Raw genomic sequence first — 57671 nt, 5'->3', positions numbered from 1 at the left:
AGTTACGTAAGTCAACATGACCATTTCCATCGTAATCCACGCCAAATTTAGACACATTACTTGGCATAAATTGCGGATAACCTACTGCGCCTGCATAAGACCCAACAATCGAATTGGTTGGAACGCCATCTTTATATGACCATGCAATTAAAGCACCCAACTCATCTTGGAAATATTGTGCACGGCGGGGATAACCAAAACCGAGGGTTGCAAGTGCATCACGGGTGATAAAGGAGCCCTTATTTGAGCCATAACCTGTTTCCACCCCTAGAATGCCTAGGATGATTGCTTGAGGCACCCCAAACTGCTGTTCTGCGCGATTCAGTGTATCTGCATATTGTTGTTTAAAACGCACACCACGTTGGATGGTGCCTTCAGCTAAAAAATTAGTTTTGTATTGGTACCAAGGCTTACTTTCACCTGGTCGTTCCATAATGCTGATGATATTGGGTAAATTGCGTGAACCGTTCATTGCCCAATCAATTTGTTCGCTACTTAAACCATAGGTTTGCATGGTTTTGGCTTTAAAGTTATTGTATTCAGGGTTGCTGGCAAAATCATTGGCTTGGCAGAAACTGGTCAGTGAAAATGCAGCTGCACAAAAAGTGATGTTTTTAACCTTCTGTAAAAGCCCAAAAGTAAACATAGGTTATATTTCCTAATTATTTATGATAAAAAAATTAACGATGTGTATGTATAGACATCACAATGCCAAAAGTGGCCATTAAAGTAATAATTGCAGTACCACCATAACTCATAAAAGGTAATGGCACACCGACTACAGGTAAAATACCACTGACCATGCCCGCATTTACAAATACATAAACAAAAAATGACAAAGCAAAAGTACCAGCAACCAAGCGCCCAAAATTATGGAAGCACTGTAGACTCATTTGAAAGGTTCTAAAGATAATACAAAAGTAAATGATGATCAGAAGTAGGATACCAATCAGACCGAATTCTTCAGAAAATGCGGCAATAATAAAGTCAGTATGGCCTTCAGGTAAAAAATGTAAGTGCGATTGAGTGCCTTCCAAATAACCTTTACCCATAAAGCCACCCGAACCAATCGCTGTTTTAGACTGAATGATGTTCCAGCCTGTGCCTAAGGCATCAGCTTCTGGATTAAATAAAGTTAAAACACGTTGTCGTTGATAGTCATGTAGTAGAAATTCCCAAGCGACTGGAATCACCACTGCAACAGCACTCACTGCACCTAAAATCATTTTCCAAGAAAGACCACTTAGAAATAGCACAAAAATCCCACTGGCTAAGATGAGCAGTGATGTACCTAAATCGGGTTGTTCTGCAATCAGGATAAAAGGAATGCCAATCATGATCAGTGATAAAAACACATTTTTAAAACTAGGCGGTAGAGGATTACGAGATAAAAACCATGCAATCATCAATGGCATACCAATTTTTAAAAACTCACTGGGTTGTACGCTGCCAAAACCCGGAATCCCAATCCAGCGTTGAGCACCCATGCGAACCTCACCAAACACTTTAACTGCGACTAAGCAGACCAGTCCAAACAGATAAAAGTAAGGTGCAAAAGCTTGATAAACTTTAGGGGGAATTTGGGCTAAACCACACATGACGAGAAAACCGATACCAAAGCTCATGGCTTGTTTGGAAACCAGCCCCATATCTTGTGCAGACGCACTATAAAGGACGGTTAAACCGAGCATCGCGTTTAAAATTAGAAATAAGCTTAACCAAGGGTCAATATGGAGTTTTTGCCAGCGTGAGGGGATCATGGCAGTACTCAGACCATCACGAGGAGATTGACGTAAAAATTTATATTGAGAGCTTGGTGCCATTGGTCTATTTTGTGCGGGAAATGTGTTTTGCGCATGCTATCACAATCCCCCACGAAGGCAATGAATATCAATACTTTGCAACAAAATTATGAGCTGAATTTTGTGATTATTTTGAGGGTGAAATATTTAAATTAGAAAATAGTGGGTTAAATAGATTGAATTAAATGGTTTTGAACTTGAATAGGTCTTAGATAGATCTAGGAATAGCGTTTTATCATGATTTTAAGTTCATGAATTTAATGGTTAATTACTACAGCTAAAAGTATAGCTCGATAAATTTAAAAAAATGCCCTTATCAAGAAGGGCATTTTTTATATTTAAAAATCCAATTGAGTTTTAACGATCAATTAAAAAATAAAGTATCGTAATATTCTGCTACAGCTGTGATTTCATCTTTATTTAAATTTGGAATCAACTTATCAATTGCCATATGCACTGCTTTACCTACAGCAGACGCGCCAATATCCGCAGCTTTACGTTTGATCATACCCAAATCCAGCGTTTTATTAAAATCACGCATAAAATGGTTAATCGTCGCATCTGAGAATTGTTTGAATTGTTCAGACAATACAGCGCGATTTACATCCCCATTTGCTTGAACTTCAGCAAAGCTATTTTTGAGATTGGTGACTAAACTTGCGTCTAAATTCACACCGACACGGAATTGACCTTGTGGATCTTTAAATAGACTACGTTCTGAAAACTCTACAGACTGACGAACCACATCATTGTCTGCCTTACTTAATAATTGTTTAAGTAACACAGCAACAGTCGATTTGACATAGCCTGCTAATTTTTCAGCAGTATCTCGTTTGTCACTTGCAGGGAAGCGGCGAACAAGTTCAATCAAAAGCGTATCAATAATTTCTTCATTAATGAGTAAGGCAGTTTGATCACGTAAAGGATAAAGTGGTTCGTTAGAGTTTTTTTTCTCAATACCGGTCTGAATGTTCTTTAATAGTTCTTCAGAAGGTACAAAACCAAAAAAAGGCATGTTTTCAACCTCAATGTTTATTGTCGCGCCAATCGAATTGGGCTTGGCATCCATGATTCATCAGATACACGACATGGGTTAATATCTAAACCGCCACGACGTGTATAAGTTGCATACACCATCAGCTTTTCAGGTTTTAAATTTTGCCAAATATCGGCAAAGATTTGTTCCACGCATTGTTCGTGGAAACCGTTATGCTGACGATACGAGATAATATAAGCTAAAATACTACGATAACAAGGTTTTTCGCCTTGGTATCGGATAAAAACAGTACCCCAATCGGGTTGTCCAGTCACCGGGCAATTGCTTCTTAATAAGTGTGAATACAGTTGAATTTCAACGCTTTCACCGTGTTGTGCATTTTCTTGATCAAAGGCCAAAAGGCTTGCATCTGGATGATTGACCAGCTGGTCAGGTTCTTGATCATCAATACAAATACCCGTTGGTTTGCTAATCTCTAAATCATCAACTTGAAATAAAGTTAGCGTCACTGGGGCTTGTGCAGCAGCAGATAAGTCTTTTTCAACGGTATTGATAAAAGCTTGATGAGAGTCAAACTGGGTAAAGTTCATACTATTAAAGTAGAGCTTTAACGACTTTGATTCAATCAAATTTGGTGATGTTGCTGGGAGTGCAATACGCCCAATGGCAACTTGCGGGATCCCTTTGCTATTGAGCCAAGAAATTTCGAATACATGCCACCAATCTTGACCTTTATATATACCCGCTACATCCGCATATTGCTCACGCGCTTGTGTACGCGCGATCGGGAAAAGAATTTCGGGTTGATAGGTAGTTGGGTAATCGGTTTCTTTACCCAATAAAGATTTTTCAACAGACATTATTCACGCATTCCTGAACCACGAGAAAGTAAATAGTAGGCAATCGCATACAGTACGCCACAGAATAGAGTCACGATAAGTAAAGACAATGAAACATTGACATCACTATGACCTAAAATTCCGAAACGGAAAGCATTGACCATATATACAATCGGGTTAATTAAAGACAGATTTTGCCAAAATGGACTTAAAGCACTAATCGAATAAAACACACCGCCTAAGTAGGTGAGGGGTGTTAATACAAAGGTTGGGATAATTGAAATATCGTCAAACGATTTTGCATATACAGCATTGATAAAACCACCTAAAGAGAACAATAGTGAGGTAATAATAACGGTATATATCGTGACGAAAATATTATGGATATAAAGGTCAGTAAAGAACAAACTCATTGCTGTGACAATTGCCCCAACAAGAACACCACGGGCAACACCACCAATCACATAACCACACAAGACCATATGTAATGGAACTGGGCTCATGATCAGTTCTTCGATGCTTTTTTGGAATTTAGCACTAAAGAAACTGGAAGACACATTGGCATAACTATTTGTAATCACCGCCATCATGATGAGACCTGGCACGATGAATTGCATATAGCTAAATCCACCCATTTGCCCAATACGAGAACCGACCAAATTACCAAAAATCACAAAGTACAAGCTCATGGTAATCGCAGGCGGTAATAAGGTCTGCGGCCAAATGCGCATAAAGCGGCGGATTTCTTTTTGAACTAATGTATAGAGCGCAATACGTAGTTGAGTAAAATTCATTCTGCAACTCCTTCAAGATTTTTCTCAACCAGTTTCACAAATAACTCTTCAAGACGATTTGATTTATTGCGCATACTGCGAACACGAATGCCTTGCGCTTCTAAAAGCTGAAATAAATCATTTAAAGAATGCGCTTTATCCATCGTGACTTCTAAGGTCATAGGGTCAATCAAATTAAATTTCACACCAATGATATCAATCATGATCGGTTCAATCGGATTTTCTAAATCGAAAATAAAAGATTCTTCACTCAATTGGTTTAAGAATGCTTTCATCGATGTATCTTCTTTGATAACACCACGGTCAATAATCGCAATCTGACGACAAAGCATTTCTGCTTCTTCTAAGTAATGCGTGGTTAAAATGATCGAAGTGCCTTTTTCATTCATTTCTGTAAGGAAATCCCACATTGAACGGCGTAACTCGATGTCTACACCTGCAGTGGGTTCATCTAAGATCAAAAGTTTAGGTTCATGCATCATGGCACGCGCAATCATTAAACGGCGTTTCATACCACCAGATAACATGCGCCCCTGAGTATTACGCTTATCCCATAAACCTAATTTTTCTAAATATTCTTCAGCACGTTGTTGTGCAATTTTAGGCGAAATGCCGTAATAACCCGCTTGAGTGACTAAGATGTCAAAGATCTTTTCAAATTGACCAAAGTTAAATTCTTGAGGAACAACACCTAGACATTGCTTTGCATGTGAAGGATGGGTATCTAAATCATGACCAAAAATTTCCACAGTACCCGAGGTTTTCCGGGCCAAGGAACTGATAATACTGATTGTTGTCGATTTACCAGCGCCATTTGGTCCTAAAAGTGCATAAAACTCTCCTTCTGGAACAGTCAAATTGATTCCTTTGAGTGCTTGGAATCCATTTCTATAGGTTTTAGATAAATCTCTTAACGTCAGAGCATCAGTCATGAAATTCTCACTTGGTTTATGGAGTGTGTATTGTGAGCGATCTTTTTAAATAAACCAAGTAAGTTAGGAGGAATTCTGCATTGCAAATATGCAACATTGTTTAAAGCATGAGCATCAATGAAAAGAGTTGTTTTATAAATGCTTTACCTTGCGGTTTTTTTTGTTATGATGTGCCTTCTCAATTTAAGCGCCCATAGCTTAACTGGATAGAGTACAGGTTTCCGAAGCCTGTGGAGTGGGTTCGAGTCCCGCTGGGCGTACCATCTTGCTGTACCTCCTTATTCTTGTTCCAATTTGTCTCAAAACCTTTTATATTAAAAGTATTAACAAAATTTTGGTTAAATTCAAACCAATCAGTAAATCTACTTAACTTTTCCAGTAATTTATCTATGCACGAAAGCACACGGCTAAATCGCTGTGCTTTTTTAATTAATCGGATCTGTAGTGCATTGCCTCATTACTGTGAAAGTATCCTCATATTCATGCATCCCCTTATTCCAGATATCCTTTTTTGGTGTTATTTTCATTCCAATAATCGAATTAAGAACTATACCGTGCTCTATCGTTGGTTCTCGTTGATCAATTCTTTTTATCACGCCATCAGGGGCAACAAAGGTAACTTTAAATTCTCCAAAATCTGTTGTATTCGACGATTTGCTGTAGGAGGGGCTTTTTCGATAGGTTGGTTCATCTAAATACACAAAATCAATTTTCTTCAAGGCTTTTTTTATTGATTTGAACTTTTGTTGAACTTGGTATGCATTTGACTTTATCACCAATTTGCATTCATAGATTTTTTCTTTTTTTGTATTTGTTGCATTTATATGAAAAGGCTGATCTGCTGAGAATCGAGTAGGTACTCCATTTTCTTTGTATGGTCGTAGCTTTGCGTTTAAAACTGCATTTTTGATCAATTCATCTGTTTTAGCATTTCCAGTACTACTAATCACTTTTGCAGATGTCACATTACCCATTCCATCTGATTCAAAGCGAATCACAGTATCAAATACATTTGGAGTATCAAACTGATTAATAATTTTTGGTATTTTAGGATTTATTCGCCAGCTTACTCCATTATTTTTTGTTAGATCAAGAGATTCTTCTGCTGCATTTGTTAATAAACTACAAAACAAAAATGGGATATAAAATAAATGCTTCAAAATGTACACCTTATATAAAAGTTAGTATGCAATATCTTTGTAAGTTAAATTATTGTGCTCAAGTTTATAGCAATTTTTCACACAATTCATTACTACAGCTAGAAGCTGAATTCCACAGCAGATTGCTAATGCGACTGTAAGGCATAAGTGATTATTAAGTTAACACTGAACTTTAAAAGCTTTGTAAAATGCCTGAATCTGATTTTTGTTAGGCACACGCCTAAATCAAACATTGGTTAATTAAACGCTTAAGCTAATTCAAACAAAATTGAGGTAGATCTTTCAGCAGTTTTTCTAAATCAATAAGCTGATATTTTTTAGTGAATACACCACTAATTGAAGGCGTGTTTGAACGCTGAATTATTGATGTAGTTATCAATGAATTAATTATCACTTAGAGTATTGATGAAGAAAGCATAAAATGGTTCAGTCTAAATAACCATATAAAGTTATGGATTGATCAATATAAGTCATTGATGGGTGACTATTCGTAATTTTTAAAATATAAAAGTAATTTGAACATGAAAAATTGGATGATCTTTTGGAAATGCTTTAAATAGAGTTACTTTGTTGGTGAAGTTTTTTATAGCCAACCACTCGATAAGATTGATTCTAAAAAGCATAAATTAGTAGCAGAATACAAAGTACTTAAGTAAAACACGTATCTATCAAATCATTTGTAATACTGTGATTAAGCTAAATATCTATAGATTTTAAGTCTTTTATTCACCTTCATATTGAGTATTTTTCACCAATTAAAAGCAAGCTATAGCACTTGTTATATATTGCCACTGACAAATAAAATGAAACCCTAGTAAAATAGTAGGTATTCCTCCTATTACCGAATAATCGGTTTTTGCCTGCATTCTTTCCCCAAAGATGCAGGTTTTTTTTCCTTAATGCTTCAATTATTCATAGCATAGCCTTAGTGGGCTGTTTTTTTCATAAAATCCTTAAGCGGTTAAGGATTTTGAATTTTGCTCAAAGTTCATAAAATAGAGCTGAATGCGGTAGTATAGTGATTAACGACAAGAGTAATCATTACGATGAATGAAACCTTTACATATTTGTATACCCACATGGGTATATTTGGGTCCTTACCTACACACAAAGTATTTACCAGCGATAAGAGCAATAGAACAAAATTAATTTTTGCTGATAACACATTTATTTACAGTTTAATTTCTTCTTGGACTTTAAGTAACTCGGATTTTGATAGTGGAAAAGCGACATGGAAAGAAGAGCCAGAAGGCTATCTAGAGAATGAAATAAAAAAATTAGCGATTTATAAAGCGAATCATCCCTTATTTATCACTGAATCATAAATTGATGTAGTCACTAGAGTGACGTCACCGCTATTTTAAAGGTTGATGAAAGGTAGAGCAAAATATTGAAGAATGCCTTGCAGAAATGTGAGGCATTTTTAATCGCTTAATTTTTCTTAACTCGCCAAAAAAATGTCATAAATGAGTGTTATATTGCTTAAAACAATTGAGGGGAGCCAGCATGGGTATCGATCTAAAAGAACTCAATAAGCAAATTGATGATTTTAAAGAAAGTAAGGATCCACAAAGATTAGTTATTGGTTATAAAACTTATTCTAAATTAATGAAAGAGAATAAGTTTTTAGATAAAATTAGCAAAGATGCAAATGACCCAATGATTAGATATTATAAAGAAATAAAGATAAAAATAGTCACAGAAAAGCATTTTTTTGAGATTGAATAGCTGAATAAGCAATATAAGTTGAAATGAGTAGTAAATAATAAAATTTGTGGTGAGGCGCTTAAAGCGTCTTTTTTTATAGCAAAAATTGTTATAGATACTTAACAGGTATTTATAGACAGGGAAGTATCGATAAGAAAAGGAAAGAAGGGAATAATTATTGCAAAATTTTTTTCTATTTAAGCAGCTTACTAAGCGATAGATTTTAATGTGATTTATTTTTCCATATTAATGATTGAAAATTTCACGTTATTAGTGTATAAAAAATCAACAACAATAAAATAAGGGTGATTACATGATATCTAAATCTATAAACATCGCATTCTTCTTTTCTATGTTTATTGTTCTTACCTTACTTATCCATTTATTTGGTAATATCCCTTTAGGGATATGGGTGTATAAGTAAATACAAATGGACCTAAAAGCTCATCAAAAGGTGGGCTTTTATGAATTTTAATATGTTGATAGGTGCTTAAAACAACTTTGCGATTTAACAACTTGGGTCATGGGATAAAAATTAACGATGTCTGGTGTTAAATATGATGTTGTGGATCTGGCGAAAGACATTCAATCTAATCACTCCAAAATTCTCTGTTCTATATTTATCTAAAAATGGAAAACAATGCATAAAAGTATAAATATTGTGTCAATAGAATACTTAAATTGGGCTTTTTGAGATATATATTGAATAAAGGTTGTATTACTTGCCTTTAAGGCGTATAAAGTCACTTCGTTGATGCGGGATGGAGCAGTCTGGTAGCTCGTCGGGCTCATAACCCGAAGGTCGTTGGTTCAAATCCAGCTCCCGCTACCAACGAAAAAAGATTCAAAGTTTATAGCCTAGTTTGCTTCATGCTTACTAGGTTTTTTTATGCTTAAAATTTATTGCATTGAATTTAAGCGTCTTATAGTCAACCTGCCAAAAAAACTCAGACACAAGAATGTATTTTCTCTTAATTAATATTTTTAATTAAATCAATTGTATGTAGAAAAAATTATTTGATTATAAAAAACTTGCACTGCCACATCTTACATTCAAAGTTTAAATACCTTTGCGTAGGCGATGCCTCACTTTTCAGAGATGAAAAGTTGACAAAAATCTTCCGTTGGGCGAGGGGTACGTCCTGTACCCCCGCCCAACTGCGACATCCATATCGCCCCACGGTAGGATCACCATCTAGGGTTAAAAATACCAAAAATGAATTGATAATCAATAGTTTCTAAAAGTTCATATAAAAACATAAGATCAATTTGTGATCAATGGCTTGATGAAAAATACTTGTATGAATAATTAGGTGGTTTGACTATCGAATAGCAAAGATATAAAAAGCGGACTCAATCCATCTGCTTATTTATGCTGGTTATTTGAAGATAAGTAGAATAGTGTTATTTAATGAGTTTTCACTTTTAGCTTAAGTATTCTATGGCTCAATCTAATCTATATAACTTACCTGCTAAATATTGGATGGGCAGAATAGCAATTGGATATGGCATTGGCTATTTTGAGGGAGCTGTGGGTGATAACTCTCCACATCGTCATCACGCACATCAGTTAAGCTTTGCAAAACAACAGGGAGAACGGATTCAAGTTATTGCTGATGATTATTGTATATGGAGTAGTGGAGTCTATATCGCAGCAAATACTTTACATCATTTGCAACCAGGAACTTACTGTTCGATCTATATTGATCAAACACATTTTCTTGCTGATGTCATTCAGCATTATTTACAAGCTTACTTACAACCAGACTCGTCGATTACGATATTGCCTGAAAGTTTGGTGGCTATTCTTAGAGTATATTTTATAGAACAAAATCAAACATTTGAATATTTTCAAAAGCTTTTAAGTTATTGCAGTGAATCTAATTTCAAAGCTCAGTCAGTTAGAGAAGAGCGTCTTGCAAAATTTCTTATTCTCAACCATCAACAGAATTTGACAGTGAAACAAATCGCCTCACAATTCAATCTTTCAGAAAGTCGTTTTAGTCATTGGTTTAGTGACAATTTTGGTATTTCTTATCGTAGTTATCGGAAATGGTTACGCTTATTACAAAGCTTTCAAACCATAGATCAGGATATTAATTTAACCAGCATCGCTCATCACGCCCATTTTTCTGATCAGGCGCATTTTAGTCGAACCTGCAAACAAATGTTTGGCATTCAACCTTCACTATTAAAATTTATTCCATCCATTGAGCAAATGCCAATATTACTTTTGTCAGATTAAAAGCTATAAATGATATAGCGGTTTCGTTCAATTTTTCTATCCAGCCAGTCAGCATACTCCTAAAACGTATTTTGTTGATTGGAGTTATAAATGAGCGCTTTTGTTAAAATATCTCTGCGATATTTATTTTATCCTCTTTGTATGCTGTTAACCGTATGGATGATGATGTTCATCGTCTCAGGGCAAGTTCCGTATTGGCCAAGTTCAATATTGTTCATCTTGCTAAGTGGTGTAATGATTGCATGGGTTGAGCATTCTTTGCCTTATCAAGCAAAGTGGTTGGATACACATCAAGATTTTGTTACAGATATCATCCATGCAATTTTTAATTTATTTTTGATCGTTTCTGTCTCAAAAATTATCGAATGGTTTGATCTTTTCCGATTTATTCCACGATTATGGCCCGACCATATTTCGGTATTTTGGCAGATATTGATTGTTGCTGTGGTGATTGATTTTGGTCTATGGCTCATGCACTACATGAGCCACAAGTATCGGTTTTTATGGAAATTGCATGCGATTCACCATCAATCACGTCGTTTATATTGGTTAAATTCTGAAAAGCGGCATCCACTGAGTGCAATCGTACTTGCTGGGCCTAGTTTGATCATCCTCGCGCTTTTGGGTGCTCCAAGTTTGCTGATTGGGTGTTGGATGATATTTATGGCCGTGCATTTGTTTTTTCAGCATGCAAATATTGATTATCGTGTTGGTCCTTTCAAATATATTTTTGCTGTAGCTGAGGTACACCGTATTCATCACAAGCATGGATTTGGACGTAAGAATTTTGGAGAGGTGTTCATATTTTGGGATATCTTGTTTAGAAGTTTTTACTATGAAGATCAGAGAATTAAAGATGATCAAGTTGGTGTGCGTAGTCAAATACCCAACCAGTATTTAGCTCAACTCCGCTGGCCATTTAAAAAGTAACCCTAAAGTAAGCATAAGCAAAATTGATGTATGGAACATTGGTGTATTTGGTTCTGAAATAGAAAGTTAATTGACTTTTTATCAATGAACGAGAAAAGTAATTTATTTGAACAAGCTCTTGCAAAAGGGCTGTTCTAAATAGATAAGTCATTCTTTATCCATAATAAAGTTAAATATGTATAAGAAGGCTTGATTATTTATTTTTTTCCTGTAAAGTAAAGCCAACTAGAAAAAAGTCATGTTTTGGTAAATCTTCTCTAAGTATCGCAGTTTTAGTCATAATCCTTCGTTTTATTCAGATTTTAAGTTCAATTCTTTATTATTTTCGACGTTATCACTAGTCATAAAATGGCTTAAAATTTTTTAAATCTCAGTAGGATTGATTATGTCAAACTCAAATGTTGTTAAAGGTACAGTTAAATGGTTCAACGAAACTAAAGGTTTCGGTTTCATTCAACAAGAATCAGGTCCAGACGTTTTTGCTCATTTCAGCGAAATCGCTAACTCTGGCTTCAAAACTCTTGCTGAAGGTCAACAAGTTGAATTCAGTATCACTCAAGGTCCTAAAGGTCCTAACGCTGTAAACATTACTCCGCTATAATTCAGAGTAAGTTGTAAAAAAGCACGATATCGTGCTTTTTTTGACTCTAAATTTTTATTTTAATTCATATTTATACTGAAACACTGAACCTGTTTAAAAGATCCATCATTCGCCTATCAGTAAAAATTTAAGCAAATCTAATCAATTTCTGCGCAAGGCTTGTCTTTTCTATTCGGGGTACTGTGCAGCTGCTGTGCTATTTCTAGATCAATAAACAAAAAGAAACCCGCATCATGCAGGTTAGTATGGCGTTTCTTTATTGTCTATAGACCACTCTCTCCAATGGTCACGGATACTATACATCTGTTCTTTAATAATAAAAACGCAGTAAAATAGTCGAGATAAATGTATAGTATCTTTTGGGTTCAATATGATTGATAAACCATAATAATTTAGATAACTGAATAGAATCTAGTAGACTTTTCTTTTACGCCATATTTTAAAACGAATTAATTTAAAAATATTTAAAACCAGTTGTATAGAATTTAATTTTGCCCTTCTTTGCGCGTAGCATTGGCTGGCGTTTTTCATTGTTTTTATAGAGGCTTTATCTATGAGCATACGAAGTCTCGATCATTGAGTGAATAAATTCTGATATTCGTATTATTGTAAAATTAAATAGCCGATGAATGGTATTGAAAGTGAGACTCTTGTTATGTAAATTAAGTTTAGCTAAACATATATCACAAGTTTATATACCCACTTACTCTATCGGTGGGTATTTTTTATACAAGCAATGAAAAGGTTGACGATAATTTAATTTTAAAGTAAATTTAAATTGTTATTTTACTAATAATAAATAACAAAAATCCTTAGTCAGCGCAAAATTAAGGTAAAGCCTTACAGAAATGTAGGGCTTTTTTCTTTAGATAATAGCTATTTAGAATAAACTATTTTTGAAGTTGATGATTGGTGTACATATAAGAAGAGTGGATATTGGTTTTTAAAACAGGCTTGCAAGTACCGAAGAAAGGGGATTGTTTAATTGTATTCAAGTAACTGAGTGTTATTGTTGAAGTATCAATATTGAAGCATTTGCAGTAATGGAAGCCAAAAGCTAGCATACATCTGAACGAACTTAAGCAATGAATATTTTTATTGATATGACAAGTAAAAATGAATTTGTTAAATTAAGTGAAAGATACAATGGATGGTCGCGATATGAAAAAGTTAATTTTAGCAGGGAAGTTGGTTGAAGCGACGTTAGAGGGTGATCAAGTCACTAGATTGCTCATCGGAAATTTAGTCAGTTTTCTAATAAAAAATGGAACAGTGAGTTATGAAGAATATCTTCAATTTACTTTGCAAACAAAAAAAGAGTTGATCGAAAATTCCAAAGATTCTAGCGACTCTAAACTCAAAATGATTGAAAGTATTTTTGATCTTCATATTGATGATTTAAAGCAGATAAACACAATAGATGCTAAAAAAAACTTGAGTAGTAACTGATTCAATGTTTTGGATAAGCACTTAAAATGTAAGCAAATAAAAAAAAATATAATAATTTACTGTTTTTGCAGTATATTAAAGTGCGTTTGATGTATAAGCATAAATTTAATAATCATTGAATGTTTTGTTGACAGTTTTAGCTGTTTTTTATTTAATTTTTAAGGTGTTTTTATGAATAAACTTGATATAAATGTTAAGGATCAATTTGGAAAGTGTTACGCAGTTGAGGCAACATTAGATGATGTTGTGATAAATCCAAATAAAACTCATGAACGTATCAAATATATCATTGTTGAAAATGAACTTTTGCGTCCTAACTTTGAAATGCTTTTTGAAAGCAGCAAGAATGGTAAAATTTATAAGATTCTAGAACCTATGATTTAAATCGAGCCACCTACGGGTGGTTTTTTAATTGCTTAAATTTATAAAAAGATTATTTCCAACCTGGCGCTATTTCTTCAAGCATTGTATTACAGCACGCTTTGGGTAATTTTTGTTACATAGTTTAATTTAATTAATAAATAAAGACTGATATAATTTTTTTTGAATTGCTGTGCGACTCACACATCATTCATGCGCCTCCAAAAAATAAGCCCACTTTTTAGTGGGCTTTCTAATGCTATATCAATGACTGAGTTAATTAAATTGTTATTTGGGTAAGAGTGAAAGATGCCTTGATGAGGATAAAAGTATAATAGATCTCTATCGAAATATTAGACTTTTGGTCTTAAGTAAAAGGTTAAGTCATCACTTTTCGAAGCTAAAAGACCATACGATAATCAGCCAATAATGGGTGCTATTTGAATGCTCTAGACGCCTATCAATAATTCTTTTAAACATATATAGAATAAAAGTTGTATTCCTTGTATTTAAGGCGTATAAAGGTGCTTCGTTGATGCGGGATGGAGCAGTCTGGTAGCTCGTCGGGCTCATAACCCGAAGGTCGTTGGTTCAAATCCAGCTCCCGCTACCAACGAAAAAAGATTTAAAGTTTATAGCCTAGTTTGCTTCATGCTTACTAGGTTTTTTTTATGCTTTTAAATCAGTTAGCTTTAGATCTTAATAATTAAAGCGCGGATAAATGCTGTGAAAAACTTGCAATTGAAAGCGGATTATGAGGTCAATGTCTAACTCAAAACAAAAATAATATGTAAAGGGTACTTTACATTACGCGATGTTTGACCTAAATTAATGTAAAGCTTACTTTACATGGGTGCCTGATGAAAAAATATAGATCTCTGATTGAGTTTAGCGCATCAATGCTGCTTTATCTTGTTGTGCTTATCGGTTCATTAAAATATTTAAAGAATGACGATATTCGCTATTCAACACAAATTTTTGTGACTTTATTGCCTATAATCCCTTGTATATTGGTGGGCTGGAGTGTAATTAGACAATTAGCTCGCTTAGATGAAATGCAACAACGCATCCAATTACAAGCTTTTGCGCTTGCGTTCGTGGGTACAGCACTCATTACATTTAGCTATGGTTTTCTTGAAAATATTGGCTTTCCTCATCTTTCTATGTTTTTTGTATGGCCCTTAATGGCAACGCTTTGGGGTTTTGGTATTGCAATTGGGACTTGGCGTTATCGATGAAAAATATCTTATCTGAATTAAGAGCAAAACAAGGCTGGTCTCAGCAGCAACTAGCTGAATATTTGGGGGTCTCTCGACAGACGATCAATGCGATTGAAAAACAGCGTTATGATCCTAGCTTACCTTTGGCGTTTAAAATTTCAAAATTGTTTGGCTTATCGATTGAAGCAATTTTTAATGCTGAAGATGATGACTAAAACTCATGATGAACGTCATTTTAAGACGCGATAAGATTGAATAAATCTTAAATAAGTATTGTAATAAATTTTTGTTATTTTCAAAAATGAAGACTATGGCTAAGAAGCAAATAATTACATTTGATGAGTTTACGCGTGAACAATTAATTAGCGCATTAAAAAATATGCATTAAAGGAACTAGACTTGGATCTGGGTAACTTTCCAGCTCAATTTTTATTTGATTTTATCGTAGAAGAGTTTGGACATCATTTTTATAATCAAGCGCTCAATGATACCCATGAGTGGTTAGCAGAAAGATTTTCTCATCTAAATGAAGATTTATTTATCTTGTCTAAAGAAAAAATCAACAAAACAAAATAAGCAGCATCTTGGAAATCTTGTTCAGAATAGTGTTAATGCTCTAGGCCATAAAGTCATGAGTAGGGGGCAGTGATGAGTACCCAACGTATGCTGATAAGATTTTTAGAAAGCCCTATGTTGGGTCATGTTGATTTGATAAGGGGCTATTATATTACTTGCTAAGCATTGAGTCGATCTCTGAAAAAATGTTCATTATTGATGCTGACCTCAGCATTCAATTTAAATCCTAGTGAATAGACTCCTTCTAACTTTTTGGTGTTGGGAGTACTAAAATTGTGATTGATTCAAAGCTCATTGGTTTAAATGCTTTATTTATAATTTTATCAAAAATTTACTTACCAATTCCCCATACAGAGGGGGTAGTGCTAATGCTAAGTCATTATCTCTATCTTCATATTGTAGTCCTTCCCAGCTAATAAATTGACCATCAACAATGATGGCGTTTTATGCAAGATTGAGCCAAGCTATATTGAGACTAAGTATAAAGATGAAGTGACACTGGTTTTACTTAATGCCAATTTAGCTGATGAAGTGTACTAATGATTTTCTAACTTTAGCTTAAGTGCATTATTCATTCGTTCAAAGCCTGGTTTGGTCTTTGTCTGTAAATTGTCTAGGAATGGTTTTACTAAAATTCCACTAAAAGCTTCACTATGGATTAACCTTGTTTGATTGGTGGTTATTTGTACTAATCTAAATTTATGTTCTCCATCAAATATTCCCTTCACTAATAATTTTCCGCGCCAGCTAAATTGTTTATTTTCCTGATTTTCGAGCACAACTGCTTTAAAAGACATTTTACTTGTTGCATCATTTTGTATGGTGACATTGATCTTACCGCCTTGATGGATGTCTCCTGAAAGGCTGATGATAAACGGATTCCAATTTTTATAATCTTCAAAGTTTGTTAAGGTTTTCCAAACAATATCAATAGGTGCGTTGATCAAAATTTCTGTTGTTATCTCAAATTTCATATCGGCTCTTTAATTAGCGTGTATTTTATACAATATACATGCCTTTTAATTTTTTAATATAACTAAAATTAAGATCACTTAACTGAAAATAAGAATATTAGAAACATTGAATAGTGTAAGTGTTATTTTATTGATTATTTATGTTATTGATTTATTTTGAAATTAAAGAATGTTTTGAATGATGAACTCAGCATTTAAATAATTAAAAATTTAGACAATTTCCTCGCTAGTAAGCATGCGGTATGAAGTCTGATTTGTAATAAAACATGATATTAGTGTGATATATTTCACGTAAATATTATTTAGTTTGAATCATAATACGTTTTTGTGTAAACTGTAGCAGTGGTTTTGTGATTTTAAAGAGGTAATAACGATGATTTGTTATGATGGAGAACATATTTTCCCAGAACGTGCTAATGAATTTAAAATTTTTTTAAAAGAATACCTTACAGAGCATCAAGCTGAATATTTACTAGAACAAAAAACCTTTGTATATGATAGTGATTGTGACGAGTTTTTAGAATCTGATATTCAGGAATTTTATAAAATTTGGTTGATTGTTTAACAAAACATGATCTGATATTTAGTGATAAAAGAGGTTTCTATAGCCTGATAAGTTTTAAAGCAAGTAAATGGGCGCTATCCTATTTCTTTATAGATTGAAATACTATCTAGAATAAAAATGTCCTGCACTCTGTAAGTTCTAAAGTAAATCATCAAGTCACTTTGGAAAATAATATCCTGCCACATTAGCTCTAAAAATTCATAGTTGATGGAAAGATGTAATGAGGCTTTATCTCATAGCACTGTTCATTACCATTTTTTTTATAAAAAATCTAACCGTGTTTTCTTTAAATAAATTTTGCCGCCTCGATACGGCTAATTCAAAACTTACTTACATATTAACATTTTCCTGAGCATTTCCTCTCCATTGAGGAACATTCACAGAAATACTGTTCAGCTTATCTTTTGGGCTGATCGAGAGAGGATGTCTTCAGAATTCGCTTTCTGATTTACATATTATTTTTCTTTTAGCTGTTTTAAAGAACTTCTTTTGAATATGTAGGGAAGAATTGCTTGTAATTGGTGTGTTAAATATTTTAATGAAAAGTGTGGTAATAAATAAAAGTATAATTAAAGCTTATATTTGAATATATGTTGTTATTATTTGATTATCATTAAATATATTATTTTCATAAGTATCTATATTTAATATTTTTTATCTTTAAGTTTTTGGTATTTTTTAGTTTTTATTCATGTTTTTATTCATTCTTATATCTGCATTATTAATTTTATTTGTTGGTTTTATTTTTTATTAAATGTTTTAAATATGGAATAATATTAACATAAGACATTGTTTTTATTAAAATAAATTTACAAATTATTATCATTAAATAATATTTTATGGTAATTTTATGATACTTTTAAATATGAGTATGCTTTAAATTCTACTCATATTATCTCTACTTAATAAAAGGCATATATAAATGGCTAAAATTGACTTAACACCTTTAACCGAAATTGACGGATTCACAGCAGCAGCACTTGTTGATAGTACAAGTGGGTTATCATTGGCTGCATACGGAACAGGAATTGATTTAGAACTCGCTGCTGCTGGAAATACTGAGGTTTTAAAAGCAAAAATGAAAACAGCAGAAGCTTTAAAATTACGCGATACGATAGATGACATTTTAATTACACTAGGTAAGCAATATCACTTATTGAGACCGTTGGATAAAAATAATAATTTATTTTTATATTTAGTATTAGATCGTCAAAAATCTAATCTAGCAATGGCACGACATGAACTCAGAATTTTCGAAAAAGAATTAGATTTCTCTTAAAATAGGGGGTGGCTATTGCATCAATAATGTTGCGATAGCCTTTCATAATTTTCTTTTAAATTTAAATATTTGATAATATTTACAGTGATTTATAATGTTTTCTTGTTTTCATTGAAAATAGAATAATTTATTTAAATTCAATAGTATGGGGTAATGCTCCGAGTGTTATAGGATTAAAAGTTTTCATTGGAAATCTTGTAAATATTATTACAATTCTATAGCAAAGAAATCTAAGGAAAATGCGCTGTGGAAAATAAAACTGCAAGATTAACAATCCTGATTGATCCAAACAAAAAGCAAGCTTTTGAAGAATTGTGTAATCTTCAAGATTTAAAGCCATCTCAAGTTGTTCGTCAATTAATTCGTGAATATTTAGATAAGCATAATGTTGAATATTCAACTCAATCATCTGTAGCAAAGAAGAAGTAAAGATAATAAGTATAAATATTTCTGTTCGAAAATATTTTATTTGGCCTTAAATTTTATTTTATATTTCAAATTATTTTTAAAGTATAGAAATTAAATACTTCAATCACCGAAATTTAAGTTAGGATTGATTTCATCATGTCCGGTTTGTTGAATCACCCGTGATTAAGAAAATCATTTGCCATAAAGCTTTAATCATTTTTACCATACTTATTATATTTGGTCTTGGTATTCTGCTCAGTAAATCAGAGCTTCCTTTATCGCAAAAAGGGCATATTGAGACGGAATGCTTTGGTATCATCATTCCTGAAAATTTAAAGTACACCCAGTCTAGGCTGTACTGTAGGTGCTTTAAAAGCCGATTGAATTACAGCAATAGAAATGACATTCAGAAAATGTGTTTAGATAAATTGGGGCTGAAGGCACTGTAAAAATTGTATATTTGTCAAAATAAAAACACCTAAAAATCGAAGCTGAATAGGTATTAAATAGGCTTGGTTCTAGCCCATTTTTAAAAGCATAAATCAACATAAAATCCTCTGATCCTAATTTTTCTCAAAAGAGAGCTGGGATTTTTTATATCAAAATTCTCCATTCAGTATGATTGCTTTTGATTTATGAACAAGACATCTAAAGATGCTGAGGATGTATAAATCTTAATGATAATCAATAGAATAGGTTGTTTGGAGTCATGGGGTTATACATTTTTTTATAAAATAATTTTTGCTGGCTTGTCTTTTTTAATGTTATTTAGATTTTTTGATGTTTGATAAAACAGTAAATAAAATCAACAAAACTTATCTATTATCTACCAATTAAAAAAATATTCAATTTCAAAATTGCTGCAATATCGTTCAATAATGTTACTGCATCTTGCAGATCAAAATGTATCTGACTATATTAAAACTACAGTAGGTCGACAAGACGCTACGAAGTAGTTGGACAGATCAATGACGGCTTATTGAATTTGTGACTCCAGTTCAAATAAAAAATAAGCACTAGCTTTCCAACATAAAAAGCTCGCAGAAATGCGGGCTTTTCTTTTTCTGATTTTCTGAAACGTCATGAAATAATTCAATCAAGCTGTATTTACATAAAGTATTCAAAGCAACTCTTTATTTTATAAATAAAAAAAACAGTATTGTAGCTGAATTTTAACATTGCCATAAAATCTAACAACTTTCAGCTAATTTTTAGATTGGGGCATGCTATAAGAAAACAGTATATAAAAAAGAGGACAGAAAAATGACTGAAATGATTACAGTAAGGGTCAAGGATCAATATAGTAATGAGCTGAATGCGATGGCTTGGTTAAATAAACTGCAAGAGCATGAGGACACAGATAATTTATCATTGTTCCAAAAAATTGATCATATCGTTGTTGATGGCGAGAAGATCTTACCAAGTATCGAGTTGCTTTTTGAAAGTAAAGAGAGTGACAGCATTTATCGTGTGATTGAACAAGTCAGTTAATTTCTAGGATGAATTAAAAAACGTGTTGGGTTAAATAGCCCAACACGTTTTATTTGTAACCTATTTAATAGAGATTAAGCAGCTTTAAAATGATCGAGTGTGACGGCAACAAGATGATATAAGGCTAAACGATTTTTGTTAGCATGCTCAATTGCATTTTTTTCAATTTTAAACTTATCTTGAAGCGTACCTCGAGAATAGCTTTCAACCAAAATATGTTGAGATGAAATGGGATCGCATTTGATGCGTAGATCTTTTTGATATTTAATATTGGACACCGCAGTTAAACATTGTTCAAACGTTGGGTAAAAATTTGAAAGCTCTAAAGCTGTTTGGTTGGTCGATTTTGTAAGATATTGAGTCATAAGTGTCTAATTATTTTAAATCATTGGCTTATGATTCTACAGAATGCTTGTAAAACAGACAATGCGATTTTGTAAAGAGATATGAATGCATGGGAATAGGCTTGAGCTATTTTAAAAATTAATGTGTATTTCTCCTATTTAAACTTTCAAAGTTAGGATAACGTTGTGCCAATAAATCATCTCAATATACATACAACTTTGATTTATTGGCGGTAGCTTATTTGGCTTTAAGATTTTGATATTCGAAAATAAATCAAAAATACCCTTAAATAAAAAGACTTAGAATGACCTTAAAAGCACTTCATTTGTCATTCTAAGCACATTGAAATAAATATTTAGGAGCGATTTAAGATGATTGTAAATGTTGGAGTGAATAATTGATTTGTTGCATGGTCTGGTTTAATTCTTGAGGGGAGATTCGACTTTCTTGAAGTGCTGTAATCCATTGCATTTGGCAAAATTTAATATCTCGAATTGATTTTGCCTGCTGTATTTGCATGACTAATTGTTTGGTCATCAAGCCACAATGAGCCTGTAGCAGGGAAACCATTCTTTGTTTGATGTTATCAAAATTTATATAATTCATCTCTGGCGTAATTTCGGCATGTTTTACGTGTGTAGAGGTGACGGTATTCATGCTTTGCTGGATGAGGTGTGGATCTGATGATTTTGTATTTTGACTTAGCTGGGTATCATTAATAATTGTTGAATTTTTAAATACTTTAGGCGACGGTTTAAAGCTAGTTTCAGTTGTATGATTTGAAGGGGTTAAATGATTTGACTGTTCTAGCTTTGGTGATTCTGATGTTATTTTTGACTTTGTTTGAGATGCACCATTCACCTGATTTTGAAAAATTAGACCGAGTTCTTCTAGTTGCTGAATAAGTTCTGGTGTTGCAAGCCGTTGCTTTAGTGCACTATTCAAAATTTTAAAATCATCTGTGCCGATAAGAAGCAGTAACTGTCTTTGGCGAGCCGTGAGTTGAATTGAGCGGTGTTTTAAAGTCTGAATTCCCAAATCAGTTTTAAAATAGTGATCCATGAGTCAAATTATTCCCCAATAAATTGACCTCAGAATAAAGAATGAAAATTACACTAATATGACTTTATTGTTACAAATCACCAGCTTAAAGTGTGACAATATTCACATTCTCCAAAGCTTTACGTAAATAGGGGTCTAGCTCATCTTGACGAAGCAGCCATTGAACATAGTCTTTCGGTAACTCTGCAATCGCAGTCCCACGATGCTTACCAAAGTTAATACTACGTGGGATACGCGCATCTTCTGAGGCTTTATATAATTCTTCAATGGTCTGAATTTTGAGTTGGTAAACAATATGCATGAGAATATTTGCAGTTAAAATAATATCAGCATCTGCACGATGCGCACCTTTTAACATTTCACGTGCTTTCTCACTGCCTTTACTGATCATATAAATCAGTGCGGATATATTGTGTGCTTCAGCATCAGGCCAAACAAGACGAGCAAGTGCCAGCGTACAAATGGCTTTGATATGAGATGTATCTACTCCACACTGCTGTATAGCCCGAATATCGTAATCAATATTGTGTCCAATGATGTAAATGGTTTGTTGAGGAAGTTCAAAACTGGAAAAATTAGGTTGCCCTACAAGATCAGACTCTAAGATATGGTGAACAGCCATTGAGCCGAAAGAAATTTTTTCATTGCCGATACTATAAAGTTGATCGAACATTTGTTCACGATCTAAGCTTAATTTCCCTTGTTGAATTTGAATTGGTGCATAAGCAATTTCAATGGGCAATCCATTGAGTGTATGAGTTTCAGTATCTAAAATAATGGCTTGCATACCTTTGTTCCTCAACAAATAGATAGGAAATAGTGCCACATTAAACTAACTTTTTTAGGCGCGAAATACAAATGAAACCCATCTAAAATTAAGATAAGTGCTGACTTTTGCTTAAATCGCATTCAGTATCATTTTTTTAATGTGAAATATCTAAAAAATATTCGGAATTTATACTTTTAAATTGATTGAAAGTTAAATCATAAAATCAAATATTGGTAAGAAATTGTTTATAGTTGAACTTATTGAACCGTAATGGGTGTTGGGGTGAGTAAGTATTTTTTGAGAGGTGAGTATATTTTAAAATATATTAATTTCAGTTGATTAATTAATAAATAATTAAATTATTAAAATAATTAAGTGAATTTGTAGATTAAATTTCGCTTGCCAAATTTGTATTTATGGCTTAATCATAATAAAGCCCAGCTTAAATATTGCACGGTGTGATGTAATAAAAAATGTCATGAAGCTAAAGATTAACGCTCAGGGGGTGGTGTTGACAAATGATTTGTTAACACTGAAGTGATCGGAAAAATGAGAAACAAGGATGAATCATATGAAATTAAATTTACTCTCAATCATGCTGCTTGGATCTGGTCTATTTCTAACGGCCTGTGGTGGTGATGACAAGGGCGATAATTCGACCACAAGCCCAAATGTAAACGTTGATGTAAACAATATTCAAAATCCTGTGGTGAATACACCAAAACCGTATGTCATTGAAAATTACGATGAAGAATATTTTACTGTGCCGAATGCAGAAAAAGGTGTAGTGATGACCTATAAGATGAAAGGTATTAAAGGTCAAGAAACTCAAGCAACCGCGTTGGTCTTTACCCCTAAAACTGCACCGCCTGCTGGAGGTTGGCCAATTGTGGTTTGGGCGCATGGGACTACAGGTGTGGGCGACGAGTGTGCACCAAGTAGAAACTCATTAATTACGATTTCGATTTTAACTGGCGAAGATAGATCTACCTATAACATGATCGATAGCTTTGTTAAAGAAGGTTATGTGGTGGTTGCACCAGATTATGAAGGTTTAGGTGAGCCGAGTGGTAAAGAGATTCATCCGTTTTTACATTTAAAAAGTGAAGCTTATTCAATTACCGATGCGGTGGTGGCAACCAAAAGCTGGTTAGGCAATAAAGCGTCTAATAAATGGGCTGTTGTTGGAGCCTCACAAGGCGGTCATGCGGCATTGGGTGCAGCACAATATGCAGACCGTGCTAATATGGACTATAAGGGTGCTATTGCATTGGCACCTGCAAATAACTTGGAAATGATTGAAAGCTTGTCAGATATGGCTTTGGCGAATAATAAGGATGTGCAAGCTCAAATAAATGGCTATATGGTGCTCGATACGCTTACAGCCTATATGGCAGCAGGTATGAAAAGTGTTTATCCGACTGAGCCTATATATAGTATCGTATTTAAATCACCAACTGATAAAATTGCTGAAAAGGCAGAAGGAGAAAGACAATGTCTTGTTTCTATGGCTTTTGAGTTTAGGATACCAATGATGATTTATAGGGGGCAAAATAAAGGAAGTCTAGTTGGCTATCCGCGTAAAAATGAGGGCTATAAGAATGATCCAATCGTAAGACAATTTTTGGATAAAGATTCACAGCCGTTACAAACGCTCATCAAAACTCCAATTATTATTTATCAAGGCGGTAAAGATGTGATCGTATTGCCACAGGCAACAGATGCCTTAGTGGCGCAGGCGCGCGCTTTAACTACTAAAATTGATTATAGAACGAATCCGACTTGGGATCACTCTAGCGTATACTCAGTTAATGTTGAAAATGGTCAGTTGTTAAAAGATATTAAGACCTTGCTTGCCAATTAATTTTTGAGTATTTAGTGTTTTAATCCTTATAATATAAAAATGCCCTTATTTCTACGAATAAGGGTATTTTTATCTCCTGGAGATCGGTATTTAATTTTAGAAAAAGCTCAATAGGAGCCTTTTGGTCTATCTGTTGGCTATTCCTGTGATCCATCTTATCCATTGCTTCTACTAAAAGGCAGATCTTTGATTGGGTGATACAAAATTAAGATGGGTACTGCTTTTGGCTTAAATCACACTCAGGATCATTTTTAATGTGAAATATCAAAAAATACTCAAAATTAATTCCTTAAAATTGACTGAAAGTTAAATAATAAAACCAAAGATTGATAAGAATTTGTTTATAGTTAAGGTTGCGAAAAATATATTAAAAATAGGGTGTTGACAAGCAGTCTATGCAGGCTGATATTTTTTTTAATGTTTTAACTTCAGTTAATTAAATAATGAAAACATAAATTAATGAGATAATTTAATATATTTTAATGATTAAATTTCACTTGCTAAATTTATATTTATATCATAATTGTAATAAAGCCTAGCTTAAATATTGCAAGGTGTTATGAAGTAATAACTACACAAACATTCATTAAACTAAGATGAGTGATCTATTGGATCAGCGTAGGCAAACGATTGGTTGACCCTGCTGAAGTGATAGAAAAAATGATAAAAAGGAAGAATTATATGAAATTTAAATTAGTTTCAGTCTTATTGGCTGGATCGACTCTATTTCTAACGGCGTGTGGTGGTGATGATAAAAGTGATCATTCATCCAGTGGTCCAGATGCGAATACAGATGTGAACAATATTCAAAATCCAGTAGTAAATACACCAGTCCCCTATAATATTAAAAATGATGTTCTTCCGCCAAATGCGGATGAGAGTGTGGTGATGACCTATAAAATGAAAGGCATCACAGGGCAAGAAACTCAGGCAACCGCATTGGTATTTACTCCCAAAACAGCACCGCCTGTTGGAGGTTGGCCAATTGTGGCTTGGGCACATGGAACGACAGGTGTTGCTGACTCATGTGCGCCGAGTAAAAATAAATTATTTGTGGCTGGAATAGATGAGCATACTCAAAAAATGATCGATAACTTTGTTAAAGAAGGTTATGTGGTGGTTGCACCCGATTATGAAGGTATGGGTGAGCCGAGTGAGAAAGAGATCCATCCGTTTTTAAATTTAAAAAGCGAAGCTTATTCGATTACTGATGCTGTGGTGGCAACCAAAAGTTGGTTAGGTAATAAAGCATCCAACAAATGGGCTGTTGCAGGACTCTCACAAGGTGGTCATGCAGCATTAGGTGCCGCGCAGTATGCAGCCCGTGCCAATATGGATTATAAAGGTGCAGTTGCAATGGCACCCGCAAATAATCTGGAATTGATCGAAAACCTTTCAGAAATGGCTTTAGCAGATCAGGATGGGGTAATTCAAATAGGCGGTTATGCTGCACTAGATACTTTAACAGCTTATATGGCAGCGGGTATAAAGGCAGTAAATCCAACTGAAGCTGCATACAGTATTATATTTAAAATACCAACTGATAAAATTGCTGAGAAAGCAGAAAAAGAATGTATTGCGGGAATGGGGGCAGCTTTTGCACTACCGATGACTGTTTATAATATTAAGAACGGCAGTCTTAAAGGTTATCCACGTAAAAAAGAGGGTTATAAGAATGTTCCAATCGTAAGACAATTTTTGGATAAAGATTCACAGCCGTTACAAACTTTAGTTAACACGCCGATTATTATTTATCAGGGTGGTAAAGACACTGTTGTATTGCCACAGGCAACGGATGCTCTGGTGGCACAAGCGCGAGCTTTAACCACTAAAATTGATTATAGAACCAATTCGAGTTGGAGCCATACAGGTTCATTCACAGCGAATGTTGATAATGGACAATTGCTAGAAGATGTTAAGACCTTGCTTGCTAATTAATTTTTGATCATTTTAATTCTAACAGCGTAGAAATGCCCTTATGACTAAAAATAAGGGTATTTTTATATCATTAAGACCAGCCTTCAATCTTTCTTTGAAAAAATGACTTTAGAATTTTTGTTTTAATCTAGTTATTGATTATTTCTATTGAAATCAGTATTGGTTTTTGATTTATTCATCATCAGTGTTAGTTTTTAATATGTATTAACTAAAAAGTCGAAATATTAAGTATTTAAAATTAATTGAAAATTAAACAATAAAAATAAATATTGAGAAGAATTTATTTAAAGTAAAGTGAGGAAAGATATATTCCTATATTAACCATAATTCACAATATTTGTAGATTATGTGAATTTAATTGTATTTTAAAATGAACTTAAGGTAAATATAAGGTTATATAAAATAATGCAATATTTCTGTGAATAAAGTTTCTTTAAGCTAAATAGTTAAAAAATAATTCAAATAATGTAAATGTTAAATTTCACTTGCAAATTTATATTTCCAATATAAATATAATGAAGCTTAGCTTAAATATTGCACAATGCAATGTGACGAATAAACAAACATTCACTATGCATCAGGCTAGCGATTCGTTGATTAGGGTTGGCAAATAAGATGTGCTGACACTGAGGTAATAAAAAATATTATATGCAAGGATGAATCAAATGAAATTAAATTTACTCTCGGCTATGTTGGCTGGATCCTCTTTATTCCTAACAGCTTGTGGAGGAGGTGATGGAAATAATGATAGTCCATCCACAACTACAAATGTAAATGCAGATATAAACAATATTCAAAATCCTGTAGTGAGCACACCAGAACCGTATAAGATTGAAGGTAATACTCTTCCGCCAAATGCTGCAGACAGTGTGGTGATGACTTATAAAATGAAAGGCATTACGGGCCAAGAAACTCAGGCAACAACCTTAGTATTTACTCCCAAAACGACACCTCCGACTGGAGGCTGGCCAATTGTGGTCTGGGCACATGGTGCAGTGGGGGTTGCTGATAAGTGTGCGCCGAGTAAGCAGAAATTAATTACGAGTCTACTTCCAGGTGTGGAAGATAAGTCTACCTATAATATGATCGATAGCTTTGTTAAAGAAGGCTATGTGGTGGTTGCGCCAAATTATGAGGGTCTAGGTGAACCTAGTGTGCCAGAGGAAATTGTCGATAAGGAAATTCATCCGTTTTTAAATTTAAAAAGTGAAGCCTATTCAATTACCGATGCTGTGGTGGCAACCAAGAGTTGGCTAGGCAATAAAGCCTCGAATAAATGGGCAGTGACTGGGACCTCGCAAGGTGGTCATGCAGCGTTAGGTGCAGCACAATATGCGGCGCGTGCCAATATGGACTATAAGGGGGCGGTCGCATTTGCACCAGCAAATAACCTAAAATTGATTGAAGAACTGTCGGAAATGGCATTGGCAAACATGGAGGATTTGTCACTCCCTCAAACATTAGGCTATGTGGTTTTAGATACTTTAACGGCATATATGGCTGCGGGGATGAAAAGTGTTTATCCGAGTGAGGCTGTATACAGTAAAATATTTAAGTCGCCGAGTGATAAAGTTGCTGAGCAAGCAGAATCACTGTGCCTTATCGAGTTGGGGCTACAGTTTCTGGGGCCGATTGCAACCTACGCAAATGCAAATGAAGGGAGTTTAAAAGGTTATTCATGGCGTAAAAATGAAGGCTTTAAAAATGATCCGATTGTGAAGCAATTTCTGGAAAAGGACTCACAACCACTACAAACAGTGGTGAAAACCCCGATTATTATATATCAAGGTGGCAGCGACACTATTGTATTACCACAGGCAACCGATGCCTTGGTGGCACAGGCGCGGGCTTTAACCACCAAAATTGATTATAGAACAGATCCAACTTGGACTCACTTTAGTGTATACACGGTTAATGTTGAAAATGGAAAGTTGTTAGAAGATATCAAGAGTCTATTTGCCAAATAATTTTTAAGTGTTTTGTTTTTAGTTATTGCAAGACAAAAATGTCCTTATTAATGGTAATAGGGGCATTTTTTATGATTTAGATCCATGTTTTAATCTGAAAAAAGACGATTTAAAAAAGCTATTTTTAGCCCGGCCATTTATGATTTTGGTGATTAATGGCATTTAATGGTGTCTCTATCTGATTGATTGCTGATTAAACCAATATTAAAATCGAGATAAGTACTGGCTGTTGATTAAATCATACTACGAATCAGTTTTTTAATGTGAATTGTGTGAAAATATTCAAAATTCATGTTTTTAGGTTGTTTGAAATTTAAATAATAAAATCAACAATTGATAATAATTTCTTCATAATTTAGTAGTAAAAAACTCTACATAAGTGACAATTTACAATATATAGTGAATAAATTGTAAAATATTTTATTTTTAGCGAATTGCGTATTAAATTTCAGAGTGAATAAAAATAAATATAAGCATTTTATTCTAAAATGTAATTTACCCAATTTTTATTTATGTCATAATTATAATAAAGCATAACTTAAATATCGTGTGCTGTGATGTGATTACAAAAAAGTAATGAAGGAAAAGAGCAACGATTAAGGAGGGATAAATGATTTTTTGGCACTGAAATGATAGAAAAGTGATAAACAAGGATGAATCATATGAAATTAAATTTATTCTCAGTAGCGTTATTGGGGGCTGTTCTACTTCTGACCGATTATATTGGTGATGAGTATGGTAATAATTCATCTATAAGTCCAAAGGTAGATGTAAACAATATTCAAAATCTAGTGGTGAATATACGACAAGAATATCCGTCCTCAGAAGAGGATCTACCAAATGCAGCCAAGAGCGTGGTGATGGCATCTAAAATGAAAGGCAGCTCAGGAAAAGAAACACAAGAAACAACATTGCTATTGAACCCTAAAACTGAACCCTCAGCTAAAGATTGGCCGATTGGTTTGGGTGTATGGTGTAGAGAGGATTGTTGATGAGGGCACGTCAAGTACAAGGCTATTAATTACAAGTTCATTTTTAGGTAAAATGAATCTACCTATGTATGATTGATAGCTTTATCAAAGAAAGCGATGTTATGGTTGCACTTAGATGATGATACCTGTAAATAATTTAAAATTGATTATAGGGTAGATCTAACCTAGACTCTTTTTAGTGAATACATTGCTAATGTTGAAGTTGTCCTATTATTAGAAGATACTATAATCCTGACTTTTAATTGATTTTTTAATATTTAATATAATTTAATAAATTTTTTTATTAGCAGTAATAAGGTCATTTTTTATCATTTAACCCTATATTTTAAGTTTGTAAAAAGAAGGCTGGAAAAGCATTGTTTTGATTTAGTCGTAATTAGCATTGATTTTAATGTGTTAATCAGGGAGTATAAATATGAATTATTTTAAATTGATTGAAATTTAAATAATGAAATTTTTTAATAAAAAATTATAAAAAGTCTATTTTTTAATAATCCAAGTTCACAGTATTTGGGAGGTATATGATTTACTTGGCATCTATGATAAATATAAAATTGTATTGATAGAATAGTATTTTAGTGAATTTGATTATAATTAAATAATTTTAAAAATTAAAGATTAAATTTTACTTGCTAAATTTATCTTCTCGAATAATCATAATGAAGCCTAGCTTAAAAATTGCACAATGTGATGTAATTATAAAATAGACATTCATTATGACTCTGGCTGGCGCTCTATTAATTAGAGTTGGCAAATTGAATTTGCAGACACTGATGTAATAAAAAATATTATATGCAAGGATGATTCAAATGAAATTAAATTTAATCTCAATCATGTTGGTTGGATCTAGTCTATTGCTGACTGCCTGTAGTGGCAATGGAAACAGTAATAGTTCAAATGATGAAAAACCCACTGTAGTTAAGCCTGGAGAAGTAGTTCCGCCAGATAAGGATAAGCCAGGTGACGAAAAACCAGGTGATGGTAAGCCAGGTGACGAAAAACCAGGTGACGAAAAACCAGGTGATGGTAAGCCGGGTGACGAAAAACCAGGTGATGGTAAGCCAGGTGATGAAAAACCGGGTGACGGTAAGCCAGGTGATGAAAAACCGGGTGACGGTAAGCCAGGTGATGAAAAACCGGGTGACGGTAAGCCTGGTGATGAAAAACCGGGTGATGGTAAGCCAGGTGAGGAAAAACCAGGTGATGATAAGCCAAATGTAGATGTTAACAACATTCAAAACCCTGTGGTGGGCACGCCACAACAATATATGAGCGCAACAGAAAATCCACCAAATGCAGCCGAGAGTGTGGTGATGACTTATAAAATGAAGGGCATCAAAGGAACAGAAACTCTGGCAACAAGCATAGTATTTACCCCAAAAACTGCACCACCAGTTGGAGGCTGGCCAATCGTAGCTTGGGGACATGGTACAACAGGTGTTGCTGACCAATGCGCGCCAAGTAAGAGTAAAGAAATGTTACGTTTGGATACAGGTGCCATTAATATGATCGATAGCTTTGTTAAAGAAGGCTATGTGGTGGTTGCACCCGATTATGAAGGTTTGGGTGAACCAGGAGGTCAGGAAATACATCCGTATTTGCATTTAAAAAGTGCAGCCTATTCAATTACTGATGCAGTGGTTGCAACCAAAAGCTGGTTGGGCAATAAAGCATCTAGCAAGTGGGCTGTCACTGGCGTCTCGCAAGGGGGGCATGCAGCATTAGGTGCAGCAGAATATGCAGCGCGTGCCAATATGGATTATAAGGGTGCGGTCGCATTTGCGCCCGCAAATAATTTAGAAATGCTTGAAAACCTAAAAGAAACGGATTTGGCAGGTAAGACTAGAGTCGAGCAAAATATTGGTTATCCAGCGCTAGATGCCTTAACGGCCTATATGGCTGCGGGGATGAAAAGTCTTTATCCGAACGAGCCTGTTTACACCAATATATTTAACACCCCCTATGATATTCCGGCTGCACGAGCAGAAGAACGTTGTCTTGCGGGGCTAATAACGGCTTTTTTTGACCGAACAAATAGGACTGAAGGGCTGTTTGGTCGTCTGGTCAACTTTTCAAAGCGTAAAAAAGCGGATTATAAAAATAATCCAATTGTGAGGCAGTTTCTAGATAAGGATTCACAACCACTACAAACGCTAGTGAAAACCCCGATTATTATTTATCAAGGGGGAGCTGATACTATCGTATACCCACAGGCAACCAATGCTTTGGTGGAGAAAGCACGTGCTTTAAACACTAAAATTGATTACAGAACTGATCCAGCTTGGACTCACATCAATATACATGCGACCAATGTTCAAAATGGAAACTTGTTAAAAGATATAAAAGCCTTACTTGCTGATTAATATTTTGAGCGTTCAATACTTCATTGTAGCAATGTAAAAATGCCCTTATTACTGGTTGATAAGGGTATTTTTGTGACCTATGTTTAAATCTCGTAAAAAAGATTGCTAGAAAAATAATTATTTGATCTTGCTATTTATACTTCGCATGATTCTTCAATATTTTTTGTAGAAGTGAACGGTTATCGTTGCGATAAGACATAAGCTAGAAATAAGACGCAAATAAAGATAAGAAACAGGCTGAAAAAAGATTTTGTTAATTACTATATGTTTGATTTTAAATGTGAAAAATTTTAATTTTTAAAAAGTTTAAATTCTGATATTGGCATCAAAGGCTAAAAAATTGCTGTTGCATTAGTTTCGATTTTGGAAGAAGATGCACATTTTAATCTATTGAATAATGTTTAAAAAATAATAAGAAAAAAACTTGTATAACAGATTTTTTTGACGTATTTATGAAAGAATTATACGTGCTCAGCCGTATATATAACTTTAAAAAAATTGTGCTTTAAGGAATAAGTCACATGAAAAAAAATGCATTATCAATTTTAATTCTAAGTTCAGGTTTGGTTTTATCCGCGTGTAATAACGGTGGTAGTGGGGGGAATTCTTATGAATCACCTTCAAATACGGATGTAAATAATATTGCAAATCCTGTTGTTGGCACACCTACAGCATATACCAAGACAGATTTTTCTGCTGTCGCTGCTGATAGTGTGGTGATGACTTATAAGATGAAGGGGATTAAAGGGACTGAAGTACAAGCAACCTCATTGGTATTTACGCCTAAAACAGCACCACCAGCTTCGGGGTGGCCTATCGTGGTGTGGGCACATGGCACAACTGGCGTTGCCGATGTATGTGCGCCAAGCCGCAATGCGACGAATGTTTATATTAAAGGGATGATTTCTAAATTCCTTGCTGAAGGCTATGTGGTTGTTGCACCAGATTATGAAGGTTTAGGGGAGCCGAGCGGAACTGAACTCCATCCATTCTTAAATGTAAAAAGTGAAGGTTACTCGATTACAGATGCTGTAGTCGCAACACGTAATTGGTTAGGCAATAAAGTCTCGAAAAAATGGGTGACTGTTGGACACTCTCAAGGTGGACAAGCGGCTTTAGGCGCTGCGCAATATGCTGATCGTGCAAATTTAGATTATAAAGGTACAGTTGCTGTCGCACCTGCGTCACAATTGAGTTTAATTTTAAATGCGGGTCAATTATCAGTTATAGATGGAACGCCAGCTCAACAAATTCCAGTCTATGCATCATTGGATACATTTACAGCGTTGATTGCAGCGGGTCTACGCAATTCAAATCCAACTTTAGACTATAGCCAAGTCTTTAAAGTGCCGACTGATGCAATTGCAAAGAATGCTGAGTCTGTTTGTTACGATACACTGGGGCAACAGTTTGGTGTAGCAATGGGGCAATATGCTGCAGTCAATGGCTCATTGAAAAATTATCCAAGAACAACTGATACGTTTATGTCTTTGCCAGCGGTTAAAACTTTCCTAGAGAAAGATTCGCAACCGTTGCAAGTGCAAATCAAAACGCCGGTGATTATTTATCAAGGTGGCGCTGATACAACTGTACCGAAAGTGGCAACAGATACTTTATATGGTACGGCTAAAGCACTGACGACGCAGGTGAACTACATTACCAATCCAGCTTGGGATCATAGTACAGCTTATGCCTTGAATATCGATAATATTGTGGCTGATGTAAAAGGAATGTTTGCAGCACAATAACTATTTTAAATTGTAGATTTTAGCAAATGGCTTATGTTTTCAACATGAGCCATTTTTATTTAAAACGGAACAAACTTCATTCTGTTTAATTACAAACTTCATGCTACAATACGCGCAATCTTAGCACGGCTTAAAAGCCCTAATTCATAGGACCTCGCTAATGTTCGCCAATATCTCTATTTCTGAATTTGATCCAGAAATTGCTCAAGCAATCACTCAAGAAGATGCCCGTCAAGAAGCTCATATTGAATTAATTGCATCTGAAAACTATTGCTCACCAGCTGTTATGGAAGCACAAGGGTCAAAACTCACTAACAAATATGCGGAAGGTTACCCTGGCAAACGCTATTATGGCGGTTGTGAATATGTTGATGTGATCGAACAATTGGCGATCGATCGTGCTAAAGCATTATTTGGTGCTGACTATGCAAATGTTCAGCCACACGCAGGTTCTCAAGCAAATTCAGCAGTTTATCTTGCTTTACTTAACCCAGGTGATACTGTTTTAGGTATGAGCTTGGCACATGGTGGTCATTTAACCCATGGTGCTAAAGTCAACTTCTCTGGTAAGTCATATAATGCTGTTCAATATGGTTTAAATACAGAAACTGGTGAAATTGATTACGAAGAAGTTGAGCGTTTAGCTGTAGAGCATAAACCACGTATGATTGTTGCGGGTTTCTCTGCATATAGCCAAATTGTAGATTGGCAACGTTTCCGTGAAATTGCGGATAAAGTTGGCGCTTATTTATTTGTAGATATGGCTCATGTTGCCGGTCTCGTTGCAGCAGGTGTATATCCAAGCCCTGTTCAAATTGCTGATGTAACAACGACAACTACGCATAAAACTTTGCGTGGCCCACGTTCTGGTTTAATCCTTGCAAAAGCAAACGAAGAAATTGAGAAAAAACTTCAATCTGCTGTATTCCCTGGTAACCAAGGTGGTCCATTGGTTCATGCGATAGCAGCAAAAGCAATTTGCTTTAAAGAAGCAATGATGCCTGAATACAAAGAATATCAAAAACAAGTGGTTGTAAATGCTAAAGCAATGGCTGAAGTGTTGATTTCACGTGGTTATGATGTTGTATCTGGTGGTACAGAAAACCATTTATTCTTGTTGTCTTTAATTAAGCAAGATGTGACTGGTAAAGATGCTGATGCTTGGTTAGGTGCTGCTCATATTACGGTAAACAAAAATGCCGTACCAAATGATCCACGTTCTCCATTTGTCACTTCTGGTATCCGTATCGGTACGCCAGCAGTAACAACACGTGGTTTTGGTGAAGCTGAAGTTCGTGATTTGGCAGGTTGGATTGCGGATATCCTCGATGCAAAAGGTGATGAAGCTGTTATTAATGCTGTGAAAGCAAAAGTTGAAACAGTTTGTGCAAAATTCCCCGTTTATGCTAAATAAGCATTAACTTGAGAAGGCCTCCTCTCAAGGGGGCTTTTTTTATGGTTGTTCAATAAGTTGAAAAGCTTAAAACATGGAAGAAAATATCTGTTATAAAAGAAGTAGATTATTGGAGTTTATTGATACTTCGCTTTACGTTTTCGACATATAGGTTGCATGCTGTAATTTACGGCTTGTAGCTTAATTCATTTATGAAATGTCAACAAATCCATTATAAACATCGCTGCTATACCCAAATGATGTGAAAGATCGAAGGAATTAGGCACATGGCTAGTAAACCAAATATTATTATTTCAGAACAAGATTTACATCGTTTAGAAACGATGTTGGAACATCAGTCGAAGTTGACTGTGACGATGCAACATTTAGAAGAGGAATTGGCACGGGCAGAAGTGGTTGCCCCTCAAGATATGCCGCCTAATGTAGTGACGATGAATGCAAAAGTTCTAATCACTGTTGCACCCTCGACAGAAGCAACCGAAATTACCTTAGTCTATCCGCATGATTTTCGTGGTGAGGCAGGGCAGGTCAATGTAGTTGCACCAGTAGGCACAGCAATTCTTGGTTTGGCTGAAGGGCAGGAAATTGAATGGCCTCAGCCTGATGGTCATTTAATGAAAGTTAAAATTGAAAAAGTCGTGTATCAGCCAGAAAGAGAGGGTGATTATCTCTAATAAAAATTTAAGAGATAAAATTTACCTGTTTAAATAAAGCCCAGTGATTACTGGGCTAAATTTTGTATATAAAGACTTAGAAACCTGAAGTTCTTCCTTTGCTTGGATACTTAAATTGGTGCTGAATATCTAATTTATAAATCTGTTTCGGATTTAAATCGATTTGCCATTGGTTGATATTGGGTTGTCCGTTCCATTGTGTTGCAGTTGGTGGAAAGCTATAACTAGACTGTGTGCTGAGTTTACCGTTCTGGCTTTGTGGTTCCGCTTCAAAAATCGTAACTTGAATTGGGTAGCTATGTAAGTTTTGCACTGAATATTGCTGTTTTCGGATGGTTTCCGATTGAGTACCTTTGACTGGATTTTTCTTATCGGTTAAATCAGTCACTTTAACTTGAATTTGATCATCTGTACCAAAGCTCATTTGTAGTGCTTCATCTGCGCTATTGCTCCAAGCTCTTTGTCCAATATAGTCGCCATCACGATAAAGTTTTACTGTTCCAGAAGGCCAATTTTGATCAAGTTTTGAAATTTCAGCGTTAATTGTCGCTTGAGTGCTTTGCTTCGGGATTGCCCAAACTGAAAGTTTTGCGGCATATTGTTCAGTACTTAAAGGTAAAAAGATTTGCTGTTGGCTGCTGGGAATGGAGGCTTTGGTTTCTGAACGGAATTCAGTGCTAAAATTTAAATCAGCCGCTTGAAATTGTGGGAATTGAGGCGGGGCTTTTTTGGCCTTAGCAGTCGACTTTTCATCATAACTCATTTCAGCCAAAGCCATAGGCGCTGGTGCAACGGGATAAATTGGTCGTACAGGTTCTGGTTCATAATAGTTGACCGACCATTGTTGTGGCTGCACTTGTTGAACGTAGTTTTGCGGTGTTGCTGTGGACAATGCCAATTTAACATTGTTCCAGTCTTCCCCAGTTTTTTGTGCAATCATCGCCATGCGCGTCAGTTTGATTTGCTTGGTTTGGGTGTTTAATTCTGCTTTATATATCGGTTGCCAACGTGCATAAGGCACCATATAGCTAATTTTAATTTCACCACGTTGTGGCGCATTGACATAAAATTTAAGTGTGCGTTGGTTAAACTCACTGTCTCCAATAGCATTTAAGTCTTGCTCAAGCTCTTGTAAACGTTGTTCTAATTTTTCTTTCTCTGTTTTGGCTTGATCAATGGCAATAAAAGCCTCGTAGGCTTGTTTACGTACTTTAGGTGCAGAGCCCTTGATGACATTTTCTAAAAACTTATTTTGTAATTCAGCTGCTTGAATAATTGAGTTTTGTTCAGAAATTTTCCTTTTAATATCCTCTATATTATTGCGCAATTGAGAGGATTCATTTCCTGCGGGTTTATCCAGTGCACTATCTGTATGAGAAACCGCATTGACTTCAATATTGCTACTCTGATATTGCAGTTGATCGATATTGAAGTTTGCTGCAAGCCCATTCAGGGTAACGAGTTGTTCTCCTGCTTGTACAGGAATAGTTCGTTCAATTTTTGCCAATGTAGGATACAGCGTGACTTGTTGAATTGGCGAGTTAGATAAGTTGAGTGCAAAGCTATATGATGAAGGAATACATAAAATGCTGAGTTGTAGTGCTGTTTTTATATTCATTATATGAGGCCCTAAAATACCTGAAATCAATTTTAATAGTTAAAATGTAGCAGAAAGTGATACAAATCAAAATAGTGATCGAAAGAGAAAGCTAGTTGAGCTTAAATGGGAGGAATAAAAATATTAATTTTCACCATAATTCGTGGTTTATTTATTTTTATTTTGATGGATTATTCATTGAATTTTTGGGATTTAGTAGATCAATTTAAACAAAACAAAAAATTTCAGTTACACTAAGTTATCCAAAATTTAAAGGGCTGAACATTGAAACAATCATGCACAATACGGGATAAGACGTTTCCTCCTGAATTAAAAACATGGTTGTATGCTCAAGGTTCACTGACTCAGCAGCTGACGGATGCTGCGGGCGGACTATTTAAAGTTCAGCCGATTCAAGAGCATTATCAGAGAATGACCTTGCTAGATAGCCAATGGATGCTAATGCCACATCAACATACCTCTTGGGTACGTGAAAGCTATTTGTTTGGTTGTGATGAGCAACCATGGGTCAAAGCAAAAAGTATTTTTCCTATTCTTAGTATTCATGGCAAAGCACGTTTGTTTAAACACATTCGAACTAAACCGATTGGAAAGTTTTTATTTCAACGCACCAATCCGTTGTGTGAACGGCGTGTTTTAAAATTAGCAGAGGGTTGGACACGTCAAAGTTGTTATACTTGGCATGGTTGTAAATTTATTGTTCAAGAGACTTTTCTACCTGCTTTTGAGCAATTTTTACAACAACAGCATATTTCAAAATAGAGTATTGAAGGACTGTCATGTCGATCGCGCAACACACCACTTGGCAACAACGGTTAGAAGCTTATTATTATCTGTGTCGTTTTGATAAACCTATTGGAACAGAATTGGTTTTATGGCCGACCATGTGGGCATTATGGATAGCTGCAGGAGGTATCCCCGATATTGTGACACTGGTTGCAATGGTCTTGGGGACAATTTTTATGCGTGCAGCCGGTTGTGCGATCAATGATTTTGCTGATCGTAAAGTAGATGCACATGTAGAGCGTACTAAAAATCGCCCATTGGCAACAGGAGTAATCTCAGCCAAAGAAGCCATTTGGGTGTTTATTGGTTTGATGGCCGCCAGTGCATGTACTTTATTTTTCTTGCCGATCGCAACTTTTTACTGTGCGCTTGTAGGATTAGTTCTCGCCTTTGTTTACCCCTTTATGAAGCGTTATACCCATTTACCACAAGTGGTCTTAGGGATGGCATTTTCTTGGGGGATTCCAATGTCATTTACCGCAATGGGAAAACCCTTAGATTGGACCTGTTGGCTGCTTTATTTTGGCAATTTAGCATGGACCGTGGCATATGATACCCAATATGCAATTACAGATCGTGAATATGATTTAAAAATTGGCGTGAAATCAACCGCTATTCTTTTTGGAAAATACGATATTGAGATTATTTCTTTATTGCAATTGACCAGTGTATTGTTGATTGGTGCAGCATTATATTTAGAAAATATTTTGATTCCATTTGGCTTGATGGCTTTATTATTGGTCGTTGCTGATTTTATTTATCAGTGGTCAAAAACCAAGGATCGCGATCCACAATTATGCTTTTGGGCATTTAGACATAACCGTTGGGTCGGTTTAATCATATTTGTCGGCATTTTTATTGCACTATTTTGATTTTAAATTATAAAAATAAACCACTGTTGAAATTTCATCTCTATTTACAATAATAAAAAATATAGGTGAAATTTCACGATATCAAGAAAATAATAATTTTTTAAATGTGAAATATTTTGCTTTTTTATTAAAAAATATTGTAGTAAGACTCATTATTTTGTGCTTAATTAATGCTGTGAACAGGGAGCTGTTCAAACAATAAAAATTGAGGACTTCGTAATGAAAACATTATTTAAACGAACATTATTGGCAATGACTTGCGGTTCAGTATTATTCTTAACTGCATGTAATGATGATGATAACAAGGATAACTGGGGTTCAAATAAAGATTATGTGTCTGAAAGTACCTATAATTTAGGTAGTATGCCTGAGGCTGAATCAATCAAAGTAATGACCTATAATATGCCGTATGTAACAGGAGAAACTAAGAAAGCAACCGCATTGGTTTTTCTTCCAAAAACCAAGAGACCTATTGATGGTTGGAAAGTTGTGGTTTGGGAGCATGGTACGGTTGGTAATGGTGATAGTTGTGCACCGAGTAGGAATAAAATTAATGAACGATTTATAGGCATGGCAAAGAGCCTATTAAACGAAGGCTATGTGATTATTGCACCTGATTATGAAGGCTCAGGAACACCGGGTATGCACCCGTATTTAAATCTCAAGAGTGAGGCAAATTCCGCAATTTATGCAGTGAAAGCATATAAAGAGCGCTATGGTAATCAGGTTAACGGTCAATGGATGTCTGTCGGTCAATCTCAGGGCGGACAAGCTTCTTTAGGTACAGCAGAGTTTTCCAATAATGATCCCAACTATAAAGGTGCTGTGGCAGGCGCGCCTGCATCAAGTTTAGGTTATATTATTTCTGTTGTTGCACCGAAAGCGATTGAAAATATTCTTCTTGAAGAGCAAGCAGGGAAGAAACCTGTAGGCACTGCTGCTGGTGTTTATGCTACATTATTGACCTATGCATCATATACCACGGTGGGTGTGATCGCTTATGAGCCTAAGTTTAACTATCGTGAGCTTTATAAGGAACGCTCAAAAAATATTGCTGCAGAGGCTGAAGGCTCAACGGGGGAAAACGGTGCTTGTATTGTTGAGTTACAGAAGAAATTTTTTGATGATATCAATGATTATACCGCTAAAAATGTGGGTAAAACCGTTTTGGATTATCCTGGATTAGTCGATAATTTCCAAGAGAATCCGACAGTGAAAAAGTTCTTAGCAGAGAATCAACCTGCAACCAAGAAAATTAATAGCCCTGTGATGATTATTCAGGGAACTGATGATACCTCAGTGCCTTATTCAGTCACAGATAAATTGCAAAAAGACTTAAAAGCGATGGGAACAGATGTTACTTTCTTACGTGTGGATGGTGCTGGTCATACCGAAGCAATTATGGAAAAGAATGCTGAATTGGTTGCCTTTATTAAAAAACATATGCCAACCACAAAATAATTGTTTAAGAAAAGCATCCAGTCATTTGCTTTTCTTGGCGGTTAAATAGAGCGTGGTAAATAAAAAAGCAGAGTTTTAATTAAAGCTCTGCTTTTTTTATATCTATACAGATTGTTTGTAGGATTTTTAGCTACTTTCGATTAAGTTTAATTATAAAGCATTATACTATTTAGCTTATAAAGTATTTAAGGGGGGCTTGGAATATTTTTGTATTATCTACAGTTATGAAGGAAATTTTTAAATTAAATCGGTTTAATTGTTTTTTATGAAATTTCACGGTATTAAGATAATAATAATTTTTTAAATGTGAATTGTTTTACTGTTTTATTAAAAAATATTGTAGTAAGACTCATTATTTTATGATTAATTAATGCTGTGAACAGGGAGCTGTTCAAACAATAAAAATTGAGGACTTCGTAATGAAAACATTATTTAAACGAACATTATTGGCAATGACTTGTGGTTCAGCATTATTTTTAACTGCATGTAATGATGATGATAACAAGGATAACTGGGGTTCGAATAAAGATTATATATCTGAAAATACCTATAATTTAGATGTAATGAGTGAGGCTGCATCGGTCAAAGTCATGACCTATAATATGCCATATCTACTCGGGCAAACCAAGAAAGCAACAGCAATGGTTTTTATTCCTAAAACGACACGGCCTACTGACGGTTGGAAAGTTGTGGTTTGGGAGCATGGTACGGTTGGTGTTGGTGATAGTTGTGCACCAAGTAAAAATGCATTTCATCCTGGCTTTAAAAATATGGCGCAGAGCCTATTAAAAGAAGGTTATGTGATTATTGCGCCTGATTATGAGGGATTAGGCACCCCAGGTATGCACCCGTATTTAAATCTAAAGAGTGAGGCAAATTCAGCGATTTATGCAGTGAAAGCATATAAAGAGCGTTATGGTAATCAGATCAATGGCCAGTGGATGTCTGTCGGTCAATCTCAGGGTGGGCATGCTTCTTTAGGAACGGCGGAGATTTCCAATAATGATCCTAACTATAAAGGTGCTGTCGCAGGCGCGCCTGCTTCAAGCTTGGGATATATTATCTCTACTATTGCGCCACAAGCAATTAAACAGCTTCTTCAAGCTGGGCAGGTTGATGCTGCGATTGATGTTTCTGGTACATTATTGGCATACGCTTCCTATACTACGGTTGGTGTGACCGCTTATGAGCCTAAGTTTAACTATCGAGAGCTTTATAAAGATCGTTCAAGAAATATTGTAGAATTGGCTGAAGGTTCAACGGGTGAAAATGGTTTATGCCTTTCTGATTTACAGAAGAAATTTAACGATGATATCAAAGACTATATTACTAAAAATAGTGATAAAACCGTTTTAGATTATCCAGGATTAGTTGATAATTTCCAAAAGAATCCAACGGTGGAAAAATTCTTGAAAGATAATCAACCAGCGACAAAGAAAATTAATAGCCCAGTGATGATTATTCAGGGAACTGCTGATACAGCAGTGCCTTATCAAGTAACTGTCAAATTACAGGAGGACTTAAAAGCAATGGGAACAGATGTAACGTTTTTGCTTGTAGATAAAGCTAGCCATACTGAAGCGATAGTTCAAAAGAACGCTGATTTAGTTGCTTTTATTAAAAAACATATGCCAACCACAAAAAAATTGTTCTAAGAAAAGCATCCAATCCTTTGCTTTCTTGGCAGTTCAATTGAGAGTAGCTATCTATAAAAAGCAGAGTTTCCATTGAGGCTCTGTTTTTTATATTTATACAATCATTTGTAAAGTTTTATAGAGGATTTGATATAAGCGAATTTAAATTAAAGCTAAGCATTTGTATCTAAGTATTATTTTACTCTTTGGTTAAAAGTATCCTAGCAAGATGCTTTTTTTTATGTTTAATTAGTAGCTTGAACACGGAGTTGTTCAAAAAATAAAAACTGAGGACTTAGAAATGAAAGCATTATTTAAACAGACATTATTGGCAATGACCTGCGGTTCAGCATTATTTTTGGCTGCATGTAATGATGACGATAATAACTGGAATAATTGGGGTTCAAATAAGAATTATGTATCTGAAAATACATACAATTCTGATGTAATCAATGAGGCTACATCGGTCAAAGTTATGACCTATAATATGCCGAATGTACTTGGTGAAACCAAGAAAGCTACAGCAATGGTTTTCATCCCCAAAACAACGCGACCTGCTGATGGTTGGAAAGTTGTGGTGTGGGAACATGGCACGGTTGGCGTTGGTGATAGTTGCGCACCGAGTAGAAATAAGTTTAACCCACGATTTAAAAATATGGCGCAAAGCTTGTTAAATGAAGGCTATGTGATTATAGCCCCTGATTATGAAGGCTTGGGTACACCAGGCATGCATCCGTATTTAAATTTAAAGAGTGAAGCAAATTCAGCGATTTATGCAGTGAAAGCGTATAAAGAACGTTATGGTAATCAGATCAATGGTCAGTGGATGTCTGTTGGTCAATCGCAGGGTGGACATGCTTCTTTAGGAACGGCGGAGATTTCCAATAGTGATGCCAATTATAAAGGTGCTGTCGCAGGCGCACCTGCCTCAAGTTTGGGTTATATTATTTCTGTCGTTGCGCCACAAGCAATTCGAGATATCCTTCAAAAAGAACAAGCTGGAACAGCTCCAGTGGGTACTGCTGTTGAAGTTTATGCAGAATTAATGGCATATGCAGCTTATACCACAGTTGGTGTGACTGCTTATGAACCTAAGTTTAATTATCGAGACGTTTTCAAAGATCGTTCAAAAAATATTGCACAATTTGCGGAAGGTTCAACGGGTGAAAATGGTTTATGTCTAGATGAATTGCATAATAAATTTGCTGATGATATCCGTGATTATATTGTTAAGAATGGCGGAAAAACTGTTTTAGACTATCCTGGATTAGTCGATAATTTCCAAGAAAATCCTACGGTAAAAAAATTCTTAGCTGAGAACCAACCTGCAACCAAGAAAATTAATAGCCCAGTAATGATTATTCAGGGAACTGCTGATATGGCAGTACCTTATCCTGTCACAGAAGGATTGCAACAACGTTTAAAAGATATGGGTACAGATGTAACGTTTTTACCTGTGAAAGATGCGAGTCATACTCAAGCGATTGTTGAAAAAAATCCTGAATTGGTTGCCTTTATTAAAAAGCATATGCCAACTACAAAATAATTGTTTAAGAAAAGCATCCAGTCATTTGCTTTTCTTGGCGGTTAAATAGAGTGTGGTAAATAAAAAAGCAGAGCTTCCATTTAAGCTCTGCTTTTAATATGAGTATGTAAAACTTAAATTAAAATAAATAAGGGGGAAACTCAATATACTTTTGACTAAGAATATAATTAAATAATGAGAGGTTTGATTATGCAAATTGCTGTTAAAAATTTAATAAAACTTGGTGTATTTCCAAAGTCCGAAGATGCGGTGAATGATCCAAAAGGTATTGAGTATATTGATCATATTCAAGCATTAATTGATAGGATAAAGTTACCAGTGAGCAATGATGATGCGATAGGCTTGTGCTCGATATTAAGAAACGATGAGGATGATTACTTTGGTTTAACACAAATTTTATTGCAAAAAATAGAGACGGCACCTGATTGGCCAATTAAGGAGTTATTTGTTAATAACAATAATTACTGGATGAGTGTACTTAAGAGTAGAGCGAGATTTGTATAGTAAATAATGCAGGTAGACATTTTCCAGTCATTAGAATAGGTGGTCTAAAATTAAGATTCTGGAATTTATGTAAAATAAAAGCTAGATTATAGTAAAGTATAATATGTATGTTTTTAAAGTTTTCTTATGGAAAAGATTTATTGTAAAAAGGTAGTATTTTTTAGATAAGATTGTTACCTATTTAAAAATTATTTGTTTATTTTAAATATGGTGGAAATATGAAGAAAATGAGTTATATCGTGGCTTTTTTTTCATTGTTAATGCTGTTTTTTATTTTTGATTTACAAGGTGATTTTCAAACATACTTGAAATACAAAAAGTATTTCAAAGCTTTGTATCTTGGAGAGAAAATGAAGAACGAAAACATGGTGTTGAGAAACTGTTCTGATATATCAATTCAGGATGATTTACATAAAGCGTTTGAAAACATTCCAAAAGCTAATATTAGCTGTCTAAATAAATCGAAATTAATCTATATTGGCCCATATTATGGAGATCATGCAGTTGCTACATTTAGATGTTTTAATGATGATTTAGTTGTTGAGTATAGCTGGACTGATTTTTAGGAATCTTGTTCAATTATCGTTTCTAAGAAAAGCTGGAATATTCCTGAAAAAATGACAGTTGAACATCTTAATTCACCTTAAATTTAAAAAAAATCTAAAATTAATCAATTTTATAAGTAGGTGATGAAATGGGAATAAGAATTGGTGCTACATCCGTAACAGGAATAGAACCTTATTTTGAAAAACTTCATAAATTAAATCGTTATTTTGAAGATAAAAACTGGAAGACTTTATCTAATAACTCCTATGGCGGGAATTTTGTTTTAGCTCTTTTCATGGTTATTAGCATTTATGAGGAGGTTGAAATAAATTTAGCCAGATTTAATCAAATGAAAAATTTAGAAAGATCAAAGGATATTGATGGTAATACTCAAACTACTTTAATTTTTAAAATTTTAATCAACCCTTTAGAGATAGAGAAACTTTCGATCAACCAGTTAAGAGATCTTTATTGTTCCTTGTTTATTGAGCGTATAAACAATCCATTGTTTAAGATACCTAAGACCATAGATTATGATCAATTAAAATCTGACTTATTGGTATTAATTGAAGACCTTAAAGATGTAGATTTGAGTTCTATTTCTTTGTAAAACCAAATAGAGGTGGGTTGGATGGAAGAGCTTTATGGTTTTCTCCGAACTCTGGAGTAAAAAACGTTGGAGATAAGGCTGTAATTAGATGTGTAGTCACAAAAATAGGATGCTGATATGGCAGAATCATTTTGGCCAAGTGGAAATGATCAAACGATTATCTGTACTGATTTAAACATCAAAGAATTTTGTAAGCTGTGGGGAAGTCCATTTATTCAAGAGTATGAAGATGGCTTAGGTTGGTTTGATTCTACATATCTCTATGATTCTCAATTAATAAATACGCCTATCGTTTTTATTAAATATTTAGAATCACCTTATAGTTATACATTGGTCATGATTGATGAGCAGATCAAAGATGTAAGGGCATATGAAGATTTTATTATTAATAAATATTTAATTAATTCTTATATAGATCGTAGAAAATCGGAGTATAAGGATAATTAATATCTTTATATAATCGTCGTTTAAAATTAATTTAATAGACACAATAAAACGTGTAGTTGTCAGATAGAAATATTGATTATTTGTTAGATGCTTACCAATTTATCGAATTTAACAATCTAAAAAAGCAGAGCTTTCATTCTAGCTCTGCTTTTTTTATCTCAATGTATGGCCGTTTGTACATTTTTGACTGAAGATCGAACAGTTTTTTTACCAAATGAAAGGTGATTAAAGAAAATATTGAGTAATACTGCGGCTATACACGTCGCACTTATTCCTGAATGAAATAAAGTTTGGAATACTTTGGGAAAGGCATGAAAGAAATCAGGGCTGATTAAAGGAATTAAGCCGACACAGATCGACACAGCAACAATGATGAGATTGGATTGGGTTTGATAATCCACTTTAGATAATGTACGGATACCACTTGCTGCAACACTACCAAATAGAACAATACCCGCGCCACCTAAAACAGGCATCGGAATCGCAGCAATTAAACGTCCAAAAATCGGTAATAAACCAAGCACAACTAAAATGGCACCACCCGTTGCTACGACAAAACGGCTTTTCACACCTGAAATGGCAACCAGTCCCACGTTTTGGACAAAAGCACATTGCATAAATGAACCAAATAATGGCGCAATCGCAGAAGATAGCATGTCTGCTCTTAAACCATCTGCCAAACGATGACTATCCATTTTTGTATCAACAATTTCACCAATCGCTAAAAGGCTGGCTGTTGTTTCAGTAAGGATTACGATGGTCACGATACACATAGTTAAGATCGCGGACATTTCAAAGCTCGGTAGACCAAAAGCAAATAGATGTGGAAAAGCAAATAAATCACCATTGCCCACTTTTGAAAAGTCGGCAACACCAAGCAGGATGGTAAAAATTGCACCAACAATAATTGAAATGAGTACGCCTAGGCGCGCCATTGTGGCTGAACCAAAGCGACTCACCACAAGTAGTACACCGAGGGTAAAGGCTGCAATCCCGATATTTTCTAGTGAGCCCCATTCGGGTGCTTTAGAGTTACCGCCCATAATCCAGCGGATTGCAACAGGTAAAAGTGAAATCCCGATAATGGTAATAATTGAACCCGTCACAATCGGTGGAAAGAAACGCACTATTTTTGAGAAAAAGGGGGTAATCAATATCCCGAAAATAGAACTGACAATCACAGCACCAAAAATCGTTTGGATATTTCCCCCAGTTGTACCAATCGCGATCATGCTTGCGACAGCAGCAAATGAAGTGCCTTGTACAATTGGAAGTTTTGCACCAAACCACTTTAGTCCAAGCGTTTGTAGTAATGTTGCCAAACCACCCACAAGAATAGATGCCGTAATTAATAAGGCAATTTCAGCTGCATTTAGACCAATCGCCGTACCTACGACCAAAGGTGCTGCAATCAGACCACCGTACATGGTGAGTACATGCTGTAAACCAAATGTCAGGTTCTTTCCCGCACTTAAAACTTCATCTTCAGGTTGAATTTTTTTAATTTCAGTATTCATCTTAAAACCTTTATGACTTTGCCATCCCTGTATTACAAAGAGCAATTTATATGCCAAATGGTCAATAATTGTGGGCAAAGTGCTTTAAGTGAAAGCTAAAACTTATGTGTTTGAGGTTGATATCTAAATTATTTCTTTGTGCAAAGCCGATTATTTTACGGTGGATAAAGCTTAGCGTGTTTAGATTGGCGCGATTCTAAAACGAAGCACTAGGCTTCTTTCATCTGTCCTTTTTTAAAGCATAGATTAAGATAAAGCACCCTCATCCTGATCTTCTTCAAAGGGGAGGAGAAGCTTTTAATAGCGATATGATTCACACAACATGATCATTTATTTTAGCATTTATGCAGTTGTGCTTGATGGGTTTGAGAATAGATAAAAAATTGTGCTGTACCTACAGCGAGTACACATGAGGCAAGTATAAATTGCTGATGATAGGAGACACCCCAATGTTGCAAGCTACTAAAACAGATTCCACCAACCAATTGGGTTACGGCAAAAGCTAATGTTGCTATGCTCCATAGTTTTTTATAGGCCACATGATAAAGATGTAAAATGGTATATGAAGTAAGGAAAACCACAGCAGGATTAAGCAAACCTGTAAAAAAGGATGAGGTATAGGTAAGGATTGGATGGGTTGAAAAAATCGCAATAAAGATCGCCAAGACATACAGGCTATATAATATTTTTAATGCGGTAAAATTGCCAAATTTTCGTGCCAGTAAGTAAGCACTGATTGCACCTAAGGCACTGCCTGAACCATACAAAATCCAATTCAAGTTAATTAGATATAGATTAAGATGTAGGGTGTTTTTAAGATAATCAATCCAAAACAATGAGTGGGGAACATAGGCAAAAGCGCTAGAAGCATAAACAATCAGCAAACTAAAATACATGCCATTGACTGTCCCCGTTTGATTGTTTGCTACGCTGATATGATCTAGATGATCTTTAAATAGATTGAGTAAATAAACAATGATCAAACAAATGACAGCAGAGAATGCAAATAAAATCATCCATGCAGATTGTGTGTTGATTCTGTCGAGATAAGGCAAAAACAGGGTTGCCAATAATACTCCGATGCCAATACCGCTAAAGCCAATAAAGTTGATGGTTAAACGTTCTTCAGCTTTGCTGCAATGTGCAACAATACTCGGTGCTAGGATCATCAATAAGCCACCACTGATGCCTGAAATGACACGCCAAAAGACATACCAGCTTTCGGGAAGACCCGAAAAAGCACAACTGAGTAAACTCACCGTTCCAGAAAATGCCGCCAAAATGATATATCGAGGCATGGTAAAGTTTTGAGGCAGTTTCATTGCCCAAAATGCACCAATTAAATACCCCAACAAATTTGCACTGCTTAATATACTGGCAAAACTGGAGTCCCAATGATAAGCAAGACGGGTAGAGGGCAATAATGCAGTATAGGAAAATCGGAGAATGCCAATGCCTAAACACATACACAGGCATAGAAAGATACTCAGCTGAATTTTATTCGATCCGATCTTGGTCATTGTGCAGATTATCCATTTTCCGTTAATTCACCTTAAGGTGAATTTAAAAAAATGACAATAAATAATCAGTATTTAGTTTGGGAATAATCAGGGCTTATTCACATAACTTAACCAGTTGGTAAAATCGAAGCTTACTCTGCGATAAGTATGATTAATATGATGGGCTCAGTCTGTTTAGATTATTGAACAATTATGAATTAAACGTGATTTAGAACAGATTGACCCATCGACAAGCAAATTTCGTAAGGATTAAGCCTATAGATTAGCATCGACAGGATCACCGATCGTATAGTAATGCCCACCTGCAACATGATGTAGGCTTTTCCATTCAGCGCCAACTTCATGGTAATACCAGTGACCATTGCGAAATACACGATCATCCGCATACGCAGCGACGACTTTGCCTATAAATAAATCATGGCTTTGTTGATTATGCGGTTCAGGAATCAGTTCACAGATCAACCATGCAGCGCAGCCTTCAACCGCAGGGAGCTGAAATCCCTCAAATTGGAAAAGTGGCGTATGGCAGTGTGAGAGTTTTTCAGGGTCATTAAACTGACTGATTGAGCCTAATTGTTGTACCAGCTTAAGTTGTTTGAGTGTCGGTACCTGTAGGATGAAATGCCCTGACTTTTCAACTAATTCACGAGTTTTTGTACTTTTGTCTAAAACCACACTCACTTTGGCAGGCACAAGTTCTAATGCACAAGCCCAAGCTGCTGCCATAACATTGTTTTCGTTTTCATACTGGGCTGAGACAAGCACGGTTGGACCGTGATTTAACAGGCGATAAGCCTTAGAAAGTTCAACAGTTTGAATATGTGAATTCATGAGATGGCCTATATTCTGGGTGTTAGTCTTTATTTGTATAAGCTTATACAAAAAATTCATGAGTGCGCTAAAGTGATGTTTTTATTATTAATAGTGCATGTTGAGAAAACAACACTTAAATATCAAAAAATGCTAAAGACTATTGGATATTTCACAATAAGCTTATAATAAAACGATCAAAACTATTGGAACTCGAATGAACTATACGCTCATTTTGAATATTGTCATATTCATTGCCTTGATCATACTGCTGATGCAAACCAGAAAGACAGATTGGAGTCTGGCTAAAAAAGTGTTTGCCGGTTTATGTTTAGGTGTGGTATTTGGGCTAGGATTACATTGGGTTTATGGTACAAATTCTGAAATTTTAACTGAGTCTATTCAATGGTTTAATATCGTTGGAAATGGTTATGTTAAGCTTTTGCAAATGGTGGTGATGCCATTAGTGCTGGTCTCGATCCTGAGTGCTGTGATTAAGTTACATAATGCATCCTCATTAGGCAAGATTAGTATTTTTAGTATTGGTACATTATTAATCACCACGTTTATTGCCGCTTTGGTTGGCGTGTTTGTGGTCAATCTATTTGGATTAAGTGCGGCTGGTCTTGTACAAGGGACACAGGAAACAGCACGTCTTGAAGCAATTCAATCAGAATATATTGGTAAAGTCACAGACTTAAATGTACCTGATTTTATTTTATCTTTTTTGCCGACAAATCCATTTGCTGAACTCACTGGGGCACATCCAACCTCAATCATTAGTGTGGTGATCTTTGCTACGATGCTCGGTTTGGCCGGGCTTAACCTGATCAGAGATGATGCCGAAAAAGGCCAACGTATCGTCACTGCAATTGATACTTTGCAAGCTTGGGTGATGAAGTTAGTTCGATTGGTGATGACACTTACACCTTATGGTGTATTTGCCTTGATTACGAAAGTCGTGGCAAGTTCTAAAGCCGCTGACATTGTTAATCTCGGTGGTTTCTTGGTTGCCTCTTATCTGGGTCTAGCTATCATGTTTGCAGTACATGCAATTGTATTGCTGCTGACAGGCGTTAATCCAATCCGATTCTTTAAAAAGGTTTTACCTGTATTAACCTTTGCTTTTACCAGCCGTTCGAGTGCGGCAAGTATTCCATTAAATATTGAAGCACAAACTCGCCGTTTGGGTGTGCCTGAGTCTATTGCCAGCTTTTCTGCTTCATTTGGTACAACGATTGGGCAAAATGGTTGTGCGGGTTTATATCCAGCAATGCTTGCGGTGATGGTTGCCCCAACAGTGGGGATTAATCCACTTGATCCGATCTGGATTTTAACTTTAGCTTGCGTGGTGACTTTAAGTTCAATTGGCGTTGCAGGTGTCGGTGGTGGTGCAACCTTTGCTGCACTGATTGTTTTACCGATTATGGGTTTACCTGTGACTTTGGTGGCTTTGCTGATTTCCATTGAACCTTTGATTGATATGGGGCGTACTGCGTTAAATGTTGATGGTTCGATGACTGCAGGTGTTGTGACCAGTCAATTGATGGGGCAGACAGATCAAAGCATCTTGCTTTCAGATGAGAGAGAAGAGTTAAAACATAGTTAACCCTTTTTTCTATATTATTTAAATGCCATAAAAAACACCTAAATTACATTTAGGTGTTTTTTTTCAACTAAAGTTTATCAAACATACTCTGATTCATTAAACGCATATTCATTAAAACAAGGCAAAGTATTCACTACTCGAAATCGCAGTTTATCACGATTATATTTCTGATAAATATGATGGCCTGCTGGCGCTAAAACGTTCTATTTTGCTGCTTGATTACACTCAACCAATTCTTTTGAATTTTTTGTCCAAATTTTTCCAGCAGAATTTTTATAGAAGGTGATTTTCCCAATTCGGGAGACCAAACTTTGACATGAGTCTATTGAAAGTTGATTGCCCCAAGGACCAGACATCCGACATACAGTACCATCGCATTTCCAAACCACATTAGGGCCATTCTCTATCGGTACGGTAACTGTCCCTTTATGCGTGCTTCCAGCAATCCAAATGGTATCGGCTGCAAAAGTCAGTGGAGAACATAGGATTAGGCTACTTATAACGACGCTTCGGAGTTTTATGCTTATTTTCATCGTGTTTATTCCATAATTATTGATCTAGGAAAGCTTATAAACTTCAAATGAATCTATAAAACAGGTGTATTTAAAATGGTCAATATGATCAAGCTCAAGTTTTAACTGTAACCATTTTAAAACATAGACTGTATCTGTAATCATTTTTAGTATCACTTAGAATAGATTAAAATGAGGAGTTTTGACAATGAAAATGTACCAAGTTGATGCTTTTACACAACAATTGTTTAAGGGCAATCCTGCTGCTGTATTGGTCTTAGATGATTGGCTGGATGATGCTTTGATGCAAAATATTGCCTTAGAAAATAATTTGGCAGAAACTGCTTTTGTAAAACGCATTGATGATGAAAATTATCAAATTCGCTGGTTTACACCACAGGTTGAAGTCGATTTTTGTGGGCATGCAACTTTAGCTTCAGCTTTTGTTTTATTTAAAGACTATAGCCAAGCGAAGACGATTCATTTTCATGTTAAAGATTTGGGTATTTTTATCATCCAGCAAGCTGAGGATGGAAAGATCCAGATGAATTTCCCAATTCGTCAGCCACAAAAAGTGATCGATTATCCAGAATTATTGAATCATGTTATTGATCAGCCTTTTAAAGAAGTCTATCTCAATGCGCAAGCGTATATTTTAGTTTGTGAATCTGCACAAGATGTGATAAATGCAACGCCAAACTTACCCAATATCCGAAAAATTGCAGAACAATATCATGTGAGTACCGCATTAACTGCGGAGTCTGCAGGCTATGATGTGACCATTACCGCAGCTTCAAACGATTATGATTATGTGGCTCGCTATTTTGCCCCGCATAAAGGGATAGATGAAGATCCTGTAACAGGTTCTATGCATACAGGTTTAGCGCCTCTATGGGCTGAAAAGCTGGGTAAAACACAACTTATCGGGTATCAGGCATCAGCGCGCGGTGGAAAATTGTTTTGTGCTCTTCAGGACAATCAACGTATCGAAATTTCAGGCTATGCACAGTTATTTATGCAAGCTGAGATTTTTATTTAGATTGATTTTAAGATAAAGATGTTCAAATCATTACAAAAGCCGTTGAAATAAACGGCTCTTTTTTCAAAACTTTACTATAAATTTTGTTCAGAATTTCTTAAGATGTTTAGCTTATAAATGTTTAAAATTTAAAAAATTCTGGATTCTCCTATGCTCATGCAGTTGAAAAAACTCACCTTGTCGCTTTGTATTCTTGGTTTTAGTGCGTCTAGTTTTGCTCAAGCCATCCTGGTTAGATCTGAACATAATATCGAAGAATATAAGCTAGAGAATGGCTTTAGAGTTTTACTTGCACCGAATGACAAAGAAAGTAAAGTCTTTATGAATACGGTTTATTTGACCGGTTCATTAAATGATCCGCAAGGCAAAGGTGGTCTCGCACATTTACTTGAACATTTAGCGTTTAAAGGCACACAAGATGTAAAAGGCGATGAGTTTCAACGCCGTTTAGATCAATATACGTTAATGACCAATGCCAGTACCGATTATTATTCGACTAAATATACCAATATTGTACGCCCAGACCAAAACACCCTAAATGAAGTGATTTATTTAGAGTCACAACGTATGGACAAATTGGTGCTTCAAGAACAATTCGTTCCTTCAGAAATCAATATTGTGATGCGTGAACGCGAAGTGCGTATGGATCAGCCTTTTGCTGTGCTGATGGACCAAATGTGGAAAGCAGCCTATGGCAACAAGTCATTAGGTCGTTTGCCGATTGGTGATCTTGCTGAACTACAGTCAATTAAAATGAATGAATTGAACAAATTCTATAAAGACTGGTATGCACCGAATAATGCAGTGATGGTGATTGCAGGTAAATTTGATAAAGCAGAAGTTTTAAAAGCCATTGATAAAAACTTTAGTGCGATAGCTGCACGTAAGATTCCTCAACAAGCAACAGTACCTTTACTTGATTCTTCAACCATAAAAAATCGTAATTTTGTGGTGAAAAAGGGCAGTGATCTTGCCAAATTCAACATTTATATGAATGGTAAGAATGAAAAAATTCAGCCAGTATTAGCACTTGCGCCATATTTATATACCTTACAACCGAGCGGTCATCTATATTCCAGCATGGTAGAAACTGGTGTCGCGACCAATGTCCAGTCTACAACATGGTTAGATGATGATTTTAACTTGGTATTTATGGGGGCAATTTATGCACCAAACCATGATGCTCAAAAAATTGACAGTGCGTTGATTGTCGGTGTAGAAAAAAATAAAAGTTTTGATGATGTTGAATTAAAACGGGTTAAAAATCTGATCCAGAATGCCAATGAAAGTTTATTGACCAGTGCTGCTGCTGTCGGTGGTATGTTAAGTGATTATGTGGTGTCATCGCATGGCAATTGGGCACAATATTTTAAAGATCAACAAGCCATTCAAAAGTTAAGCGTAGCTGAAACTAATGCAACTTTAAAAGCATTTTTAACTGAGCAGCACCGTTTTAATGGTGATATTCAACCGACACCTGAAGATCAGAAAAAGGCCTTGGAGCAAAAGCAAGCTGCTGAAAAACCAAAAACTTTAGATCAACAAGCTGCTGCAGTAGAACCGTTAAAAGATGTCAGTGTTTATCAAGCCGAAGTTGCTCAATATGTTGAAAAATCGAAACAATATTTAACTGCAACAGAGAAAAAGATTCAACGTGGCACTTTAAAAAATGGAATGAAATATGCTTTATTCCCAACCTCGACACGTGATGATAAAACCTATGCAACCATTGAGGTTAATTTTGGTACAGCTGAATCTTTAATGAATAAGGCGCAAATTCTCGATTTTACGGCTTATTTATTATTACGTGCTTCTGAGCAATATAGCTTACAGAACATTGCAGATAAAACCATTGAAGCAAGTGGTGGAGCAACTGCGACTGCATCGGATAACGGGATTACCATTCAAATTTCAGCGAAAAAAGAAAAATTTGAAGAGTTTTTTAAATATATCGTGTCGGTGATGAAGAGCCCTAAATTTGAACAATCGCAATTTGATTTAATTAAATTACAAAGCTTATCTAGTTTGGATCGACCATATACTGAGCCTGAAACAGTATCCTCTTTAACCATTGCACGCTTACTTGAAACCTATCAGCCGGGTGATTTACGTTATCATTTTGAACCAGAACTGGCTAAACAACAGATTCAAGCAGCAACCAACCAACAAGTTGTCGATTTATATAAAACATACTTTGCAATGGATCATGCCTTTATTTCTATCACTGGGCAGTATGATGCAAAACCAATCAAGAAGTTACTTGAGCAACAATTTGGAAATTGGTCAGCTAAACAACCTTATCAGCGTCTATCAACAGAATTTACCACTTATAAAGCGCAGAAAGTGCATGCCCTTTCAGAACAACGTGAGTTTGGTAGTTATCAAGCTTTGCAGACCTTGCCTGTAGGTGTGGACAATAAAGATGCCGCAGCACTGATTGTCTTTAGCTATATTTTGGGTGACTCGCAATTGTCTTCACGTTTAGGACAAGAGCTTCGTGAAAAAAATGCGTTGGTTTATGGTTTTGGTAGTCAATTAAATTTGGACTCTTTTAATGAAGCGGGTGCATTGTCGATCGAAGCCAATTACACAGCAGGAAAATCTGCTGAAGTATCGCAAGTGGTGCGTAAAGTGCTGAATGACTTATTAGCGACTGGAGTAACCAGTCAGGAGTTGGAAGCGGCTAAAGCCAATATCATGAAGCAACGTGTGACGTCTTTAGAAGATGAACGTGTGATTCATCGTATGTTAAACAGCCAGCTTGAACGCAATAAGAAAATGGATAGTCGTGCTTTAAGAGATCAAGAGTTTGCTCAACTGACCAAAGCTGATGTAGATGCTGTGATTAAGAAGTACATTAAACCTGATCAATTGGTTGAAGTAATGGCTGATCAATATGGTCAACCTCAGAAAAATCTAAATTGATGATTAAAATGACTCATTGACGCAAGGAAAGCCATACATGTGTATGGCTTTTTTATAACGATACAAGATCAATAAAAATGAGCCATCAAGCTGTATTGATTTATATTTATTAAATTGAAAGCCGAGGTATTCAACCTCGGCTTTCAATTTGACACTGCCTGAAAAATAAATTATTTTTCAACAAAAGCGCGTTCAATCACGTAGTCGCCTAAAACACCCATTTTAGGGGATTCTTTCAGACCGTGTTGGTCAAGCAGCTCGACAACATCGTCAAGGAATGCTGGACTACCACAAAGCATTGCACGGTCAGTTTCAGGATTAAAACGTGGTAAGCCAATTTTTTCAAATAAGGCACCAGATTCAATCGCAGTGGTTACACGACCTTGGGTATGGAAATCTTCACGGGTCACAGTTGGGTAGTAAACCAATTTGTCTTTAATCCCTAGCTCTTCAAAAAACTCATTGTTTGGAAGTTCGTTGAGAATCAGGTCTTGGTAAGCCAATTCAGAAATAAAGCGTGTACCATGTACCACGATAACTTTCTCAAAACGCTCATAGGTTTCTGGATCGCGAATCGTTGATAAGAATGGTGCTAGCCCCGTACCTGATGAAAGAAGGTATAAGTTTTTACCAGGATTCAAATCATCAAGCACTAAAGTACCAGTAGGTTTTTTAGAAATTAGAATTTCATCACCAACTTTTACTTTTTGCAAAATAGAAGTTAAAGGACCATCAGGCACTTTAATTGAGAAAAACTCTAATTCTTCTTCGTAGTTAGCGCTTGCAATAGAATATGCTCGCATTAAAGGCTTACCATTGACTTCAAGACCAATCATCACAAATTGACCATTTTTAAAACGTAATGCAGTATCACGTGTGGTCTTAAAACTGAATAGAGTGTCATTCCAGTGGTGTACGTGAGTAATCTTTTCGACGTTGAAAGCAGCCATTAAAGGTCTCAATAAATTATCAAATTAGAACAGCCTGCTATTCTAATCTAAAATCATTCTCGATAAACTGAATATATTTAATTGAACTTATCAGAAAAAATGATTATGACTGAGTTAAGTCTCCCGATTATTGGGATTATGCGTTCTCCTTATGTTGAAAAATTTGGTATTCCTCGACAACCAAATCTGGTTCAGGTGGAGTCTTTTATCGAAATGCATGCACCCTACAATGTCTTGGAAGCATTTGAGGGAATCGAGGAATTTAGTCATTTATGGTTGATCTGGCAGTTTCATGACAATAAAAATCAACAAGATAAAGATAAGTTCCGACCTCAAGTGAGACCTCCACGTTTAGGTGGAAATAAAAAAATCGGTGTATTTGCAACACGCAGTATGTATCGCCCAGCACCGATCGGTTTATCTGTAGTACAACTTAAAGCCGTTAAAAAAGAGGGGAATGCAGTTCGTGTATATGTGACAGGCAGTGACCTTTTAGATGGTACGCCGATTGTCGATATTAAACCTTATATTCATTATTCTGATGCTGTGGATGCGGCGCAAAGTGGTTATGCCCAGCATGAGCCTGTTCGTAAACAGGTTATTTGGTCTGAGCATGCACAGCAATTAAAAAGTAAATTTCTTCAAACAGCTGATGTGAACCCAAAATATATCGCTGAACTTGAGTCGGTACTGGCTTTAGATCCTCGACCAGCTTATCAGCATGATGATGCGCGTATTTATGGGATGCGTTTTGGGCAATTTAATATTAAATTTAGCTGTGCTGAAGAAGCGATTCTGATTCAGGGCATTGAGTCGTTCAGTTATTGAAAAAGTGATTCCATATCCTGCTTAAAACTTATGCGCTTTTGTCTGCTGTGATCGGAGCATCTCGGTTTAAAGAGCAGGATAGTAGCTACAATTACTCTAAAACGGCTGTCTTGGCAAACTGCAGCAAATCTTGTTGTGATTTCAACAAAAGCCGTTGCTGTTCTGCGGCAATCCAGCCCAAAGCAAACCAGACTTGGGGTTCTGCTTTGACCATTTTTTTTAACACATCTTCAGCAACAATCAGGTCATTGTAGAGCCCTAAACTTTCTTGAGCAGGCTTTATGTCTTTTAAATATTTTTTGATTTGACTTTTATCTGATAATGATGCAACGAACTCAATACTATAACGCAAACGCTTTAAGTTTTTACGAGTACGGTGCCGTGCTTCGATGTCTAAATTTAAATAGTTTTCTGCATCAGTTTGAATTTTGCGATGTAGTTGTCTAACTTTTTTAAATGCTGCTTTATGTAC

Annotated in this window: 53 protein-coding genes and 3 tRNA genes (2 of these 56 cut by a window edge); 38 read left to right on the top strand and 18 right to left on the bottom strand. The window is 35.4% G+C overall.

All coding sequences use genetic code 11. From position 1 onward, the window contains the following. The 6 genes from mltB to AC07WY_RS14765 all read right to left on the bottom strand — a co-directional run. A protein-coding gene (mltB, locus tag AC07WY_RS14790) for a lytic murein transglycosylase B (RefSeq protein ID WP_004820018.1) crosses the window boundary here: on the bottom strand, nucleotides 1-646 show its 5' portion. It extends 356 nt beyond the left edge of the window; the window shows 646 of its 1002 coding nt (coding positions 1-646); the start codon lies at nucleotides 644-646; the stop codon falls past the left edge of the window. Nucleotides 647-680: 34 nt separating this feature from the next. Next, the gene (gene rodA, locus AC07WY_RS14785) at nucleotides 681-1823 is read right to left on the bottom strand and encodes a rod shape-determining protein RodA (RefSeq protein WP_004722007.1); all 1143 of its coding nucleotides are present in this window, start codon (nucleotides 1821-1823) and stop codon (nucleotides 681-683) included. A gap of 343 nt (nucleotides 1824-2166) precedes the next feature. Further along, nucleotides 2167-2817 carry a hypothetical protein gene (locus AC07WY_RS14780; protein WP_004820022.1) on the bottom strand — a complete coding sequence of 217 codons (651 nt, stop codon included), beginning with the start codon at nucleotides 2815-2817 and terminating at the stop codon, nucleotides 2167-2169. Nucleotides 2818-2834: 17 nt separating this feature from the next. Further along, the gene (gene queF / locus AC07WY_RS14775) at nucleotides 2835-3659 is read right to left on the bottom strand and encodes an NADPH-dependent 7-cyano-7-deazaguanine reductase QueF (protein WP_262085472.1); all 825 of its coding nucleotides are present in this window, start codon (nucleotides 3657-3659) and stop codon (nucleotides 2835-2837) included. Further along, complete coding sequence (locus AC07WY_RS14770) at nucleotides 3659-4432, bottom strand: ABC transporter permease (protein ID WP_004820027.1); 774 nt, start codon at nucleotides 4430-4432, stop codon at nucleotides 3659-3661. The genes queF and AC07WY_RS14770 overlap by 1 nt, the downstream gene beginning before the upstream one ends. Next, a complete protein-coding gene (locus AC07WY_RS14765; protein ID WP_494736602.1) occupies nucleotides 4429-5364 on the bottom strand; it encodes an ABC transporter ATP-binding protein in 936 nt (311 codons plus the stop codon). Before AC07WY_RS14765 ends, AC07WY_RS14770 begins: the two co-directional genes overlap by 4 nt. A gap of 187 nt (nucleotides 5365-5551) precedes the next feature. Between AC07WY_RS14765 and AC07WY_RS14760 the strand changes: the two genes are divergently transcribed. Next, nucleotides 5552-5627: transfer RNA gene (locus tag AC07WY_RS14760), tRNA-Arg, on the top strand. 162 nt (nucleotides 5628-5789) lie between these two features. Here the strand turns inward: AC07WY_RS14760 and AC07WY_RS14755 are convergent. Further along, entirely contained in the window at nucleotides 5790-6524 is a 735-nt protein-coding gene (locus AC07WY_RS14755) for an energy transducer TonB (protein ID WP_494736601.1), read from the bottom strand. A gap of 1046 nt (nucleotides 6525-7570) precedes the next feature. On the opposite strand from AC07WY_RS14755, the gene AC07WY_RS14750 reads away from it, so the two are divergent. The 12 genes from AC07WY_RS14750 to AC07WY_RS14695 all read left to right on the top strand — a co-directional run bounded on the left by AC07WY_RS14750 (nucleotide 7571) and on the right by AC07WY_RS14695 (nucleotide 15612). Continuing rightward, nucleotides 7571-7849, top strand: a complete 279-nt coding sequence (locus AC07WY_RS14750; protein ID WP_494736600.1) for a hypothetical protein — start codon at nucleotides 7571-7573, stop codon at nucleotides 7847-7849. Between the two features lie 181 nt (nucleotides 7850-8030). Further along, complete coding sequence (locus tag AC07WY_RS14745; RefSeq protein ID WP_004820039.1) at nucleotides 8031-8252, top strand: hypothetical protein; 222 nt, start codon at nucleotides 8031-8033, stop codon at nucleotides 8250-8252. 734 nt (nucleotides 8253-8986) lie between these two features. Beyond that, nucleotides 8987-9063 (top strand) — tRNA-Met (locus tag AC07WY_RS14740). 609 nt (nucleotides 9064-9672) lie between these two features. Next, nucleotides 9673-10476 (top strand): helix-turn-helix domain-containing protein, encoded by an 804-nt coding sequence (locus AC07WY_RS14735; RefSeq protein ID WP_494736599.1) that lies wholly within the window; start codon nucleotides 9673-9675, stop codon nucleotides 10474-10476. A 90-nt stretch (nucleotides 10477-10566) separates the two neighbouring features. Next, on the top strand, nucleotides 10567-11406 hold the full coding sequence (locus AC07WY_RS14730) for a sterol desaturase family protein (protein WP_494736598.1): 840 nt from the start codon (nucleotides 10567-10569) through the stop codon (nucleotides 11404-11406). A 385-nt stretch (nucleotides 11407-11791) separates the two neighbouring features. Continuing rightward, nucleotides 11792-12007 (top strand): cold-shock protein, encoded by a 216-nt coding sequence (locus AC07WY_RS14725; RefSeq protein ID WP_004721990.1) that lies wholly within the window; start codon nucleotides 11792-11794, stop codon nucleotides 12005-12007. Between the two features lie 1146 nt (nucleotides 12008-13153). Next, complete coding sequence (locus AC07WY_RS14720; protein WP_262085477.1) at nucleotides 13154-13456, top strand: hypothetical protein; 303 nt, start codon at nucleotides 13154-13156, stop codon at nucleotides 13454-13456. 171 nt (nucleotides 13457-13627) lie between these two features. After that, entirely contained in the window at nucleotides 13628-13840 is a 213-nt protein-coding gene (locus tag AC07WY_RS14715) for a hypothetical protein (protein WP_004721987.1), read from the top strand. A 512-nt stretch (nucleotides 13841-14352) separates the two neighbouring features. Beyond that, nucleotides 14353-14429, top strand: a tRNA-Met gene (locus AC07WY_RS14710). 247 nt (nucleotides 14430-14676) lie between these two features. Further along, the gene (locus AC07WY_RS14705) at nucleotides 14677-15054 is read left to right on the top strand and encodes a hypothetical protein (RefSeq protein ID WP_494736597.1); all 378 of its coding nucleotides are present in this window, start codon (nucleotides 14677-14679) and stop codon (nucleotides 15052-15054) included. Next, a complete protein-coding gene (locus tag AC07WY_RS14700; RefSeq protein ID WP_494736596.1) occupies nucleotides 15051-15251 on the top strand; it encodes a helix-turn-helix transcriptional regulator in 201 nt (66 codons plus the stop codon). The genes AC07WY_RS14705 and AC07WY_RS14700 overlap by 4 nt, the downstream gene beginning before the upstream one ends. A gap of 184 nt (nucleotides 15252-15435) precedes the next feature. After that, on the top strand, nucleotides 15436-15612 hold the full coding sequence (locus AC07WY_RS14695; protein WP_494736595.1) for a DUF2164 family protein: 177 nt from the start codon (nucleotides 15436-15438) through the stop codon (nucleotides 15610-15612). A gap of 536 nt (nucleotides 15613-16148) precedes the next feature. On the opposite strand, the gene AC07WY_RS14690 is transcribed toward AC07WY_RS14695, so the two are convergent. Beyond that, nucleotides 16149-16586: an SRPBCC domain-containing protein gene (locus AC07WY_RS14690; RefSeq protein WP_262085482.1), complete on the bottom strand. Its 438-nt coding sequence runs from the start codon at nucleotides 16584-16586 to the stop codon at nucleotides 16149-16151. Nucleotides 16587-16959: 373 nt separating this feature from the next. On the opposite strand from AC07WY_RS14690, the gene AC07WY_RS14685 reads away from it, so the two are divergent. From AC07WY_RS14685 to AC07WY_RS14670, 4 genes are all read left to right on the top strand, one after another. Continuing rightward, nucleotides 16960-17151 carry a hypothetical protein gene (locus tag AC07WY_RS14685; RefSeq protein WP_262085483.1) on the top strand — a complete coding sequence of 64 codons (192 nt, stop codon included), beginning with the start codon at nucleotides 16960-16962 and terminating at the stop codon, nucleotides 17149-17151. Between the two features lie 922 nt (nucleotides 17152-18073). Beyond that, nucleotides 18074-18430 (top strand): roadblock/LC7 domain-containing protein, encoded by a 357-nt coding sequence (locus AC07WY_RS14680; protein ID WP_262085484.1) that lies wholly within the window; start codon nucleotides 18074-18076, stop codon nucleotides 18428-18430. Between the two features lie 246 nt (nucleotides 18431-18676). Continuing rightward, complete coding sequence (locus AC07WY_RS14675) at nucleotides 18677-18859, top strand: CopG family transcriptional regulator (RefSeq protein ID WP_262085485.1); 183 nt, start codon at nucleotides 18677-18679, stop codon at nucleotides 18857-18859. 1242 nt (nucleotides 18860-20101) lie between these two features. Then, complete coding sequence (locus AC07WY_RS14670; protein ID WP_004721965.1) at nucleotides 20102-20329, top strand: hypothetical protein; 228 nt, start codon at nucleotides 20102-20104, stop codon at nucleotides 20327-20329. 74 nt (nucleotides 20330-20403) lie between these two features. On the opposite strand, the gene AC07WY_RS14665 is transcribed toward AC07WY_RS14670, so the two are convergent. From AC07WY_RS14665 to AC07WY_RS14655, 3 genes are all read right to left on the bottom strand, one after another. Next, the gene (locus AC07WY_RS14665) at nucleotides 20404-20694 is read right to left on the bottom strand and encodes a hypothetical protein (RefSeq protein ID WP_494736594.1); all 291 of its coding nucleotides are present in this window, start codon (nucleotides 20692-20694) and stop codon (nucleotides 20404-20406) included. A 346-nt stretch (nucleotides 20695-21040) separates the two neighbouring features. Further along, nucleotides 21041-21736 (bottom strand): hypothetical protein, encoded by a 696-nt coding sequence (locus AC07WY_RS14660; RefSeq protein WP_494736593.1) that lies wholly within the window; start codon nucleotides 21734-21736, stop codon nucleotides 21041-21043. 85 nt (nucleotides 21737-21821) lie between these two features. Next, the gene (locus AC07WY_RS14655) at nucleotides 21822-22523 is read right to left on the bottom strand and encodes a 3'-5' exonuclease (RefSeq protein WP_494736592.1); all 702 of its coding nucleotides are present in this window, start codon (nucleotides 22521-22523) and stop codon (nucleotides 21822-21824) included. A 553-nt stretch (nucleotides 22524-23076) separates the two neighbouring features. Between AC07WY_RS14655 and AC07WY_RS14650 the strand changes: the two genes are divergently transcribed. The 8 genes from AC07WY_RS14650 to rnk all read left to right on the top strand — a co-directional run bounded on the left by AC07WY_RS14650 (nucleotide 23077) and on the right by rnk (nucleotide 35465). After that, nucleotides 23077-24369, top strand: a complete 1293-nt coding sequence (locus tag AC07WY_RS14650) for a serine aminopeptidase domain-containing protein (RefSeq protein ID WP_494736591.1) — start codon at nucleotides 23077-23079, stop codon at nucleotides 24367-24369. Between the two features lie 681 nt (nucleotides 24370-25050). Next, nucleotides 25051-26307, top strand: coding sequence for an alpha/beta hydrolase family protein (locus AC07WY_RS14645; RefSeq protein ID WP_494736590.1), 1257 nt, complete (start codon nucleotides 25051-25053; stop codon nucleotides 26305-26307). Nucleotides 26308-26972: 665 nt separating this feature from the next. Beyond that, nucleotides 26973-28274: an alpha/beta hydrolase family protein gene (locus AC07WY_RS14640; RefSeq protein WP_494736589.1), complete on the top strand. Its 1302-nt coding sequence runs from the start codon at nucleotides 26973-26975 to the stop codon at nucleotides 28272-28274. Between the two features lie 653 nt (nucleotides 28275-28927). After that, complete coding sequence (locus AC07WY_RS14635; protein WP_494736588.1) at nucleotides 28928-29266, top strand: hypothetical protein; 339 nt, start codon at nucleotides 28928-28930, stop codon at nucleotides 29264-29266. Between the two features lie 809 nt (nucleotides 29267-30075). Next, complete coding sequence (locus AC07WY_RS14630; protein WP_494736587.1) at nucleotides 30076-31629, top strand: alpha/beta hydrolase family protein; 1554 nt, start codon at nucleotides 30076-30078, stop codon at nucleotides 31627-31629. 521 nt (nucleotides 31630-32150) lie between these two features. After that, nucleotides 32151-33377: an alpha/beta hydrolase family protein gene (locus AC07WY_RS14625; protein WP_419334491.1), complete on the top strand. Its 1227-nt coding sequence runs from the start codon at nucleotides 32151-32153 to the stop codon at nucleotides 33375-33377. A 160-nt stretch (nucleotides 33378-33537) separates the two neighbouring features. After that, entirely contained in the window at nucleotides 33538-34791 is a 1254-nt protein-coding gene (gene glyA / locus AC07WY_RS14620) for a serine hydroxymethyltransferase (RefSeq protein WP_262085493.1), read from the top strand. Between the two features lie 266 nt (nucleotides 34792-35057). Then, entirely contained in the window at nucleotides 35058-35465 is a 408-nt protein-coding gene (gene rnk / locus AC07WY_RS14615; protein WP_262085494.1) for a nucleoside diphosphate kinase regulator, read from the top strand. A 76-nt stretch (nucleotides 35466-35541) separates the two neighbouring features. Here rnk and AC07WY_RS14610 read toward each other — a convergent pair whose 3' ends face one another. Next, nucleotides 35542-37083, bottom strand: coding sequence for a DUF4139 domain-containing protein (locus AC07WY_RS14610; protein ID WP_494736586.1), 1542 nt, complete (start codon nucleotides 37081-37083; stop codon nucleotides 35542-35544). A 264-nt stretch (nucleotides 37084-37347) separates the two neighbouring features. Here AC07WY_RS14610 and AC07WY_RS14605 point away from each other — a divergent pair, with 264 nt between their 5' ends. The 9 genes from AC07WY_RS14605 (at nucleotide 37348) to AC07WY_RS14565 (ending at nucleotide 45489) form a co-directional block, all read left to right on the top strand. After that, nucleotides 37348-37845 carry a chorismate--pyruvate lyase family protein gene (locus AC07WY_RS14605; RefSeq protein WP_262085496.1) on the top strand — a complete coding sequence of 166 codons (498 nt, stop codon included), beginning with the start codon at nucleotides 37348-37350 and terminating at the stop codon, nucleotides 37843-37845. A gap of 17 nt (nucleotides 37846-37862) precedes the next feature. After that, nucleotides 37863-38741 carry a 4-hydroxybenzoate octaprenyltransferase gene (gene ubiA / locus AC07WY_RS14600; protein WP_494736585.1) on the top strand — a complete coding sequence of 293 codons (879 nt, stop codon included), beginning with the start codon at nucleotides 37863-37865 and terminating at the stop codon, nucleotides 38739-38741. A 219-nt stretch (nucleotides 38742-38960) separates the two neighbouring features. After that, entirely contained in the window at nucleotides 38961-40202 is a 1242-nt protein-coding gene (locus AC07WY_RS14595; protein ID WP_494736584.1) for an alpha/beta hydrolase family protein, read from the top strand. A gap of 419 nt (nucleotides 40203-40621) precedes the next feature. Continuing rightward, nucleotides 40622-41857: an alpha/beta hydrolase family protein gene (locus tag AC07WY_RS14590; protein ID WP_494736583.1), complete on the top strand. Its 1236-nt coding sequence runs from the start codon at nucleotides 40622-40624 to the stop codon at nucleotides 41855-41857. A 280-nt stretch (nucleotides 41858-42137) separates the two neighbouring features. Beyond that, the gene (locus tag AC07WY_RS14585) at nucleotides 42138-43382 is read left to right on the top strand and encodes an alpha/beta hydrolase family protein (protein ID WP_262085499.1); all 1245 of its coding nucleotides are present in this window, start codon (nucleotides 42138-42140) and stop codon (nucleotides 43380-43382) included. A gap of 189 nt (nucleotides 43383-43571) precedes the next feature. Beyond that, nucleotides 43572-43886, top strand: coding sequence for a hypothetical protein (locus tag AC07WY_RS14580; protein ID WP_494736582.1), 315 nt, complete (start codon nucleotides 43572-43574; stop codon nucleotides 43884-43886). A gap of 218 nt (nucleotides 43887-44104) precedes the next feature. Beyond that, complete coding sequence (locus tag AC07WY_RS14575) at nucleotides 44105-44452, top strand: hypothetical protein (RefSeq protein WP_494736581.1); 348 nt, start codon at nucleotides 44105-44107, stop codon at nucleotides 44450-44452. 128 nt (nucleotides 44453-44580) lie between these two features. Next, nucleotides 44581-45042, top strand: coding sequence for a hypothetical protein (locus AC07WY_RS14570; RefSeq protein ID WP_494736580.1), 462 nt, complete (start codon nucleotides 44581-44583; stop codon nucleotides 45040-45042). 117 nt (nucleotides 45043-45159) lie between these two features. Further along, nucleotides 45160-45489: a hypothetical protein gene (locus tag AC07WY_RS14565; RefSeq protein WP_419334483.1), complete on the top strand. Its 330-nt coding sequence runs from the start codon at nucleotides 45160-45162 to the stop codon at nucleotides 45487-45489. Nucleotides 45490-45647: 158 nt separating this feature from the next. On the opposite strand, the gene AC07WY_RS14560 is transcribed toward AC07WY_RS14565, so the two are convergent. From AC07WY_RS14560 to AC07WY_RS14550, 3 genes are all read right to left on the bottom strand, one after another. Next, a complete protein-coding gene (locus AC07WY_RS14560; RefSeq protein ID WP_494736579.1) occupies nucleotides 45648-47006 on the bottom strand; it encodes a nucleobase:cation symporter-2 family protein in 1359 nt (452 codons plus the stop codon). A gap of 335 nt (nucleotides 47007-47341) precedes the next feature. Continuing rightward, complete coding sequence (locus tag AC07WY_RS14555) at nucleotides 47342-48526, bottom strand: YbfB/YjiJ family MFS transporter (protein WP_494736578.1); 1185 nt, start codon at nucleotides 48524-48526, stop codon at nucleotides 47342-47344. Nucleotides 48527-48781: 255 nt separating this feature from the next. Further along, complete coding sequence (locus tag AC07WY_RS14550) at nucleotides 48782-49357, bottom strand: flavin reductase family protein (RefSeq protein ID WP_096733614.1); 576 nt, start codon at nucleotides 49355-49357, stop codon at nucleotides 48782-48784. A 196-nt stretch (nucleotides 49358-49553) separates the two neighbouring features. Between AC07WY_RS14550 and AC07WY_RS14545 the strand changes: the two genes are divergently transcribed. Continuing rightward, nucleotides 49554-50945 carry an L-cystine transporter gene (locus AC07WY_RS14545; protein ID WP_034612245.1) on the top strand — a complete coding sequence of 464 codons (1392 nt, stop codon included), beginning with the start codon at nucleotides 49554-49556 and terminating at the stop codon, nucleotides 50943-50945. Between the two features lie 203 nt (nucleotides 50946-51148). On the opposite strand, the gene AC07WY_RS14540 is transcribed toward AC07WY_RS14545, so the two are convergent. Continuing rightward, nucleotides 51149-51478, bottom strand: coding sequence for a DUF8200 family protein (locus tag AC07WY_RS14540; protein ID WP_494736577.1), 330 nt, complete (start codon nucleotides 51476-51478; stop codon nucleotides 51149-51151). Nucleotides 51479-51665: 187 nt separating this feature from the next. Between AC07WY_RS14540 and AC07WY_RS14535 the strand changes: the two genes are divergently transcribed. Continuing rightward, nucleotides 51666-52496, top strand: a complete 831-nt coding sequence (locus AC07WY_RS14535) for a PhzF family phenazine biosynthesis protein (RefSeq protein WP_494736576.1) — start codon at nucleotides 51666-51668, stop codon at nucleotides 52494-52496. A 150-nt stretch (nucleotides 52497-52646) separates the two neighbouring features. After that, nucleotides 52647-55421, top strand: a complete 2775-nt coding sequence (locus AC07WY_RS14530) for a M16 family metallopeptidase (RefSeq protein WP_494736575.1) — start codon at nucleotides 52647-52649, stop codon at nucleotides 55419-55421. Between the two features lie 170 nt (nucleotides 55422-55591). Here the strand turns inward: AC07WY_RS14530 and AC07WY_RS14525 are convergent, their stop codons facing one another. Next, a complete protein-coding gene (locus AC07WY_RS14525) occupies nucleotides 55592-56371 on the bottom strand; it encodes a ferredoxin--NADP reductase (protein ID WP_004721908.1) in 780 nt (259 codons plus the stop codon). A gap of 99 nt (nucleotides 56372-56470) precedes the next feature. Between AC07WY_RS14525 and tsaA the strand changes: the two genes are divergently transcribed. Continuing rightward, on the top strand, nucleotides 56471-57199 hold the full coding sequence (tsaA, locus tag AC07WY_RS14520; protein WP_494736574.1) for a tRNA (N6-threonylcarbamoyladenosine(37)-N6)-methyltransferase TrmO: 729 nt from the start codon (nucleotides 56471-56473) through the stop codon (nucleotides 57197-57199). A 91-nt stretch (nucleotides 57200-57290) separates the two neighbouring features. Here the strand turns inward: tsaA and AC07WY_RS14515 are convergent, their stop codons facing one another. Continuing rightward, nucleotides 57291-57671: the 3' portion of a CYTH and CHAD domain-containing protein gene (locus AC07WY_RS14515; RefSeq protein ID WP_494736573.1), read on the bottom strand. Its footprint extends 1089 nt past the window's final position; the window shows 381 of its 1470 coding nt (coding positions 1090-1470); the start codon falls outside the window, past its right edge — the gene reads right to left on this strand; the stop codon is at nucleotides 57291-57293.

This window comes from Acinetobacter sp. GW821-FHT01C12 (assembly GCF_059422625.1).
The sequence above is the reverse complement of the archived record's forward strand: the minus strand, read 5'-3'. Positions and strand labels throughout refer to the sequence as shown.

Bases quoted from the DNA above. Each gene is read 5' to 3' on its own strand.
- rodA (WP_004722007.1), bottom strand. From the start codon at position 1,823: ATGGCACCAAGCTCTCAATATAAATTTTTACGTCAATCTCCTCGTGAT.
- AC07WY_RS14780 (WP_004820022.1), bottom strand. From the start codon at position 2,817: ATGCCTTTTTTTGGTTTTGTACCTTCTGAAGAACTATTAAAGAACATT.
- queF (WP_262085472.1), bottom strand. From the start codon at position 3,659: ATGTCTGTTGAAAAATCTTTATTGGGTAAAGAAACCGATTACCCAACT.
- AC07WY_RS14770 (WP_004820027.1), bottom strand. From the start codon at position 4,432: ATGAATTTTACTCAACTACGTATTGCGCTCTATACATTAGTTCAAAAA.
- AC07WY_RS14765 (WP_494736602.1), bottom strand. From the start codon at position 5,364: ATGACTGATGCTCTGACGTTAAGAGATTTATCTAAAACCTATAGAAAT.
- AC07WY_RS14750 (WP_494736600.1), top strand. From the start codon at position 7,571: ATGAATGAAACCTTTACATATTTGTATACCCACATGGGTATATTTGGG.
- AC07WY_RS14745 (WP_004820039.1), top strand. From the start codon at position 8,031: ATGGGTATCGATCTAAAAGAACTCAATAAGCAAATTGATGATTTTAAA.
- AC07WY_RS14735 (WP_494736599.1), top strand. From the start codon at position 9,673: ATGGCTCAATCTAATCTATATAACTTACCTGCTAAATATTGGATGGGC.
- AC07WY_RS14730 (WP_494736598.1), top strand. From the start codon at position 10,567: ATGAGCGCTTTTGTTAAAATATCTCTGCGATATTTATTTTATCCTCTT.
- AC07WY_RS14725 (WP_004721990.1), top strand. From the start codon at position 11,792: ATGTCAAACTCAAATGTTGTTAAAGGTACAGTTAAATGGTTCAACGAA.
- AC07WY_RS14720 (WP_262085477.1), top strand. From the start codon at position 13,154: ATGGATGGTCGCGATATGAAAAAGTTAATTTTAGCAGGGAAGTTGGTT.
- AC07WY_RS14715 (WP_004721987.1), top strand. From the start codon at position 13,628: ATGAATAAACTTGATATAAATGTTAAGGATCAATTTGGAAAGTGTTAC.
- AC07WY_RS14705 (WP_494736597.1), top strand. From the start codon at position 14,677: ATGAAAAAATATAGATCTCTGATTGAGTTTAGCGCATCAATGCTGCTT.
- AC07WY_RS14700 (WP_494736596.1), top strand. From the start codon at position 15,051: ATGAAAAATATCTTATCTGAATTAAGAGCAAAACAAGGCTGGTCTCAG.
- AC07WY_RS14690 (WP_262085482.1), bottom strand. From the start codon at position 16,586: ATGAAATTTGAGATAACAACAGAAATTTTGATCAACGCACCTATTGAT.
- AC07WY_RS14685 (WP_262085483.1), top strand. From the start codon at position 16,960: ATGATTTGTTATGATGGAGAACATATTTTCCCAGAACGTGCTAATGAA.
- AC07WY_RS14680 (WP_262085484.1), top strand. From the start codon at position 18,074: ATGGCTAAAATTGACTTAACACCTTTAACCGAAATTGACGGATTCACA.
- AC07WY_RS14670 (WP_004721965.1), top strand. From the start codon at position 20,102: ATGACTGAAATGATTACAGTAAGGGTCAAGGATCAATATAGTAATGAG.
- AC07WY_RS14665 (WP_494736594.1), bottom strand. From the start codon at position 20,694: ATGACTCAATATCTTACAAAATCGACCAACCAAACAGCTTTAGAGCTT.
- AC07WY_RS14660 (WP_494736593.1), bottom strand. From the start codon at position 21,736: ATGGATCACTATTTTAAAACTGATTTGGGAATTCAGACTTTAAAACAC.
- AC07WY_RS14655 (WP_494736592.1), bottom strand. From the start codon at position 22,523: ATGCAAGCCATTATTTTAGATACTGAAACTCATACACTCAATGGATTG.
- AC07WY_RS14650 (WP_494736591.1), top strand. From the start codon at position 23,077: ATGAAATTAAATTTACTCTCAATCATGCTGCTTGGATCTGGTCTATTT.
- AC07WY_RS14645 (WP_494736590.1), top strand. From the start codon at position 25,051: ATGAAATTTAAATTAGTTTCAGTCTTATTGGCTGGATCGACTCTATTT.
- AC07WY_RS14640 (WP_494736589.1), top strand. From the start codon at position 26,973: ATGAAATTAAATTTACTCTCGGCTATGTTGGCTGGATCCTCTTTATTC.
- AC07WY_RS14635 (WP_494736588.1), top strand. From the start codon at position 28,928: ATGAATCATATGAAATTAAATTTATTCTCAGTAGCGTTATTGGGGGCT.
- AC07WY_RS14630 (WP_494736587.1), top strand. From the start codon at position 30,076: ATGAAATTAAATTTAATCTCAATCATGTTGGTTGGATCTAGTCTATTG.
- AC07WY_RS14625 (WP_419334491.1), top strand. From the start codon at position 32,151: ATGAAAAAAAATGCATTATCAATTTTAATTCTAAGTTCAGGTTTGGTT.
- glyA (WP_262085493.1), top strand. From the start codon at position 33,538: ATGTTCGCCAATATCTCTATTTCTGAATTTGATCCAGAAATTGCTCAA.
- rnk (WP_262085494.1), top strand. From the start codon at position 35,058: ATGGCTAGTAAACCAAATATTATTATTTCAGAACAAGATTTACATCGT.
- AC07WY_RS14610 (WP_494736586.1), bottom strand. From the start codon at position 37,083: ATGAATATAAAAACAGCACTACAACTCAGCATTTTATGTATTCCTTCA.
- ubiA (WP_494736585.1), top strand. From the start codon at position 37,863: ATGTCGATCGCGCAACACACCACTTGGCAACAACGGTTAGAAGCTTAT.
- AC07WY_RS14595 (WP_494736584.1), top strand. From the start codon at position 38,961: ATGAAAACATTATTTAAACGAACATTATTGGCAATGACTTGCGGTTCA.
- AC07WY_RS14590 (WP_494736583.1), top strand. From the start codon at position 40,622: ATGAAAACATTATTTAAACGAACATTATTGGCAATGACTTGTGGTTCA.
- AC07WY_RS14585 (WP_262085499.1), top strand. From the start codon at position 42,138: ATGAAAGCATTATTTAAACAGACATTATTGGCAATGACCTGCGGTTCA.
- AC07WY_RS14580 (WP_494736582.1), top strand. From the start codon at position 43,572: ATGCAAATTGCTGTTAAAAATTTAATAAAACTTGGTGTATTTCCAAAG.
- AC07WY_RS14575 (WP_494736581.1), top strand. From the start codon at position 44,105: ATGAAGAAAATGAGTTATATCGTGGCTTTTTTTTCATTGTTAATGCTG.
- AC07WY_RS14570 (WP_494736580.1), top strand. From the start codon at position 44,581: ATGGGAATAAGAATTGGTGCTACATCCGTAACAGGAATAGAACCTTAT.
- AC07WY_RS14565 (WP_419334483.1), top strand. From the start codon at position 45,160: ATGGCAGAATCATTTTGGCCAAGTGGAAATGATCAAACGATTATCTGT.
- AC07WY_RS14560 (WP_494736579.1), bottom strand. From the start codon at position 47,006: ATGAATACTGAAATTAAAAAAATTCAACCTGAAGATGAAGTTTTAAGT.
- AC07WY_RS14555 (WP_494736578.1), bottom strand. From the start codon at position 48,526: ATGACCAAGATCGGATCGAATAAAATTCAGCTGAGTATCTTTCTATGC.
- AC07WY_RS14550 (WP_096733614.1), bottom strand. From the start codon at position 49,357: ATGAATTCACATATTCAAACTGTTGAACTTTCTAAGGCTTATCGCCTG.
- AC07WY_RS14545 (WP_034612245.1), top strand. From the start codon at position 49,554: ATGAACTATACGCTCATTTTGAATATTGTCATATTCATTGCCTTGATC.
- AC07WY_RS14540 (WP_494736577.1), bottom strand. From the start codon at position 51,478: ATGAAAATAAGCATAAAACTCCGAAGCGTCGTTATAAGTAGCCTAATC.
- AC07WY_RS14535 (WP_494736576.1), top strand. From the start codon at position 51,666: ATGAAAATGTACCAAGTTGATGCTTTTACACAACAATTGTTTAAGGGC.
- AC07WY_RS14530 (WP_494736575.1), top strand. From the start codon at position 52,647: ATGCTCATGCAGTTGAAAAAACTCACCTTGTCGCTTTGTATTCTTGGT.
- AC07WY_RS14525 (WP_004721908.1), bottom strand. From the start codon at position 56,371: ATGGCTGCTTTCAACGTCGAAAAGATTACTCACGTACACCACTGGAAT.
- tsaA (WP_494736574.1), top strand. From the start codon at position 56,471: ATGATTATGACTGAGTTAAGTCTCCCGATTATTGGGATTATGCGTTCT.